Origin of the sequence: Janthinobacterium sp. SUN120 (assembly GCF_030397735.1) — a bacterium.
Lineage (GTDB): Bacteria > Pseudomonadota > Gammaproteobacteria > Burkholderiales > Burkholderiaceae_D > Janthinobacterium > Janthinobacterium kumbetense.
The window spans coordinates 277750-334590 of sequence record NZ_JAPUBW010000005.1; the positions used below are offsets into that span (position 1 = coordinate 277750).

The window sequence follows — 56841 nt, forward strand, 5'->3', positions numbered from 1 at the left end:
CGTCGCCCACGCCGCCCACGCCCACCGGCGCGGCGATGGTGGTGGCCATGACCCTGGGTTTTGTCGTGGCGGGGCAGTGGCAGGGTTAGGCGCTTATTTGGACAGGCGCAGGATGGCCGAGGCGAGCCGGGTGAAGCAGGGACTCAGGTCGCTGTCGCTGGCCGCATAGCAATACAGGCCCACGGGTTCGGCCGGCTTGCGGCAAGCCGCTTTCGCATCGGTGGTATTGGCCAGGCAGCGCAGCAAGTCTTCGCCCAGCTCGCTGTCCGGCCCTTCCTTGGTTTTCAGCGATGCGCCCATGCCCAGGGTAAAGACGAAAATGCCTTCCTGGCGCGCCTTGGCCGCCATCGCTTCGACCAGGTTGCGCGAGGCGCGGTGCACATTCGTCCATTGCGCCTGCGCCGTGGCGGTGGAAGCGGTCACGACGCGGGGCGAGTTGGTGACGATGGGAAACTCACGCAGCGCCGCGTCATTCGTCGCGTTATACCATGCGGGAAGCGCGGTGATCTGGCTGGCGGCGCAATCGCCGTACTGGAGCGAGTCGCTCACTTTCATCCTGTACAGGCCCGCCAATGCCGGGTTTTGCAGTTTCGGAAAGGTGGCGAGGCCGCCTGCGTCCTTGCATTTGTTGTCCTTGTTGGGGAAGTACGAGGAAAACGCCGCCGGCGAACCGTCGGAGAAAAACACGATGACGCGCAGGCTGGAGCGGTCGACCTGCGCGATGTCGTTCAGCTGCTTGCGCGCCTGGAACATGCCGGCGGACGAGTTGGTGCCGCCGACGAAGGCGAATTGATCGATCTTTCCACCTTTCATGGTCATGCCGCCGCGGTCGAAACCGCGGTCGGTCTGCCTGATCGGGACGTCGATTTGCGCTTCCGAGGCGAAGTGCAGCAAGCCGACCCGGTCGACCGTGGCGTTGAACTTGTTCAGGAAAGACTTGCCCGCCGCCCGCACGGCGTCCGCATTGTGTTCCAGCGAACGCGACGTATCCATCACCAGCACCATGTCCAGGTCCTTGCGGATGGTTTGCGCGCTGGCGGCCACGTCCAGGGTCTTGAAGCCGAGTACGCCCATCAGCGAGACGGGCAGCGAGGCGCTGGCCGAGACGTCGATGGTGACGGTACCCTTGTCGAACGTGACGTCGACGGGATGGAGGGTCGGCGTCGACAGCAGGAAGTGGCCCGGATAATTGACGTCAAAAAAATCCTTTGCCGACTGGCGCGCCCTGGTCCGCTGTTCCTCTTCCGAGTTGCCCGCGGTGACGCCGCGCGCCGCCGCCAGGCTGGCCGAGTCGACGGCCGCGTTGAGCTTGGCCTTGACGAAGTAGCCGAGGGCCGAATCGATGGCCAGGCCCACGGAGGCGATCAGGACGACGGCCGACAGCGCCACCATGACCAGGACTTGCCCGCCTTGCCGCTTGTGTGGAATGCGCATCAGAATACCGTCATCGAAGTCAGGTTGGGCGCCAGCACGGGCGTCGTGCTGTTGCCAAATTTCAATGTGCCGAACAGCATGTCGAAATTGTAGAAAGTTTCCACGGCGTAAATCAGTTCGCCATCGGCCAGCTGGTTCTGCATCAATGACACCGTGGGGGCGTATTCGTCCTTGGCGATGCCGGTGCACGTGCCATCGCGCCAGCTGCCGCATTGCCACACCTGGCTGGCGGGCAGGTAGCCGCTGGCCTTCGCGCCGGCGTCCCAGCGGTACTGTTCCAGCACGATATTGCGCAAGCCGCTCTGCGCCGTGTAACCTATGATCTTGGTGATGTAGATCATGCCGCGCCCGTGCATGTCCAGCGGCGGCGTGCTGGCGGCCAGCGCATTCATGATGCCCTGGCTGGAGCCGCTCAGGTCGGACGTGGCGCGCGCGGACAGGTTGGCGCCTTCGCGGCTGATATTGAGCAGGATGGTCTTGGCCTGGATGGCGCGCGACAGGTCGGCCAGCATGAACAGCAGCAAGGCCAGCAAGGGCAGCACGATGGCAAATTCGATGGCGGCGATGCCGCGCGCGGCGCGGCGCGGAAAACGGGGAGTGGGTGCGCGCATCACAGACCGCCAAAGCTTTCATTGCGCATGGTGGCCGCCACCACGAAATGCGCCTGGCCATCGCGGAACAGGGCACGGATCATGGGCGTGGCAAACGCCCAGCGGCAATCGACGGAAATGACGACGATATCGCCGGCCTGGCCGAACATGGCGGCGCCTACCGCATCGCTGCCGTTGACGGAGATCACGGGGCTGACCTTGTCATACATGCCCATGGAGCTGTCGCGTATTTTTTGCATGACGGCGTGGTAGCGCTGCTGGTTGGCGCTGTCGGGGTCGAGGTCCTTGGCCCCCGTGACGGCATAGCGTGCCCCTTCGCGCACCGCGTGCTGCATGGTCATATTGGCAAAATAAGCCATGCTCAATTCAATGATGCCGATTATCAGCATGAGAAAGACCGGTGTTATCAGGGCCAATTCGACCAAGGTGGCGCCACCCTGTCCGCTTTGCTTGCGGAATATGCGGGAATCGGCCTGTTTTAAGCGCATGGGAATAATCCGGTTAAGTTCCGCGATGACGAATGTCGGGCGGATGGCATTGCGCCATTTGACTGGCAATTATTCTATATCGATTTTCAAGGGTGTGTCCGCCATTTAAATTATTACAGGTCAAGATAATCACAATTAACTGCGTTATTTCAAACGTGCCGGCCCCGTCGCTACAGGGCCGGGAGTAATATGCGCGGGTATGAAAACAGGCCTGGTGTCAGGATTGTCCTGCGTGCAGGCAAGGACTTGTTTTGCAAGGTGATGCAACAAAAATGCTGCAATGTAAGCAACAGCAGCGGTGGCAGCAGCGATGGCGCGCCCGTGGCGCACCCGCCCCGGCCACGCTGCCCATCCATCGGCTCACGCCCGGCATGCGGCGACCGCTGCCCTGGGGCACGCACCGCGTTGGCGCGTGCCGGCCCAAGGCCTCTTCCTTTGTGCCCCCATGACTTCTTTCCCCCGCGTGCGGCAGCAGAAGGCGCGCGCGGACGAGGCAGGCAAGCCGATTCGGATCAACAGCATTCCCCGATGGGAGTGGGCTACAAGTAAAGAGGTAAAGCATGTCAACAAACAATGTCATACGCGTCATGCTGGTGTCGGACCACAAGACCTGGCTGTGGGGCCTGGAGCAGTTGCTCGCCGGCGCCCAGCCGCCGATGCAGGTGGTGGCCAGCTCCACCGAGATCGACAGCGCGCTGCTGCTGGCGCGCACCCTGTGTCCCGACGTCATCGTGCTCGACGCCGATCTTGGCTGCGGCGGCGCCTGCGCCATCGATTATCTGCCGCAGCTGCTGGGCAATGGCGTGTCGCGCGCATTGCTGTTCAGCGGCACGCAGGACCAGGCCGCCTGCGGGCGCGCCGTGCGCAGCGGCGCGCGCGCCGTGGTGGGCAAGGAAACGCCCGTCAAGCAAATGGTCGACGCCATCGCCCGCCTGCATCAAGGCGAATTGTGCCTGGACCCGGCGCTGCTCGACAGCATGCTGGGCGTGCTGAACAAGCCGGAAGCGGCGCCCGACCCGGAAGAGCAGCGCATTGCCAGGCTGACGCTGAAGGAGCGCAAGATCGTGGCCATGATGGTGGAAGGAAATGGCGCGCTGAACCGTGCGATCGCCCAGCGCGCGTTTATCTCGGAGCAAACCTTGCGTAATCATTTGACATCGATCTACAGCAAGCTCGATGTCACCAACCGCCTGGAATTATATGTGTACGCCACCCGCAACCGGCTGGCCGAACCCGTCCATGCGGAGTGACAGTACATATGTCCTGATTATAGACAAAAAATTAAGATGGTTTGTACTGCGCATAAAATGACTTTTCTCTGATTCGATTTAATGTTTGTTTATATAAAATACACGCATCAGAAATTGGCAAATAAAAACAAAGAGAATGTTTTTATTTTCAGACTGTATTTTCAGTTTTTATCATGTTTAAAACTTGACCTGAAAGGGAATAATATGAATTTCATTAAAAACTTTATCGCCGAAGAAGATGGCGTGACGGCCATCGAATATGCGCTGATCGCTGCGCTGGTGGCTGCGGCGCTGGTCACGGCCGTCGGCTATTTCACTACCGGTCTCGATGGCGCCTTCAAGGCGATCGGCACCAAACTGACGGGCGCGGCGATCTAAAGCGCTTGCCCACCGCGCTGCACCCCGACAGGCCGGCTGCCCCTGCGCACCGGCTTGTCGACTTCCCGCCCAACGATGCGCATGCCGTCATGCCATCGGCTTGCATCAGGTACACGATGGACCCTCATTCTTTCTGGACGTTCAGCCCCGCCTTAGTCTTGTGGGGGCTGCTTGCCGCGGCTGTCTGGCATGACGTGCGCCGCCGGCGCATTCCCAACCGGCTGGTGTTTTCCGGCGCCTTGCTTGGGGTGCTGCTCAACAGCGTGGCCTGGCCCGGAGCGGCGCCGGCCGGGCCGTGGCTGGCGCTGGGCGGCCTGGCCGTCGGCCTGGGCTTGCTGCTGCCCATGTATGCGATGAAGGCGCTGGGCGCGGGCGACGTCAAGCTGATGGCGATGGTGGGGGCTTTTCTTGGCCCGCGCCCCGCCGTGTTTGCCGTGCTGTGCAGCCTGCTGGCGGGCGGCGTGCTGGCGCTGGCCGTCGCCCTGTGCCAGGGCACGCTGCGCCAGGCGATGAGCAATGCCCGGCAATTGCTGCTGCAAGGCTGGCTGCGCGCCGCCGCAGGCGAAGTGCCGCGGGTCGATGCGCCCGCCGTGCCGGGCGGCAAACTGCCGTACGCGATCGCCATTGCCGCCGGCACCGCCATCTGGCTGGCCCTGGCGGCCGGCGGCTATGCATGATGTACCCGTCCGGAAACCCAAGTTTTACCAAGAGGAAAAATCATGAGAAATAGCCGCGTTGCGATCGTGCTCCTGCTGGCGCTGCTGATGGCGGGGGGCGCCGTGCTGGCGGCGGCCCGCTGGATGTCGGGACAAGGCGCGCCGGCCAGCCAGACGGTGATGGTCGCGCTGGTCGATATCGGCGTGGGCGCGAAGGTGACGCCGGCCATGCTGCGCGGCATGGACTGGCCGGCGGGCGCCATGCCGCCGGGGGCGTTTGGCGAGGCCGGCGCGCTGGACGGGCGCATCACGCGCACGGCCGTCAGCAAGGGCGAGCCTGTGCTGGAAAGCAAGCTCGCGCCGCCCGGCGCCACGGGCGGCCTGTCGGCCATCGTGGCTGCCGGCAAGCGCGCCATGACCGTGCGCGTCAACGACGTGGTGGGCGTGGCCGGCTTCGCCCTGCCGGGCAATTTCGTCGACATTCTCGTGCATACGCAGGATGACCGCGCCAGGCCGGCGGGCGGCGGACCGCTGGCCATTTCCAAGATCGTGCTGGAACGCATCCTGGTGCTGGCCGTGGCGCAAGAGTCCGGCCGGGACGACAACAAGCCCAAGGTGGTCAATGCCGTGACCCTGGAGCTGACGCCGGAGCAGGTGGAAAAGCTGGACCTGGCGCGCAGCGTGGGCAGTCTGTCGCTGGTGCTGCGCAACCAGGTCGATCCGGCGCCCGTCACCACGGGCGGCGCCACCAAGGAGTCGCTGCTGGAACTGAAGGCGCCGGCGGCCGCGCCGGTGCGCGCGGCGCGGCGCCAGGCGGCCTCCCCACGCGCTCCAGCGCGCGACAGCATCACCGTCATCAAGGGCATGGATACGAGCGTCCAGCAATTTTAAAAATCAGCAGGCAAGCGAGCAAGGATGATCGATGAACAAATTTCGTAAGCACGCCGCGAGTGCGGGCATGCGCCTGGCCCTGACGCTGGGCGGCGCGGCGGCAAGCCTGGCCTGGCCAAGCGGCGCCAGCGCGGCGGCGCCGGCCCGGCAGGCCGTCATGTCGCCCGTCGCGGCGCCGGCCATGTCGCTGGGCGCCGATATCGCCCGCCTGGGCGCGCCCGTGCGCATCGCCGTGGGCAAGTCCACCTTGCGCAGCCTGAGCCTGCCGGTGTCGCAGATCGCCGTCAACGATCCGCGGGTGGCCGGCGCCAGGATGCTGGGCTCGTCCAGCCAGCTGTTCGTCTGGGGCCTGGCCCCGGGCAGCACCAACCTGATCCTGTGGGACCGGCAGCAGCGCCCCGTGATCGTCGATATTGAAGTCGAGATCGACGTCGAGGGCTTGCAGGCGCAGCTGGCCTATGTCTTCCCTGGCGAGCGCGCCGTCAAGGCCGGCGCGGCCGGCGGCAGCATCGTGCTGTCGGGGCAGGTGAGCGACAGCGTCAAGGCCAGCCAGATCCTCGACATGGCGCAAGCCTATGCGCAGCGCGGCGCGGGCGAAGCGGCCGCGCCGGCCGACGGCGCCGCCAGCGCGGCCGGCGGCGTCAAGGTCATCAACATGCTGACGATCGCGGCGCCGCAACAGGTCATGCTGGAAGTGAAAATCGCCGAAGTGTCGAAGACGCTGGTCGACCAGCTGGGCGCCAGCGTGGGCATCAGCGGCACGCGCGGCAACTGGACCTACGGCTTGCTGTCGAACCTGCTCAGCGGCAACCCCAGCCAGCTGGGCGCCGTGCACGGCAAGAATGGCAACGGGCTGACGCTCGACGCGCAAAAGCGCGACGGCCTGGTGAAGGTGCTGGCCGAACCGAACATCATGGCCATCAGTGGCCAGGAAGCCAGTTTCCTGGCGGGCGGCAAGATTTTCATTCCGGTCGCGCAAGACAGCACCACCAACAAGATCACGCTGGAGGAAAAGGAATTCGGCATCGCCGTCAAGTTCACGCCCACCGTGCTGGAAGGCGGGCGCATCAACCTGAAGGTGGCGCCGGAAGTATCGGAGCTGAACCGCGAAGGCATCGGCATCACCACCGGCGGGGGCGCTGCCGCCAATGCCGTGTTGCCGGCCTTTACCACGCGGCGCACCACCACCACGGTGCAGCTGTTCGATGGCCAGAGTTTTGCCGTGGGTGGTTTGATCAAGAACAATGTGACGACCAATATCAAGGCCTTGCCCTTCCTGGGCGAGATCCCCGTGCTGGGCGCGCTGTTCCGCAGCAGCGATTTCCAGACGGACCGTACCGAGCTGGTGTTCATCATCACACCGCACCTCGTCAAGCCGCTCGACGGCACGTTTGACGGCGATATCGTCTTGCCGACCGACGCCTATGTGGCGCCCAGCCGCAGCGAGTTCTTCTTGCAAGGAAAAATGGAAGGTGCTGGCGCGCCACGGCCACGGCAGGAAGCGGCCACGCAGACGGCGCCCGCCGGCCCGGACACTCACTAGGAGCACATCATGCAGCATTCCCTTTCCCTTTTCCTCTCTGTGCTGCTGGCCGCCCTGGCCGCCAGCGGCTGCGCCGCCACGCCGAACCTGGACCGCCAGTTCGGCCACAGCGTCGAGCAGCTGCGCCTGCGGCAAGTGCTGTCGCCGCAGGCGGGCGCGAACCGCGATCCCGTGGCAGGCATGGACGGAAAGGCCGCCCAGGCCGCCTACGCGGCGTACCAGAAAAGCTTTGCCGCGCCCGCGCCGCAAGGGGCCGCCTTCACCATCGGCGTCGGGGCGCGCCAGTGAAGCTGGCACCGTCACCACAGAACCAGCAAGGCATATCGTGAAAATCGCCATCCATTCCACGGATCAAAAAACGCTGTCCGAACTGGGGCGGCTGCTGCGCAGCCGCAACCGGCTCGACGAGATCAACGCGGGCGGCGAAACGCTGGAACCGCTGCAGGCGGCGCAATCGCTGCCCGACGTGCTGATCTTCGACCGCCCGTCGAACGACGGCGCCGACCTGGCCGCCATCGAGCGCCTCAGCAACCAGCATCCGCGCATGGCCTTCATCGTGCTGTGCCACCAGCAGGCGCCTGAATTCCTGCTGCAGGCCATGCGCGCGGGCGTGCGCGACGTGCTGCCGTTTCCCGCCGCGCCGGCCAGCCTGTATGCGGCGCTCGAACGCATCGAGGAAAAGCTGGAGCGGCGCGAGCATGGCAACGGCAAGGTGCTGGCCTTCATCTCTTGCAAGGGCGGCAGCGGCGCCACCTTCATCGCCAGCAACCTCGGTTATGCGCTGGCCGCCGGCGGCCAGCAGCGCGTTGCCCTGATCGACATGAACCTGCATTTTGGCGACGCCTCGCTCTTCGTGTCCGAGAACAAGCCGCTGGCCACGCTGTCCGACGTCACGCGCGACATCCACCGGCTCGACGCCTCGTTCCTGGCATCGAGCATGCTGCACATCCTGCCCAACTACAGCGTGCTGGCCGCGCCCGAGGACCCGGCCCACGCCAGCGAAGTGGCGCCCGAGCACATCGACGCCGTCATCCGGCAAGCCAGGCGCCAGTACGATTTCATCGTGCTCGACGTGGGCCGCAACCTCGACGCCGTCAGCGTGCGCGCGCTGGATCACGCCGACATGATCTTCCCTGTCCTGCAGGCGACCTTGCCGTACATCCGCGACGGCAAGCGCCTGCTGGGCATGTTCCGCTCGCTCGAATACGCGAAGGACAAGGTGCATATCATCGTCAACCGCCACGACAAGGGCGGCGAAATCCGCCTGCGCGACCTGGAAGCGGCGTACGGCACGGCGGTCTACCGCACGGTGCCGAATCACTACGCCTCGGCGGCCGCCTCGGTCAACCAGGGCGTGCCTATCCTGCAGCTCGACAAGGCCAGCCCGATCACCCGCTCGCTGCAGGAGTTCGCCGCCAGCCTGGCCGGCGGCGCGGCCAGCACGGCGCGCCAGGGCTGGCTCGGCCGCGTCCTGCGGCGCGCCTGATCCACGCGCTTGCCCCCCATCCCAGAACAGGAGCACTTCATGGCTACTTCCCCCATCGCCGCCTTGTCCATCCGCGAACGGCTCGGCAGCGCCAAGATCGCCGCGCTCGCGCCGCAACGCATGGCCGTCATCGACAACCACGGCTACCGCGACCTCAAGCTGCGCATCCATGGGCTGCTGCTCGAACGGGTCGACCTGGAAAGCATGCAGCGCCTGTCGCAGGAGCGCATCCGTGAAGAATTGCGCGGCCTGGTCGAGCGCCTGCTGGACGAAGAGGCGGTGGTCATCAACGACGCCGAGCGCCGTAGCCTGACGCGCGACATCCAGCACGAGATGCTGGGTTTCGGGCCGCTCGAAACGCTGCTCGCCGATGCCAGCGTGTCGGACATCCTCGTCAACGGCCACAAGCAGGTGTATGTGGAGCGCGGCGGCCGCTTGGAGCTGACCGACGTCTGCTTCGACGACGATGCCCATTTGATGAAGATCATCGACAAGATCGTCTCGCGCGTGGGCCGCCGCATCGACGAATCGAGTCCCATGGTCGATGCGCGCCTGCCCGACGGTTCGCGCGTCAACGCCATCATCCCGCCGCTGGCCATCGACGGCCCCGTGATGTCGATCCGGCGGTTTTCCGTCGATCCGCTGCGCCTGGCCGACCTGGTCGCCTACCACAGCATGACGGCCGAGATGGCCGAGGTGCTGCAGGGCCTGGGCAAGGCGAAGATGAATATCCTCATTTCTGGCGGCACGGGCAGCGGCAAGACCACCATGCTCAACGTGATTTCCGGCTTTATCGGCCAGACGGAACGCATCGTCACGGTGGAAGACGCGGCCGAGCTGCAATTGCAGCAGCCGCACGTGGTGCGCCTGGAAACGCGGCCCGCGAATATCGAAGGCAAGGGGGAGGTGAGCCAGCGCGCGCTGGTGCGCAATGCGCTGCGCATGCGCCCGGACCGCATCATCCTGGGCGAAGTGCGCGGCGCCGAGGCGCTCGACATGCTGGGCGCGATGAACACGGGCCATGAAGGCTCGATGGCCACCATCCACGCCAATACGCCGCGCGACGCCATCACGCGGCTGGAAAACATGATCAGCATGGCGGCGGCCAACCTGCCCAGCAAGGCCATCCGGCAACAGATCAGCTCGGCCGTGTCGGTGGTGGTGCAAGTGTCGCGCCTGATCGACGGCAAGCGCAAGGTCACGTCGATCCAGGAAATCACGGGCATGGAAGGGGAAGTCATCACGATGCAGGAAATCTTCAGTTTCCGGCAGACGGGCGTGGCCGAGGGCGGCGCGGTGGTCGGGCATTTCTCGGCCAGCGGCATCCGCCCGCGCTTCCTCGATCGCCTGAACAGCTTTGGCATCGGCGTGTCGGCCGCCCTGTTCGAACCCACCGCGGCGGGGCGCTGACCGGCCATGCTTTCCTACCTTGTCTATCTGTTCCTTTTCCTGGCCGTGCTGCTGCTGGTGGCTGGCGCCTGGCTGGCGTGGCAAGCGGCGCGGGGAGCGGGCGCGGCGCGGGTGGCGCGGCGCCTGCAAGCCATGTACACGGCCAGCGATGGCGAACAGGCGCTGTCGATCACCAAGCAGCGCCCGCTGAGCGTCCATCCCTTGTTGCACGGCGTGCTGGAAGGCTTGCCCGGCGCGCGGCGCCTCGACCAGCTGCTGCTGCAGGCGGGCATGCGCTGGTTCGTGGCCACTTTTCTGGGCTATTGCCTGCTGGGCGGGACGGCCGGCCTGCTGCTGGCCGGCGCGCTGCCGCTGCCATGGTATGTGCGCCTGGGCCTGGCCGCGGGCGGCGCCGCGCTGCCATATCTGCTGGTGCGCCGCGCCAGGAGCAAGCGGCTGGTGCGCATCGAGCAGCAATTGCCGGACGCGCTCGACCTGATGAGCCGCGCCATGCGCGCCGGCCATGCCTTTCCCACCGCACTGAAAATGGTGGGCGAGGAAATGACGGGGCCGCTGGCCGACGAGTTCCGCGCCGTGTTCGACGAAGTCAGTTTCGGCGTCGCCATGGCCGATGCGCTGGGCAACCTGGCCGCGCGCGTGCCCAGCACGGATTTGCGCTATTTCGTCATCGCCGTGCTGATCCAGCGCGAAACGGGCGGCAACCTGACTGAATTGCTGAGCAGCATCAGCGCCATCATCCGCGACCGCCTGAAATTGCTGGGCCAGGTGCGCGTGCTGTCGGCCGAAGGGCGCATGTCGGCCTGGGTCCTGGGTTTGTTGCCGTTTGGCGCGGCGCTGATGATGCATTTGATGAATCCGCAGTTTATTGCCGTGCTGTACACGGATGGGGGCGGGCGCAAGATGGTTGGAGTATCGCTGGGCTTGCTGATGCTGGGCGTGATCTGCATCAGAAGAATTATCAATATCCGGGTATAAGATGAAAGAACAGACACGATGAGCACGATGAGTACGGCGCAGCTGGCCTTGCTGGGCCTGCTGTTCCTGATTGTTTTCGCGCTGGCCTTGCTGGTGTTGCGCCTGTGCACGGGCAGTGCCGTGCAGGAGCGGCTGCAGGCGCTGGGCGATGCGGGCGCCGGCGGCGACAGCGGGCGCCATGCGAGGCGGCGCTGGCTGGCGCACGCCGTCAGCCTGACGCGCCCGCTGGCCAGGCTGTCGCTGCCGGACGAGGGCTGGGAAAGTTCGCCCATCCGCAGCCGCTTCGTCCATGCCGGCTGGCGCAGCCAGGCCGCACCTGCGCTGTTTTACGCGGCCAAGACAGGCTTGTTCGTGGGCTTGCCGCTGCTGGCGTATTTTCTGCTGCGCCAGGGCGGACACAATATGCTGTTGTGGCTGGTCGCGGCGGCCGCCCTCGGTTACTACCTGCCCAATGCCTGGCTGTCGCACTGCCTGAAACAGCGTCAGCGCGAAGTGTTCGAAACCTTTCCCGATGCGCTGGACCTGATGACGGTGTGTGTCGAAGCGGGGCTGGCGATGGATGCGGCGCTGGCGCGCGTGGCGCAGGAAATCGGCTTGAAAAGCGCGGTCCTGGCCGAAGAGCTGCAACTGGTGACGCTGGAATTGCGCGCCGGCAGCGCCAAGGACAAGGCCTTGCGCAACCTGGCCCTGCGCACGGGAGTGGAGGATGTGGATGCGCTGGTGACACTGCTGATCCAGGCCGAGCGCTTCGGCACGAGCATCGCCGCGTCGCTGCGCGTGCAGTCCGACCAGCTGCGCACCAAGCGGCGCCAGCGGGCCGAGGAAACGGCGGCAAGGATCGCCCTCAAGCTGCTGTTTCCGCTGATCTTTTTCATCTTCCCCTCGCTGATGGTCGTGCTGATGGGGCCGGCGTTCCTGCAGATTTACCGCGTGCTGCTGCCGGCCATGCGCGGCAACTGAAGACTGGCCGGGCCGAAAAAAAAGCTGCCGGAGTCGCCTCCGGCAGCTTTTGTTACATCAGCGCGGGCCTGGCAATCAGGCGAATGGCGTCAGCAGGGTGATCATCTGGCCAAAGATCTTCGGGCTGGCGGCGATGACGTCGCCCTTGTACAGGTAGTCCGATTCGCCGGAAAATTCACCGACGATGCCGCCCGATTCCGTGATCATCAGGGCGCCGGCGGCGATATCCCAAGGCTTCAAGCCTTTTTCGTAGAAGCCGTCCAGGCGGCCGCAAGCGACGTAGGCCAGGTCCAGCGCGGCCGAGCCGGCGCGGCGCACGCCCTGGCTGCGTTCGCCCATGATCGCGTACATCTTCAGGTATTCGTCCAGCGCGCGGGCGCTGCCGGCCACGTAGCCGGTGCCCAGCAGGGCGTTCGAGATGCGGTCCAGCTTGGTGACGCGGATGCGTTTTTCGTTCAGGTAGGCGCCGGCGCCCTTCGTGGCCGTGAACAGGTCGTTGCGTACCGGATCGTAGATGACGGCTTGCGTGACGACGCCGCGATGCGCGAGGGCGATCGAGATGCAGTATTGCGGGAAGCCGTGGATGAAGTTGGTGGTGCCATCGATCGGGTCGATGATCCACTGATATTCATTCTCGTCGTGCGAGTTGGCGGAAGCTCCCGATTCCTCAGCCAGGAACGCGTGGTCCGGGTAGGCTTTGGACAGCACCTCGATGATGGCTTGTTCGGCCGCCTGGTCGACGTCGGTGACGAAATCGTTATGTTGTTTTTCCGTGACGACGACGCGGTCGAGGTCAAAAGAGGCGCGATTGATGACGGCGGCGCCGCGGCGGGCGGCTTTGATCGCCGTGTTGAGCATTGGGTGCATGTGAGCTTCCGTTAAAAGCACGCGACCGCCCAGCGTCGCCTTTCGGCGCCGGTACGATAGAGTGCAAGAATGAATTAAAGAGCGGAGCGGTGCCGAAGTGGTTAAAATCCCGGCCTGGAGTCAGCGTTTTGTGACTCCGTTTCCCGAAATTTCCTGTATCGATACCGCGCAATAGCGCTATTTTAAATGAATCTGCCCGAAATCAACACGTCTCTTTTCAAACGCCTGCGATTTATTCTTGTCGAAACTAGTCGATCCGGCAACATTGGCGCCGTCGCGCGGGCCATGAAAACGATGGGTTTTTCCGATCTGGTGCTGGTCAATCCCCGCTTTCCCGATGCCTTGACGGACGCGGAAGCGGTGGCTTTCGCCAGCGGCGCGCAGGATATCCTGTCCGGGGCGCGCATCGTCGGCTCCATCGCCGAGGCGCTCGAAGGCTGCAATTACGCGGCGGCCGTCTCGGCCCGATTGCGCGAATTTTCGCCGCCCGTCACGGCGCCGCGCGCCATCGCCGCGCAGCTGGCGGCCAGCGAGGACTTGCACGCGGCCGTCATCTTCGGCAACGAGCGCTTCGGCTTGCCCAACGAGATCGTCGAGCAGTGCAATGTGCTGATCAACATCCCCGCCAATCCCGAGTATTCCTCGCTGAACCTGTCGCAGGCGGCGCAGGTCGTCGCCTACGAATGCCGCGTGGCGGCCCTCGGCGACGGGCAAATCGCCAGTCCCGTCGGTTTCCACGGCGACGCGGCCAGCCTGGCGCAGGTCGACGGCATGTATGCGCACCTGGAACAGGCGCTGGTGGCCATCGATTTCCTCGACGCCGACAACCCGAAAAAACTCATGCCAAGGCTGAAACGCCTGTTTTCGCGCACGGGGCTGGAAACGGAAGAAGTCAATATCCTGCGCGGCATCGCCCGGCATATCCTGGCGGTGGCGAAAAAAGGCCCATGATAGAAACCCGGCTGCTGCGCCAGTTCATCGCCGTCGCCGAGGAACTCAATTTCCGCCGCGCGGCCGAACGGCTGCACATGGCGCAGCCGCCGTTGTCGCAGGCGATATTGCGGCTGGAAGAAGCGCTCGGCTATCCCGTATTCGAGCGCACCAACCGCAAGGTCAGCCTGACGCCGGCCGGCACGGCTTTCCTGGCCACGGCCCGCCAGGTGCTGGCCAGCCTGGAAGAGGGCGTGGCCGCCACGCGCCGCGTGGCGCAGGGCATCGAGGGCCACTTGCGCCTCAGTTTCATCCACATCACGCCCTACGCCCACGTACTGACGGCCTTGCGCGCCTTCCGCGCCGCCTCGCCCGCCGTGCAATTCACCTTGCGCGAAGCGTCGACGCAGCAGCAGGTCGAGTGGCTGGAAAAAGGCGAGGTCGATATCGCCCTGCTGCGCGCGCCGGGGCGCAGCACGCCGGGACTGCGCTTCGAGCGCCTGTCCGGCGAAGACATCGTCGTTGCGCTGCCGTTGAACCACCGCTGCGCGGGCCAGGCGCGGGTGGACCTGGCGGATCTGGCCGGTGACGATTTCGTCGCCTCGCCGCGCGAACTGGGCCAGGGTTTCCACGACCAGCTGGCCAGCCTGTGCCTGCATGCGGGCTTCGTGCCGCAGGTGGCGCAGCAGGCGCGCCGTTTGCAAACGGTGCTGGGACTGGTGGCGGCCGGTTTTGGTGCGGCCCTGCTGCCGGCCAGCCTGGCGGCGTCCATGCCGGCGGGCGTCGTCATGCTGCCGCTGGCAAGCGGCGCGCCCGCGCCGCTGCGCCAGCTCGACTTGTACATGGCGTGGGATCCGCGGCGCACATCCCCCGTGCGCGAGCGGTTGCTGGCGCAATTGCGGCACTTTTCCCCGCAGTGAGACTTTGAACGTCTCGTTTCAAGATAAATAAGATATTTTACAGATGGTGATCGCGGGGCCAGCATGGCGTTTTGATTGTCAGGAACTGCCATGTCCACCATGTCCTCGCGCACAGCGCTGCCGTCCGCCGCGCTGCCACTCTCCATTTATCTGCTTTCCCTGTGCAGCTTTGCCTTCGGCTTGTGCGAATTCATCGCCGCCGGCCTGCTGACGCCCATGGCGCGCGACCTGCACGCCAGCGTGGCGGCGGCCGGCGGCGCCATCGCCGCATATGCGCTGGGGGCGGCCATCGGCGCGCCCGTGCTGACGGCCCTGCTGGCGCGCCGGCCCGTGCGCCAGGTGCTGGTGGCCACCATGCTCGTGCTGGCGGCCGGCAGCGTGGCCATGGCGGCCGCGCCGGCGCTGGGCGCGCTGCTGGGGGTGCGCTTTGCCGTCGGCCTCGCGCATGGCGTGTTCATGGCCATCGCCTCGCATGCGGCCACCAGCCTGGTCGACCCGTCGCGCGCGGGCCGGGCGCTGTCCATCGTTTGGCTGGGCCTGACCCTGGCGCTGGCGGGCGGCGTGCCGCTGGGGACGTGGCTGGGCGCCGTCGCGTCGTGGCGCTGGGTATTTGCAGTGATCGGCGTGCTGGCTCTGTGCGGCGGCGCGGGCTTGCGCCTGGCCATGCCGGCCGCGCGCCAGCAGGCCGCGGCCGTATCGGCCCTGGCCAGCCTGCGCGCCATCCTGCAACCGCCCATGCTGCTGGCGGCCGGCGTGGCGGCGCTGGTCAGCGTGGCCACTTTCAGTTTTTTCACGTATGTCTCGCCCTTCCTGCTGCAGCTGGGCGGGCTCGATGCGGGCTGGCTGGGCGCCGCCATGCTGTGCTTTGGCGCGTGCGCCATCGGCGGCAACCTGCTGGGCGGCTGGTGCGCGGATCGTCCCCACGCGCTGCGCGCCACCATGCTGGCCCTGGCCGCGCTGGCGCTCAATCTGCTGGCCTTTTATCTGCTGCGCACCCATCCCCTGGCCATGCTGGCCCTGTGCGGCACTTTGGGCTTGCTGTTCTTTGCCCTCGTCACCCTGTCGACCATGGGTTTGCTGCGCCTGGCGCGGCGGCATTGCCCGGGCAGCGACGCCGTGGCGGCGGGCCTGAATATCGCCGCCTTCAATGCGGGCACGGCGCTTGGTGGCGCGCTGGGCGGTGCGCTGATCGTTGCCTTCGGCTTGCCCAGCATCGCCATCGGCGGCGCGCTGGCGGCGCTGCTGGCCATGCTGCTGCTGTGGTTTCAGTCGCAAAAACTAGACTCTCCGCTCTAGTTTTTGCGTTCAAACGCCCACTGCCTTTGGCGTACACTGGCCTGCAAAAGGCGGTATAAAACAAGGGGAGACATGGCAATGCAACGCAGATCGTTTCTGAAACTGGGTGTGCTCGGCGCCTGCGCGCTGGCCGCCGGCGGCGCCGCGTACCGGCTGGTGCGCGGACCGGCGCCCCCTGGCCGCTTCGTGCTCGATGGCGCGGCGCGCGCGGCGCTGGCCGCCATCGTGCCGGCCATGCTGGGCAGCGCGCTGCCGCGGGAAACCCCCGCGCGGGCCGCGGCGCTCGATGGCGCCATCGCCGGCGTGGACACGGCCATCCGCGGCTTGCCGCTGGCGGCGCAGCAGGAAGTGCAGGATTTGTTCGGCCTGCTGGCGCTGGCGCCCGCGCGGCGCTTCGTCGCCGGCGTAAAAGATGGCTGGCGCGAAGCCGACCCCGCCCAGGTGGCGGCCTTCCTGCAGGCGTGGCGCACGCACCGCCTGGCCACCTTGCAGACGGCCTACCTGGCCCTGCACGACCTGATCCTCGGCGCCTGGTATGCCGATGCCGCCCACTGGGCCGCCATCGGCTATCCGGGACCGCTGCCCGAACTGAGCGCATAAGGCATCCATGAGCACATCCCCCATACCCGATCCCATCGCCATCGGCGTGGCCGGCGGCTGGAACGTCACCGACGCCAGCACCCTGAATGCCGACCGCACCCTGGAGGCGGATGTCGTCGTCATCGGCAGCGGCGCCGGCGGCGGCGTGACGGCGGAAATCCTCGCGCTGGCCGGCCTGAAGGTCTTGATCGTCGAAGAGGGCGGCTTGAAGTCTTCGCGCGACTTCAAGATGCGCGAAGCGGACGCCTATCCCGCGCTGTACCAGGAATCGGCCGCGCGCAAGACGCGCGACAAGGCCATCAACATTTTGCAGGGGCGCACCGTGGGCGGTTCGACCACCGTCAACTGGACGTCGAGCTTCCGCACGCCGCCCGGCACCCTCGATTACTGGCGCAAGCATTTTGGCTTGTCCGGCTATTCCGTGGACGCCATGGCGCCGTGGTTCGCCATGATGGAAAAACGCCTGCACGTGAGCGACTGGGCCGCGCCGCCGAATGAAAACAACGACTTGTTGCGGCGTGGCGCCGCGGCGCTGGGCATCCCCACGGCCGCGATCCGGCGCAATGTGAACGGCTGCTGGAACCTCGGCTACTGCGGCATGGGTTGCCCGACCAACGCCAAGCAATCGATGCTGGTGACGACGATCCCCTCGGCGCTGGCGCTGGGCGCGGGCTTGCTCGTGCATGCGCGCGCCGAGCGTTTCAGCTTCAAGGGCGAGCGCATCGACAGCCTGCTGGTGACGGCGCTCGATGCTGCCGGGCAGGCGCCCACGGGCGTGCGCCTGACGCTGCGCGCCAGGCACTTCGTGCTGGCCGGCGGCGCCATCAATTCGCCCGCGCTGCTGCTGCGCTCGCAGGCGCCCGATCCGCACGGCTTGCTGGGGCGGCGCACCTTCTTGCATCCGACGGTGATTTCGGCGGGTTTGTTCAAGCAGCGCGTCGACGCCTATGCCGGCGCGCCGCAGACGATTTATTCCGACCATTTCCTCCACACGGCGCCCATCGATGGCCCCATCGGCTACAAGCTCGAAGCGCCGCCCCTGCATCCGCTGCTGATGGCCACCACCATGGGCGGCTTCGGCGACGAGCATGCGCGCACCATGCGCGACTTCCCCCATGCGCACGCCTTGCTGGCGCTGCTGCGCGACGGTTTTCACCATGAAGCGGCGGGCGGCAGCGTATCGATCGACAGCTTCGGCGCGCCCGTGCTCGACTATCCGCTCACACCCTTCATCTGGGATGGCGTGCGGCGCGCGCTGCTGTCGATGGCGGAAATCCAGTTCGCGGCCGGCGCGCGGAGCGTGTATCCCGTGCACGAGCTGGCCAGCCATTACACCAGCTGGACGCAGGCGAAACAGGCCATCGGCGATTTGCCGATGAAGGCGCTGCTGGCGCGCGTGGTATCGGCCCACGTGATGGGCGGCTGCGCCATGTCGGACGATGCGCGCCTGGGCGTGACGGGCGCCGACGGCCGTTACCACGGCGTGCGCAACCTGTCCGTGCACGACGGCTCGGTGTTCCCCACCTCGATAGGCGCCAATCCGCAATTGACGCTGTATGCGCTGGCCGCGCGCCTGGCCAGCGGCCTGGCGCGGGAACTGACGGGCAAGCCGGCGCCCGTTCCCGTCGCAGGCACGGCATGATCGCGCGCATCCTCAAGTGGCTGATGCTGCTGCAGGTGCTGGCCGTGCTGGCGGTGGCGTACCTGGCCATGCATGTCTGGGGCGTCGCGTCGCCGGTGCTGGCCCTGCTGCTGGCGGGCGCCATGCTGCTGGCCGTGCGCGCGCTGGTCGTGGCGCGCAATTTCCGGGAAAGCCGGCATCTTGGCAGCCCCGTGCCGCCGGAGCATCAGTTGGGTATGCGGGGCGCCGCGCGGCTGTTCCTGGGCGAGTTGCGCGCCACGCTGTGGGCCTCGTCGTGGGGCATGCTGCGTCCGCGTTTGCATGCTGCCGACACCGTCGCTGGCCAGGGCTTGTCGGTGCTGCTGATCCACGGCTATGTGTGCAACCGCGGCTACTGGGCGCAGCTGAGCCGGCAGCTGGCGCGGGCCGGCATCGCGCACGACGGCGTCGACCTGGAACCGATAGGCGCCGATATCGAGGAGTTCGTGCCGCAGGTCGAGCAAGCCATCGCGGCGCTGTGCGCCCGCACGGGCAGCGACCGCGCCATCATCGTCGCCCACAGCATGGGCGGCCTGGTGGCGCGCGCCTGGCTGCGCCATTACGGCGCGGCCCGCGTGGCGCGCATCGTCACCATCGGCACGCCGCACCACGGCACGGCGCTGGCCAATGTGGCGGCGGGCGCCAATGCGCGCCAGATGAGCCGTATCCATGGCGCGCCCAGCGGCTGGCTGGCGCAGCTGGCCGCAAGCGAGACGCCGGAAACGCGCGCCCTGATCACCTCGATTTACTCGCACCACGATAATATTGTCGCGCCGCAATCTTCCGCGCATTTGCCCGGCGCGCGCAATCTCGCCTTCGGCGGCATCGGCCACGTGGCGCTGGCCAGCGATGCGCGCGTGCTGCGTCAGCTGTTGGAAGAAATCACTATCAAGACCGAAGTCGCCCAGCCCCCATCTTCCCCCCGTTTTGCCTGAATCCTGTTGTGTTTTATCTGCATGGCAAGACTGTCTCTTTTGACTCTGCTGTTGCCCGTGTTTAACAGCGCCACGGGCAGAAAATGCTGTTTTCCACTGGCGTACTGTATTAAGCTAACGTCAGAAGACGGCTGGCGGAAATTTCTTCCCGAGGCCGCTTGCGAAGCTCTGCAGGTACCCTGCGCACAGATATTTTTCTGGATGTATGGCAAGATGTTATAGGATTGTTATGTTAGCCGCGCATGCGGAAAGTTGAACGCAGGCGGAAAATGAGTCCATGCAGTTTTTATTGGGGGCGCTAATTGTCCGCACGTATCCTGATTATTGAAGATAACGCCACCAATATGGAATTGATGGTGTATTTGCTGCGCGCCTTCGGGTACACGCCGCTGGCAGCCTATGACGGCGAAGAGGGCGTGCGCATGGCGCGCAGCGAATTGCCGGACTTGATCATTTGCGACGTGCATTTGCCCAAGCTCGATGGCTACGGCGTGGTGGCGGAGCTGAAGAAAGACCCGCGGCTGCGCGCGATCCCGGCCCTGGCCGTGACGGCGCTGGCCATGGTGGGCGACCGCGAACGCCTGCTGGAGGCGGGTTTCAATGGCTACATCGGCAAGCCGATCGAGCCCGACCTTTTTGTTGCGGAGCTGGAGTCTTTTTTACCCGGGGCGCCGTCGACGCCAGTTAAAAACGACATAGCCACCATCCTGATCGTCGATGATCATGTGCTGAACCGCGAGTTCCTGACCGCGCTGCTGGGTTACGGCGGCCACCGCCTGTTGGAAGCGGCGAATGGCGCCGACGCGCTGGAAATCCTGCGCACCGAGCGGCCCGACCTGATCATTTCCGACATCCTCATGCCGAACATGGACGGCTACGAATTCGTCACGCGCGTGCACGCCGATCCCGCGCTGACCGACGTGCCCATCATCTTCTATACGGCCACCTACCGCGAGCAGGAAGCGATCTTGCTGGCGCAGGCCTGCGGCGTGCGCTGGGTGCTGCCCAAGCCGTCCGATCCCGAGGTCATCGTGCGCACCGTCAACGAGGCGCTGGGGCTGATGCCGGCGGCGGCACAGGTGCCGGGGGCGCCGGGCGCCGGCGGCGCGGCGCTTCCCGCCTCGGGCAAGCTGGCGGGCATCGAGCACCAGGTCAGCGGCTATCTCGATGAACTCGAATCGAGCAGCCAGCAGATTTCGCAGCTGGCCAGCCAGCGCGAGGGCCAGGCCGCCATCCCCGAAGACCTGGGCGTCATGACGGAGCGCCTGTCGCGTTCCCTGTCGAGCTTGCAGGCGGTCAGCCTGCGCCTGACGGCCTTGATCGAGCTGGGCATCGAGCTGGGCGCCGAACGCGATCCGCGCGCCCTGATCGAGGCCGGTTGCAAGGTGGCGCAGAATATCTGCGTCTCGAAGTACGCCTGCATCGGCGTGCTGGAAGAGGGCGCCGAAAAGCTCAGCTATTTTTCTTCGTGCGGCGCCGAGAAAAACCTCGAGCGCATCGCCAGCGCGCCGCGCACGGGCATCCTGAACCGCTTGCTGGAGCAGCGCCAGCCCTACCGGGTCAATGGCTTGAAGGGCGACCCCGGCGCGCTGGGCCTGCCCGACACGCACCCGCCCGTGCACTCCTTCCTGGGCGTGGCCATCGCCTCGCGCGAACGCAGCCACGGCTGGCTGTACCTGGTCGACAAGCTGGGGGCGACTGAATTTTCCGAAGTCGACGAGCGGGTCGCCGCCACGGTGGCGGCGCAGATCGCCGTCGCCTACGACAACCTGCTGCTGTACGACGAGATCAAGCGCCATCACGAGCAGCTGACACTGGACATGGCGGCGCGCATCCGCCTCGATGAAGACTTGCGCCGCTTCCGCCTGGCGATGGACGCCACGGCCGACGCGATTTTCCTCGTCGACCGCGCCGGCATGTGCTTCGTCGACGTCAACCAGACGGCTTGCCGCATGCTCGGTTTCGAGCGCGAGGATTTCCTGCGCGTGGGGCCTGGCCGCGCGCACGAGGGCGAATCCCAGCTGGAAGAGCTGTACAACAAGCTGCTGGCCGGCGACCAGGGCGGGCCGATGACGGAATTGCAGTTGCAGCGCAAGGACGGCTCGCCGCTGTCGGTGGAAGTGCAGCGGCGCACCCTGCGCTCGGGGCAGAGCTGGATCCTGGTGGCCGTGGCGCGCGACATCACCGAGCGCAAGGATGCCGAGCAGCGCCTGATGAAGCTGGCCCATTTCGACACCTTGACGGGCTTGCCGAACCGCAGCCAGTTCTACGTCTCGCTGACCCATTCCCTGGCCCAGGCGGCCGAACACCAGTGGGCCGTGGCCGTGCTGTTCATGGATATCGACCGCTTCAAGAATATCAACGACACCCTGGGCCACACCATCGGCGACGACCTGCTGCGCCAGTTTTCCAGCCGCCTCGTCGATTGCCTGCGCGTGCGCGATACCATCGGCCGCTTTGGCGGCGACGAATTTGCCACCATCCTGGTGCTGCCCGACGGCGCCCAGCATGCCGTGGGCGTGGTCCACAAGGTGCGCGAGGCGATGCGCAAGCCCTTCGACTTGCAGGGCCATGAAGTGACGGTGACGGTCAGCATCGGCATTTCCGTGTACCCCGACGATGGCGTCGATGCGGACACCCTGATCCAATATGCCGACACGGCCATGTACCGCGCCAAGGAGGCGGGCCGCGACGCCTTCCGCTTCTTCACGGCCGAAATGAATGCGCAGTCGATGGCGCGGCTGGACATGGAAAACGCCCTGCGGCGCGCCATCGACAACGAGGAATTCGTGCTGTTCTTCCAGCCCAAGGTGAATATTATCTCGGGGCGCATCAGCGGCGCCGAAGCGCTGATACGCTGGCGCCGCCCCGGTCACGGCATGGTTTCGCCGGCCCTGTTCATCCCCCTGCTGGAAGAAACGGGACTCATCGTGCGCGTCGGTAACTGGGTGCTCGACGAAGCGTGCAAGAAGATCAGCGAGTGGGGCGCCAGCAGCATCGGGCCCGTGCACCTGTCGGTGAACGTCTCGGGCATCCAGTTTTTCGTCGGCGGCCTGGAAGAGGAGGTGCTCAAGGCCATCCGCAAATACGAGATCGCGCCCGAACTGCTGGAGCTGGAACTGACGGAAAGCTCGCTGATGTCGAACGCCGAGGAAACCATCGCCGTGCTGCGCAACCTGAAGGCGCTGGGCATCCAGATTTCCATCGACGATTTCGGCACCGGCTATTCCAGCCTGGCCTACCTGAAGCGCTTCCCCATCGACAAGCTGAAGATCGACATCGCCTTCGTGCGCGAAGTCACCAGCAATCCGGACGACGCGGCCATCGTGCTGGCCATCATCAGCATGGCGCACAGCATGAAGCTGGAAGTGATCGCCGAAGGCGTGGAAAACGACGCGCAGCTGGCCTATTTGCGGCGCCACGGCTGCGACGAGATGCAGGGGTATTATTTCAGCCGCCCCGTGCCGCATGAGGAATTCGAGCAGATGTTGATGGGCGGCAAGTTGCTGCAGGCGCCTGAGGATGCCGCCGGCGAAGAGCAGCAAACCCTGCTGATCGTCGACGACGATGTGTTCATGCTCGACGTGCTCAGCGACTTCCTGGCGCAGGACGGCTACCGCATCCTCACGGCGCAGACGGCCGCCGAAGGCTTCGACATCCTGGCGCGCCACAAGGTGCAGGTGATCCTGTGCGACCAGTGCATGCCGCTCATGAGCGGCACCGAATTCATGGAACGGGTCAAGCACCTGTGTCCCGACACCTTCCGCATCATGCTGTCGGCCTTTGCCGACCTGACGCCCATTATGGCGGCCATCAACCGCGGCGCCGTCGACCGCTTCTACACGAAACCGTGGAAAGGCGCCGTGCTGCGCGAGAATATCCGCGAAGGCTTCCGCCTGCACAAGCTGCTGCATGGCCAGGTGAAGGCGGCGGCCTAGGCGCTGGCCGCTGCGTGCGCTGGCGCACCTTCCGAGGCAGCTTTCTATCGGATTAGACTCCCGTCTCTAGTTTTGCTCACTAGAATAAAAAGTATCCATGAAGTGGCATGGCCTTTCATATGACGGGAGCTGGCGATGGTGAAGAAATTGAAGGAATTGGCGGAAGACAAGGAATTGGCGAACGCCGTGCGCTCGTCCGCGCAGCAGATCTGGCAAGCGGGTCTGGGCGCCTTCGCCAAGGCGCAGGAAGAGGGTGGACGCGTGTTTTCCCGGCTGGTGAAGGAAGGCACGGAATTCCAGAAGCGCGCCGAAGACAAGGTTTCCGGCGTCAGCGACAGTGTCAGCAAGCTGGCCGATGGCGTGGGCAAGCAGGCCAGCGGCTCCTGGGACAAGCTGGAACAGGTGTTTGAAGAGCGTGTCGCGCGTGCGCTGGCCACCATCGGCGTGCCCACGCAACAGGATATTTCCGCACTGCATGCGCAGATCGAGGCCTTGAGCCGGCAAGTGGCGGCGCTGTCGGCCCAGGCCGCGCCTGCGCCCAAGCCGAAGGCCGCGGCCAAGCCCGCCGTGAAGGCGGCGCCGAAAGTTGCACTGAAAACCGCGCCGAAAGCGATCGTCGTCAAGGCCCCGGCCAAGCCGGCAGCCCGGAGCGCGCCGCGGGCCGCGGCCAAGCCGGCCAGCAAAGCGGCAGGCAAGCCGGCAAGCAAGCCGGCGAGCAAGCCGGCGGCGAGACCGGCGGCGAAGAAAAAAGCGCCGGCCGCCTGAGCCGGTGCCGCATCCCTCCAGCCTGCGCGAGCAGGCTTTTTCTTGCCCGGGCTTTTCGCCGGCACCCGGGGGCGGAGTGTTTCATTACAGCTATCTTAGGTGGTATGCTTGAGGCAGAACACAGAGAGATTGCCCGCCATGCTACAAAAAGCACCACGCCGTACCCGCGAACGCATCCTGGAGTTGTCGCTGCGCCTGTTCAATGAGTTTGGTGAGCCGAATATCACGACGACCGTGATTGCGGAAGAGATGAACATTTCGCCCGGCAACCTGTATTACCACTTCCGTAACAAGGACGACATCGTCAATTCCATCTTCGTCCAGTTCGAGGCGGAAATCGAACGCATCCTGACCGTGCCCGACGGGCGCCGCTCGAATATCGAGGATGTCTGGCTGTATTTGCACCTGATGTTCGAACTGATCTGGCGCTACCGCTTCTTCTATCGCGACCTCAACGATTTGCTGTCGCGCAACCGCAAGCTGGAATTGCACTTCAAGCTGATCCTGGCGCACAAGATCAAGGTGGCCACGCAGCTGTGCGAAGACTTGCGCAGCGAACAGTCGCTGGAAGCGTCGGACATGGAAGTGGCCGCGATGGCGACGAATATGGTGGTCGTTGCCACCTACTGGCTGTCGTACGAATATGTGCGCAACCCGCGCAAGTACAGCGAGCAGCAATCGATGTCCGATGCGCTGGCGCGCGGCTGTTACCAGGTGCTGTCCCTGATCGGGCCGTATTTGCGCAATGAAACGCATTTGCTGTTTCGCAAACTGTCGGAAGAGTATGTGACCAAACTCAAGAACGACTGACGCGACTGCTGGCGCCACGTCGTCATTTACAGGAGAGATATATGGCTTGGAAACAATTTCCTTATCCGGACGAAGCATATGTCTACACCCCGCAAACCCTGGAAGCGGCCTGGGCGCGCCTGCATGCGGGCGATGTGGAACCCTTTCCCACGCACCCGGCGCTGGTGCAGGCGTGGCTGGCCTTCCATGCGGGCGACTTCGAGCGGGCCGTGAAACTGGGCCTGGCTGTCGGCGTGCCCGGCTATGCGGTGGCGCACAAGGCGACTTGCATCTATGCCACGCACCTGGAAGTGGATGACAGCCGGAAACTCGACATGTACGAGGAAGTGGCGGAGCGCTGCGAACGCCAGCAGAGCGAGCAGCCGGACAACCCGGCCGGCTACTACTGGCACGCCTACAGCCTGGGCCGCTATGCGCTGGGCACGTCCGTCGTCAAGGCCCTGGCGCAGGGCATGGGCGCGCGCGTGCGCAATAGCCTGGACCGCACGATGACGGTGGCGCCCATGCATGCGGAAGCGCATATCGCGTTTGGGATTTATCATACGGAAATTATCGACAAGGTCGGCGCCATGATAGGCGGCCTGACCTACGGCGCCAACAAGGAAGATGGCTACCAGCACTTCAAGACGGCGCTGGCCCTGACGCCGTATTCGGCGCTGGCGCACAGCGAATATGCGCGCGCCTTGAATATGCTGGACGGAAAGAAAAAGCTGGCGGAAGCGCTGGCCCTGTATGAAAAGGCGGCCGAGTGCGTGGCACTGGACGCCAAGGAGCGCCTCGAGGTCGAGGCGGCGATCGATGAATTGAAAGGGTAGGGAATACTGTGATCAAGGCTTTATGTGTGTATTGCGGCGCCAACGCGGGCGTCTCGCCGGACTATGCCGTGGCGGCGCGCGAACTGGCGCGCGTGCTGGTGGCGGAAAATATCTCGCTCGTGTATGGCGGCGGCAAGGTGGGACTGATGGGCGTGATCGCCGATGAAGTGCTGCGCCTGGGCGGCGAGGTGACGGGCGTGATTCCCACCCAGCTGGTCGAGCGCGAAGTGGGGCACACGGGCTTGACGCGGCAGTTCATCGTGAAGGACATGCACGAGCGCAAGGCGATGATGGCCAGCCTGTCCGACGCCTTCATTGCCATGCCCGGCGGCTATGGCACCCTGGAAGAGCTGTTCGAGATGCTCACCTGGGCCCAGCTGGGCTTGCACGCCAAGCCCATCGGCTTGCTCAATGTCGACCGTTTTTATGACGGCTTGATCGCTTTCGTACAAAACGGCAAGGAGCAGGGCTTCATCCGCCCGCAGCACGCGGCGTTCCTGAACGCCGACGCCGATCCTGCGGCCCTGGTGCAGCGGTTGAAGGATAGTGCGCCGTAAATCTTCTTTGTGAAGTCTCATCCAGAGCCATGCATTGTGAAATGCATGGCTTTTTTATTTCTGTGCGGGAAAATTGATCAAGATCAATTAATTAATTAATATAAATATAGCCAGAATATTTCTCTAATAGCATGTTTTTTTGAAAATGAAGATGCTTTTTATGCATGAATGTGTTCTACTGCAATTGTTCAAAAGACAGGCATGTCGGACACCCAGCGAGGCGCCTCCCGTTTCCCGCTACGACGCCTAGATATTGCAAGTTGCCACAACCTCGCTACTTCATCATCTTGAAAGGATACTATTGTGAAACCAATGACTCTCTTGCGCGCGACTGCCGTCGCCGCCATTCTCGCCGCCGGCGGCGCCCATGCACAAACTACCATCATCGGATTTGATGCGCTGGAGCAACCCGGCATTCTCGGCTCCGTCTTCGATTCCTATTCCGAAGGCGGCTACGATTTCGACAGCAGCTTCCTGGGCCTGTTGAGTTCCGCACATCAAAGCAACTTTGCCTATGCCGGCTCGGCCGGTCTTGGCGCCACCGTGCTGACGACGACCACCTTGAGCCGTACCGATGGCGCCGCTTTCTCGCTGAGCTCGATCCGTCTGGCTGACTTCGTGAGCTTGCCTGGCCCCTACGACGTGACGTTCTTCGGCCATCAGGTGGGCGGCGGCACGGTGACCCAGACCTTCAGCCTCGATGGCAGCCACAACTTCCGCGATTACACGTTCACGGGTTTCAACAACCTGCTGTCGGCAACGTGGCAGGAGGGCGCCTTGCACACCTTCCAGGTCGATAATATCGCCGCCAGCGTGAGCGCCGTGCCGGAACCGGCCACCTACGGCATGATGCTGGGCGGACTGGGCTTGCTGGCCTTCCTGCGCCGCCGCAAGAACGCCGCCTGAGCTTGAGCACGCTGCCGGTCCCGCCGGCACATGCGTCATGAGCCGCCCGTCTTGCCGGGCGGCTACTCTGACCCACACCAACAATGCCGCCCAATGGATGTCCGGGGCGGCATTGTTGTTATGTGGATGTCATGACCACAGGCGCTGGCCGGACAGGTCGAGCTGGGTCAGGTACAGGCGCACGTCGAATTCGTACTGGTGGTATTGCGGTTCCATATACGTGCACAGCTTGTAGAACGCCTTGTCATGCTGCTTTTCCTTCACGTGCGCCAGTTCGTGCACGGCGATCATGCGCAGGAATTCCAGCGGCACTTCCTTGAACATGGTGGCCACGCGGATTTCATGCTTGGCCTTGAGCTTGCCACCTTGCACGCGCGAGATCGAGGTATGCAAGCCCAGCGCGTGCTGGATCACATGGATCTTGCTGTCGAACGCCACTTTGTTGATGGGCTCGGCATTGCGCAGGAATTCATTCTTCAAGTCCTGCACATACTGGTATAAAGCCTTGTCGTTGCGTACATCGTGCGCGTTCGGATAGCGTTTCAACAGGACGTCGCCCAGCTTGTCTTGCGCGATCAGTTGCTGCACTTGCGCTTGCGTTTGTTCGGAATAGGCGCTCAGGTATTTCAGGGATGGCTGCATGCGGGGAAGGGCGGGGCGTGGCGCGGAGGTGTCGGTAAGGCGAGAATGTACCATACCGCCGCCCCCCACGCTGCGCCAGCCCTTGCACGGGGCTGCCAGGGCTGCCAGGGCCGCCCCTGCCTACCTGCATCAGGCCGCGCGCCGCAGGGGCAGCCCGGCGGCCTGTCCCGCTCAGCCCGCTCCGCCTGCTCCACCCTTGTCGTCCTCGTCCTTGCCGCCTTGCCGGCCAGTGCGGCCCTGCTCGGTGCCGCTGCTGCGCGTGGCCGTGCCGCTGCGGCTTTCATTGGCGCGCTGGGCCGATTGCCGGCTTTCGCCGCCCTTGCGGCCGATTTCCGCCATGTGTTCGCGGTTGCGGCTGACGGCTTCGCCGCCTTTTTGCCCGGCCCGGCGCGCTTCTTCCGAGTCGAATTCATGCGCCGTGCCCTTTTGATGGGCTGCCTGGCCGCCCTTGCTGGCGATTTCGCGTTGCTGTTCCTCGTTCATGGCGGCGAAACCGCGCTTGCTCGGGCCTTTGCCGCTGCCCGATTCGCCGGCTTTCTGGCTGCTGCCAGCGCCTTTGCCCTGTTCATTACCTTGATTGCTAGCCATGTCGCTCTCCTTGCTGTCGAGTGGGGTCAAGTGGTCAATTCAAGTGCTCAATGCGCCTGATCGGATGGCCTGCCGGTATCGCGGCTGCGGCCGGCGCCATTGCTGGGGGCCGTGGCGTGCATCTTTTCGATCATTTCACGCTGGCGCTGCGTGGCTTTTTCCGTTTCCTCGGCCGTCTTGCGCACCACTTCGTCAGCGAAGGCTACGGCCGTGCGCCTCGCTTCGGGCAGGTGGTTCTCTGCCGTGCGGTTCATTTCGACATTGGCGTTGGCGACGAGGTTGCCGAGCTGCTGCTGGTACTGCTGCAGCTTGTTGCTGCTCGGCTGCAACTGGGCCGCGGCCAGCGACATGAACTCGCCCGTGTCGCGCGCGCACAGCAGTTGCTGGCTGGCGCTGCTCCATTCCTGCAGCAAGTCTTGCGCCAGCCGCAGATGCAGCTCGCTCAGTTGCTGCGCCGTATCGACCAGCTTGCGCGATAGTTCCGTGGCGAAATTGCACTGGGCCTCCAGGTGGGACTTCAGGGCAGGGCTGAAACTGGGGGAAATACTGTTTGTGAACATGTTCTACCTCAATGAAAAACGGATCCAGGAAACACCCGGTGCACCGGATGCGGCGTATGGTGAAACAAGCAAAGGGATAGACGCCGGATGGCGTGCCAGGTTCCACGCCAGTGGCCCGTTTGGCGCGGGAATGGCGCCTGGCAGGCGGAAAAATGCGATGACTTTGTGTTAGATCAAATGAACGTGAATCGGCCTGCCGCTGCCGGCAGCCACGTTGCTTGTGTGGAAAATGCGGGTTGACTGGCCTGGCCGTGCGACAATAGTCGGCTCGCGGCAGCGCAGCCGATGGCCGGCGCGCGTGGCTGAGCCGAGCATAGCCCACTTTTTTTGCTTTATTCCGCGACCATGACGCATCCCGAATACATCCTGACCCTGTCCTGCCTGGACCAGCGCGGCATCGTGCACCGCGTGTCCGGCTTCCTGGCCGAACGCGGCTGCAACATCCTCGATTCCGCCCAGTTCGGCGACCAGGAATCCCAGCTGTTCTTCATGCGCGTGCATTTCGCGCTGGAAGACGGCGCCGTCAGCGACGCCCAGTTGCGCAGCGACTTCGCCGACCTGTCGCAAGCCATGCAGTTGAACGGCCCCTTCCACGGCCAGCTGCACGATGCGCGCGTCAAGCCGCGCGTCATGCTGATGGTGTCGAAGATCGGCCATTGCCTGAACGATTTGCTGTTCCGCTACAAGAGCGGCTTGCTGAACGTGGAAATTCCCGCCATCGTGTCGAACCACATGGAGTTCTACCAGCTGGCGGCCAGCTACAATATTCCGTTCCACCACCTGCCGCTGGCCACCGGCGCGCCGGAAGCGGCCAAGCTGGCGCAGGAAGCGAAGATCATCGACTTGATGGACACGCACAAGATCGACCTGGTGGTACTGGCGCGCTACATGCAGATCCTGTCGCCAGGCCTGTGCCAGGCGCTCGACGGCCGCGCCATCAATATCCACCATTCCTTCCTGCCCAGCTTCAAGGGCGCCAAGCCGTATGCGCAGGCGCATCACCGCGGCGTCAAGCTGATCGGCGCGACGGCCCATTTCGTCACGGGCGACCTGGATGAAGGCCCGATCATCGAGCAGGACGTCGAGCGCGTCGACCATGCGATGGATGCGGAAACCCTGACGGCCATCGGCCGCGACGTCGAGTGCGTGGTGCTGGCGCGCGCCGTGAAATGGTTCGTCGAGCACCGCATCCTGAAAAATGGCGACAAGACCGTGGTTTTCCGCTGATACCGACTTCACTATTTACTTTACCGAGACAGAAACACGATGGCCCTTAAAGCAACAATTTTCAAAGCCGATCTGCAGATCGCCGACATGGACCGCAATTACTACCAGGATCACGCGCTGACCCTGGCGCGCCACCCGTCCGAAACGGACGAGCGCATGATGGTGCGCCTGCTGGCGTTCGCCATCCACGCCGACGAGGCGCTGACGTTTACCAAGGGCCTGTTCGACACGGAAGAGCCTGACCTGTGGCAGAAAGACTTGACGGGCGCCATCCAGCTGTGGATCGAAGTGGGCCAGCCGGACGAAAAGCGCATCCTGAAGGCGTGCGGCCGTTCGGAACAGGTCATCGTCTACAGCTATGGCGCAACCAGCCACATCTGGTGGAAGCAGATCGCGAACAAGCTGGAACGGGCGAAGAACTTGACCGTGATCAACTTGCCGTCGGAAGCGGCGCAAGACATGAGCAAGCTGGCGCAGCGCACGATGCAGCTGCAATGCACGATCCAGGATGGCCAGATCTGGCTGACGGACAGCGTCAATACGGTCCTGATCGACCGCGAACCGGTGAAGCCGGCCCGCTGATATAGCCTGTCTGAAACGCAAAAAGCCCGGATCGCTCCGGGCTTTTGTCATTGCGGGGGCTTAATTCGGCGCCGCGCCCAGCCGCTTGATGCTGCTCGAACGCTGCATGCTGCGGCTGATGCGCGGGTCGCCGTAGTAGCTCACTTCGCCCGAGCCGCCGATACTGATGGTCAAGTCATCCTTGGCCCACACCTGCGCCTCGCCCGAGCCGCCGATGCTCACCTGCACGTCGCGCGCGGCCAGCTTGCCCGCCTGGATATTGCCCGAGCCGCCGATCGAGGCCGTCAGTTGCTCCGTCTTGCCGCTGGCCTTGAAGTTGCCGCTGCCGCCGATGGCGATGGAAACCTGGCGGCTGTCGAGGTCGCGCGCGTGGATGGAGCCGGAACCGCCCACGTCGAAGCGCAGATTCTCGGCGCGCAAGCCCGTGGCCGTGATGTTGCCCGAGCCGCCCACGCTGATGCGTTCCACCTGGCGCGCCTGGATGACGATGTTCAGGCTGCTCTGGCGGAAGTTGGCGTTGCGCTTGGCGGGGCGGATGCGCAAGGTGCCGTTTTCCACCGCCGTCTCGATCAGCGGCAGGATATTGTCGTCGGCCTCGATGGTGATGCTGTCCGTGTTGCCGATACGCAATTCGACCGTGCCCGGCACGTTCAGCGCCACGGCATGGAAATTGCCCACTTCGCGCGTCTGCTTTTGCAGCTTGCCGCTGCCCTGGATGCTGTTGCCGGAAATCCAGTCGAGCGGCGAGGCCAGCGCCGACGCGGCCGGGAGGGCCAGCGCGCAGGCGGCCAGCAGCAGGACGGTGGCGGCGCGGGCACGGCGTGGGTGGAAAAGTGTCGGTGTCATTCTTGCTCCCTGTTTGGAATTGGTATACTTGCATGGTATGCCAGCCGGCCGCGCCTGCGTAGCGCGCTGCGACAGACTGCGCCAGCAGCGGCATGGAATGCAGGAGGATGCGACAGGATGGCATGAGGTATCATGCCGGTATTGGATATACGACGACCGGTACGCGCCGGTCACACTACTGGAATTACATGCTGATCATCACCATCAAACAGGGCAAGGAAAAGAGCTTGCTGGGCCAATCGTGGATTTACGCGTCCGCGATTGAAAAAGTCGAAGGCAAGCCGCAGGAAAAAATGAAGCCCGGCTCGACGGCCATCGTGCAAAGCTCGTCCAAGCAATTCATCGCCCGCGCCGCCTACAATTCGAAGTCGCAGATCCGCGCGCGCATCTGGAGCTTCAAGGAAGACGAACCGGTCGACCACGCGCTGATCAAGCGCCGCGTCAAGGCCGCCATCGAGAAAAAATTATCTGCCATCAAGAAGGCGGGCGAAAACCAGCTGTTGACCCTGATCAAGGGCGAAGACGAGGGCTTGCCCGGCCTGGTGGTGCAGCTGTTTGGCGGCGTGCAAGGCTACCTGATCTGCGAATTCAACGCGGGCGGCGTCGATGCGTGGAAAGTGGCCATCGTGCAATCGCTGATGGCTTCCACGGGCTGCGCCAACGTGTACGAGCGCTGCGACGACCTGATGCGCAAGGGCGAAGGCTTGCCCCTGATCGACGGCGCCCTGGCCGGCGAAGAGCCGCCCGATGAAGTCATGCTGACGGACAACGGCGTGCGTTATGCGCTGGACCTGAAGACGGGTCACAAGAGCAAGTTCCGCTGAGAACGGCTGCTTGACGTGAAAAAACCGGCGCTGGCCGGTTTTTTTCGTATGCGCGCCGGCAAAACGTTCAGGGCAAGGAGATGCAACGCCGCCATGGACGTTTTTCAGGCGCGCTACTCCAGCGGCACGCTGCGGTATTTATTGACTTCCAGGGCCGACACGGCCGGCGCGTCATTGCCCCACGAGGCGCGCAGGTACGTGACCACGGCCGCCACTTCCGCGTCATCCATGACGGGGCCGAACGGCGGCATGCCGTAGGGGCGCGGGTTGCCTTTTGTCCCGGGCGCGAAGCCGCCGTTGAGCACGAGCCGGATGGCGTTGACGGCCGACTCCGTCGTCAGCGCGCGGTTGCCGGCCAGCGGCGGGTAGCCGGGCGGCACGCCCTTGCCGTCGGCCAGGTGGCAGCTTGCGCATTGCGCCTCATACAGTTTCGCGCCCAGCGCCAGTTGCTGCCGGGCTTGCTCCGAGGTGTCGCGCGGCGCCCGTTGCGCGGGCTGCGCGGGGCCGGGCAGGCTTTTCAGGTAGACGGCCATCGCTTGCACGTCGGCATTGCTCATGTGCTGCAAGCTTTGCCGCACCACTTCGGCCATGGGGCCGAAGACGGTGGCGCGCGGCGAGACGCCCGTTTGCAGCAATTCCACGATATGCGCCGTGTCCCAGTCGCCCAGGCCCGCTTCCGCATCCGACGTCAGCGACGGCGCATACCAGCCCAGCACGGGAATCAGGCCGCCCGACAGGCCGTCGTCGCTGCCGCCCAGGGTCGTGCGGCTGCTATGGCAAGCGCTGCAGTGGCCCAGGCCCTGCACCAGGTAGGCGCCGCGGTTCCATTCCATGCTTTTGCCCGTCAGCGGCTGGTACACGCCCGGTTTGAAATACAGCGCGCGCCAGGCGGCCAGCGCGATCTGCTGGTTATAGGGGAAGCGCAGCGCGTGCGGCTGGTTGGCTTGCCGGTGCGGCGGCACGCTCTGGAAATACGCGTACAGGGCGTCGCTATCCTCGCGCCGCACCTTGGTGTAGCTGGTGTAGGGAAAGGCCGGATACAGCAGCCGGCCATCCTTCGACTTGCCGTTGTGGATGGCGCGCCAGAAATCGTCGGCCGTCCAGCTGCCGATGCCTGTTTCCCTGTCGGCCGTGATGTTGGGCGAGAGCACCTTGCCGAACGGCGTCTGCAAGGCCCGGCCACCCGCGTAGGGCACGCCGCCGCGCGTCGTGTGGCAAGCCATGCAGTCGCCCGCCTTGGCCAGGTAGGCGCCGCGCGCGACCAGCTGTTCCTGGCTCAGGGTGCTGGCGGCAGCCGGCGGTCCCGCGTCGTCCGCCGGCCACAGCAGGAATTTGGCGCCGGCCGCGCCGATGGCGCCGATGGCGGCCGCGAGCATCCATTTTTTCATGGCGCCACCTGCGCGCCGGAGCCTGGCACGCCGCCGCAATGCAGCGGCAAGGGCAGGGCGATACTGGCGGCCGGACGCGCGTCGGCGCTGGCCACTTGCGTGCCCAGCCAGGCCGAGACGGCGCCCACGTCCGCGTCGGACAGGCGCTGCGCCACTTGCGCCATGCAGTCGGGCGCGTGGGCGCGGCGGATGCCGTTCTTCCACGCGCCCAGCTGGGCGTTGATATAGTCGCGCGGCAAGCCCAGCAAGCCGGGAATGGCGGGTGCCACGCCGGCCAGCTGCTGGCCATGGCAGGCGATACAGGCGGGAATTTTTTTGCCGGCATCGCCGTGCAGCACCAGCTGCTTGCCCCGCGCCAGGGCCGTCGTGCCGGCGCTGCTGGGCTGGGCCGGCGGCGGGGCAGGGTGCTGTGCCGCAAAATAGCCGGCAATCTCGCGCAGGTAATCGTCAGGCAAGTGTTCCACCATATAGTTCATCATCGGATACTGGCGCCGTCCCTCGCGGAAGTTCAGCAGCTGGTTGTACAGGTAGCCGGCCGGCTTGCCCGCGATGCGGGGAAAGAAGGCGTCGTGGCGCTCCTTTTGCGCATGACAGGCCGTGCACGCCTTGATGCGCTGTTCCAGGCTGTCGTGGCTGGCGGAAATGCTGGCGGGCGCGGCCAGCGCCATGCCGGGCAGTGCGACGGCCAGAGCCAGGGTCAGCACCGGCACGAGGGGGGAATGCAGTAGCATGGAGAGTTGCATGGAAAAGTAACCTGTCTCGTCGGTCGATTATGGCGTGCCGGTGTTGCTGCCCGGATGTTGTTACCCTAGCATATAACGGGTGCTGTTACTGTGACAGGATCAGTTGTGCAATAAAACTACGGATCAGTTTGAGGAGCAGGGTTGAAACGATATGAGGAATTGGCGGAAGAAGTCGCCGCCATGATCAGCACGCAGCTGTTGTTGCCTGGTGATAAGTTGCCTTCCGTGCGCCAGCAGCATGCGCGCAGGGGCGTGAGCCCGTCGACGGTGTTCCAGGCCTATTATTTGCTCGAAGCGCGCGGCATGATCGTCTCGCGGCCCCGCTCCGGCTACTACGTGGCGCCGCAGCGCGCCGCGCTGGCGCCCGAGCCGGACAGTTCCCGCCCGCTCGACGCCAGCACCACGGTCGATGTCAGCGACCTCGTGTTCGAAGTGCTGGGCGCCGTCGGTGCGCGCGATATCGTGCCTTTCGGCTCGGCGTTTCCCAGCCCGCATCTGTTTCCGATGGAAAAGCTGGCGCGGGCCGTGTCGGCCAGCATGCGCCGCCTCGACCCGTGGAGCACGGTCACGGATTTATCGCTGGGCAATGCCGAACTGCGCCGCCAGATCGCCTTGCGCTACCAGCTCGACGGGGTGCTTGTTTCCAGCGACGACATCGTCATCACGAATGGCGCGCTGGAAGCGCTGAACCTGTGCCTGCAAGCCGTCACGCGGCCCGGCGACACGGTGCTGATCGAGTCGCCCAGCTTCTATGCGTGCCTGCAGGCGCTGGAGCGGCTGGAACTCAAGGCCGTGGAAATTGCCACCAGCCCCCGCGACGGTGTCGACCTGGCGGCGCTCGAGGAATTGCTGCTGCGCCACCGGCCTAAGGCGTGCTGGCTGATGACGAATTTCCAGAATCCCCTGGGCAGCCTGATGTCGCCGGAAAAGAAGCGCGCGCTGGTCGAACTGCTGGCGCGCCATGGCGTGCCGCTGATCGAGGATGACGTGTATGGCGAGTTGTATTTCGGCAAGCAGCGCCCCGGCTTGACGAAAAGCCATGACAGCGCGGGTCTGGTGATGCATTGCAGCTCGTTTTCCAAGACCCTGGCGCCCGGTTTTCGCCTGGGCTGGGCCGTGGCGGGCCGCTACGCGCGCCAGGTCGAGCGCCTGAAGCTGACGACGAGCCTGTCTGCGCCCATCCCGCTGCAGATGGCGCTGGCCGATTACCTGGCGGCAGGCGGCTACGACCGCCATTTGCGCCAGCTGCGCCTGACCCTGGCGGCGCAGCAAAATACCATGCTGCAAGCCATCGCCGTGCATTTTCCGCCCGGCACAAGGGTCACGCGGCCGCAGGGCGGTTATTTCGTCTGGGTGGAGATGCCTGCCGGTATCGACGCGCTGGCCTTGCACCGCAGCGCGCTGGCGGCCGGCATCAGCATCGCGCCCGGCCCCATTTTTTCCGCCACGCGCGCGTTTCGCCACTGCATCCGCCTCAATTACGGCCACCCGTGGAACGCGCAACTGGAAGAAGCCATCGCCACCCTGGGGCGGCTGGCGCTGGCGGCGGCATAGCGGCGAAAAAAAAGTCCCTTGCGGCAGCAAGTGTTCCATTCCAAAAAGAAATATTACTGTTATATTGATGTATCTATAACTAATGATGGGAATCATAATGGATAACACGCAGCCGGAAGTGGGTCGTACGCAAGATACGACGATCGCCATTCTGTCCCACGTTGGCGGCCTGTTCACCAGCTGGGTGGCGCCGCTGATCATTTATTTGATCAAGAAAGATGATGCGGATAAATTCTCGGCCGAGAACGCCCGCGAAGCGCTGAATTTCCAGATCACCCTGATCATCTGGTATTTCGCCTGTTTCATCCTGTCGTTCGTGCTGATCGGCCTGTTCCTGTTCTGGATCGTGGCGCTGGCCAACCTGGTGTGCTCGATCGTCGCGGCCGTCAAGGCCAGCAATGGCGTCACTTACCGCTATCCCTTGACCTTGCGCCTCGTCAAATAAGGCTGTGCCGGCCGCCGGGTGTCAGCCCGGGCGGCCGGGCAGCGCGAGGAATGCGGCAAAGCTGGGCGCCACCGCGGTGGTGGCGCCTGTTTCGTGCGACCACAGCACGACCACGGGTTCGCCCGATGGCCCCGTTTGCGCATAGTCAAAACAGTAGTAATCGCCCGTGCCGAACTGGGCGAAGGGCAGCAGGCTGCCGGCCTCGTCGCCTGTCCCCGCATTCTCCAGCCATTCCTGCCAGCCTTCGCGGTAATGGCGTGCTATCGATTCCCACGTCTTGCGCGCATTGGCCGCGTCGTAGACGGGAAACACGCTCAAGGCGCCCAGCGCGCGGCCATTGTTCTCCAATAACCATTGCACATGGGATGCGGGCAGCTGCCGCCCCAGCGCCTGTTCGGCGGCGGCGATCGCGTCAAGCGTGGTGCCGATGGACTTGTTCTTGCTCATGCTGCAGGAAGGCGCGCCGGCTCAGGCGGCGATAGGCGGCGGGGCTGGCGGCGTGCTGGCGCGCGGGGCTTTTTGCGGCGCGACCTTGCCGCCGTCGGCGATCCAGCGGCGGTACACGCGCAGGGCCACTTGCGCATCGTCGGCCGCATACAGGATCTGCTTTTCCGTCAGGTGCGACGTGGCCCAGTTGGTGGTGGAAATCTTTTTCGATTTCTGCAGGTGCAGGCCGAAGAACTTGGCCACGGCCGTCTTCGCGCCCAGGTCGTTGCGCTGGCCGCCGCGCAGGGCGACGGACAGGTCGAGCACCTGGGCCGGAGCGATGCCCAGCTTGTTGCGCAGGCGCTTGACGTCGTCGGACAGGCCGAAGCCCACCTTCAGGGTGGTGGTCGATTCGAGGATGGCCTTGAGTTCGGCCAGGGCAGGCGCCGGCGTGCTGCCCACCTGGAACAGGTAGGCGATGTCGTCGGTGGCCAGCTGGATCAGGTGCGGTCCCGTGGAGGATTCGCCCTTCACAAAAGTCGGCTTCGATTCCGTATCGAAGCCGATGGCGTCCGCTGCCAGCAGGGCGGCCATGGCCGCCTGTGCATCATCGCTGGTGCGTACCAGCTTGACGTGGTCGAGTGCAATGCCTTGATAGGGGGGCAGTGGCGGTGCGGCAGCTGTGTCCATGAAACCGGATCAGCCTTTGCGCGAGAATTTCGCGGTCAGCTGATTCAGTTTTTCCAGGCGCAAACGGTTCGCTTCTTCGGCGGCCGCGGCATCGCGCTCGGCTTTCTTGCGCTCGGCTTCCTTCTTGAAGCGTTGCTGCAATACTTGCGTGGCGTGGTCGCGGTGGGTTTGCGTCACTTCCGCGCCGGCGGTGCCGTCGAGGTCGTAGCGTACCTTGGCTTTTTCCATCACGCGCAGGTAGCGCAGCGAACCCGTGTGGATGCCCAGCGCCGTGCGCATCAGCTTGCGGTCCAGGTCCGGCAGGCGCGCGAGGATCTGCTTGTCGATACCGATCGACAAGGGCAGGCAATCGCGGAATGGCGGGAATTGCTCCTGGAACTGTTTCAGCAGCGCGCGCGCGGTCAGGCCGGCAGGCGCCGGCGTGGTCGCTGCGGCCGGTGCCGCCGCTGGGGCTGCATCGACTGGCGTGTCAGGAGTGGTGGCTTGCTGGTCTGGCGTGGAGCTGGTCATCGACATCATTGGTTGGGCTATAAAAGGGGAGCATAGCACGCGCCACAGGCAAGTGCATTGTCTTTTTTGGCAACTTGACCTGCGATATGCGGGTTCGCGCTACAGCCGGCACAGCGCGAAATACGGGAAATGTGTATAATGTCGGCTTGCGCTGATGACTGGACCCTGTTTTTGAAGGTCTGGCTCAGGTGTGCAGGGGATAGGAGCAGTGCGGCGCAGGGCCACCATTATTGATATTTTTGATATCGGTTATTCCACTTATCAATTATTCAGATAACGGGCCTTCGTGCATAATCTTGCTCTCCGCTGTGTCTTCACTGAACAACAATAGATTCAAGCCCGTTCTGGTACGGGCTTTTTTTCATTCCGCAATGTACATCGCTTATTTATCTGACCCGGCTTCGGCCCCGCGCTCCTCATGCCGGATGCGCGGGCTATGAACGTCACGATAGACAGGCGCCGCTGCCCTTGACGGCAGCCGCAACAATACGCTCCATCGAGTCCGGTTTCGCAGGCTTAGGTGGAATCATTCACTTCGCGCCGACACCATCTGGTCTCGCATTAAGAGATATCTCATGAAGAATACGCCAAAAACTTTAACGTTGTCCGCCAAGGCGCCACGCCCAGCCGCGGCACCGCTTGCCGTACCCAAAACGACTTTATCTTACTTCATCGATAATGCGCAAGCGAATCCGGAAGCCACCGTCACGACGGCGCCGACCGTCGTCACCGTGGTGAAGAAAAGCCGCTCGCGCCTGGCTGCCGTGCCGCCGGCCGAAACGGTAGCGGAAGCCGCTGTTGCCGCGCCCGTGGCCGACGCCGCCGAAGCCGTGGAAGCGGCGCCCGTCAAGACGCCGAGCGTCAAAGTGGCGCCAAGCGCCAAGGCGGCGCCTGCGCCGCGCAAGGTCAGCGAAAGCGCCGCCACGAACAAGGTGGTGACGGCAGCCCGTTCGAAAGTCGTGCGCGCCAAGCCTGAAGCGGCGCCCGTGACCATCATCACCGGCGCGCAAGTGGTCAGCAAGACCACGGACGCCGATGCCCTGGCCGCCATCGATACCTCGAATTACTTCTTGCCGACCGTCAAGGTGCCGGGCCGCCGTGGCCGCAAACCGAGCGAATTCACGCCGGAAAACGACGAAGTGGCAGCACTGAACGCCGTCGAGCGCGCCGAACTGAAGGCCGTCTCGAAAGCGCGCGACCGCAAGGCCAAGGGCGGCCTGGCCGATGCGCTGGGCGATCCGGAAGCATCGGCAGCGGACCTGGAACGCCGCCGCAAGCAGATCACGGGCTTGATCAACATGGGCAAGGAACGCGGTTTCCTCACCTATGCCGAGATCAATGACCAATTGCCGGAAAACATCATCGATCCGGAAGCGATCGAAGGCATCATCGCCACCTTCAACGACATGGGCATCGCCGTTTACGAGCGCGCCCCTGACGCGGAAAGCCTGTTGTTGACCGACAACGTCGCCACCGTCACCAGCGACGATGAAGTGGAAGCGGCTGCCGCGACGGCCCTGTCGACGGTCGACTCCGACTTCGGCCGCACCACCGACCCCGTGCGCATGTACATGCGTGAAATGGGCGCCGTGGCGCTGCTGACGCGCGAAGGCGAGATCGAGATCGCCAAGCGCATCGAAGGCGGCTTGAAGGACATGATCCAGGCGATTTCCGCCTGCCCGACCACCATCGGCGAAATCGTTGCGCTGTCGCAAAAAATCGCGCGCGACGAAATCAAGGTCGATGAAGTGGTCGACGGCTTTGTCGATTTGAACGAAAGCAATGCCCCGGCGCCTGCCGCTGCCGCCGCGCCCGCCGCCGCCAGCGGTGACGACGAGGAAGAGGAAGAAGAAGCCGAGGAAGAAGACGGCGACGCCAATGGCGGCGCGGCCGGTTTCTCCAGCGAGCAGTTGGCCCAGCTGAAAAAGAATGCGTTGGAGAAATTCAACGTCATTTCGACGCAGTACGACAAGATGCGCAAGGCGCCCGAGGGTTACAACTCGAAAGCCTACGTCAAGGCGCAGGAAGCCATTTCGCAGGAATTGCTGGGCATCCGCTTCACGGCCAAGGTCGTCGAAAAGCTGTGCGACACCCTGCGCGGCCAGATGGAAGAAGTGCGCCACATCGAGCGCGCCGTGCTGGAACTGTGCGTGAACAAATGCGGCATGCCGCGCGCCCACTTCATCAAGGTGTTCCCGGGCAATGAATGCGACCTGGAATGGGTCGACCGCGAAGTCGACTGCAAGTATCCATACAGCGCCATCCTCAGCCGCAACGTGCCTGCCGTCAAGGAACTGCAAAAGAAGATGATCGACCTGCAAGCCCGCGTGGCCCTGCCGCTGGCTGACTTGCGCAAGATCAACAAGCAGATGGCTGCCGGCGAAAAGCGCGCGCGTCACGCGAAACGCGAAATGACGGTCGCTAACTTGCGCCTGGTCATTTCGATCGCCAAGAAATACATCAACCGCGGCTTGCAATTCCTCGACCTGATCCAGGAAGGCAACATCGGTCTGCTGAAGGCTGTCGATAAATTCGAATATCGCCGCGGCTACAAGTTCTCGACCTACGCCACCTGGTGGATCCGCCAGGCCATCACGCGTTCGATCGCCGACATGGCCCGCACCATCCGCGTGCCGGTGCACATGATCGAAACGATCAACAAGATGAACCGCATCTCGCGCCAGATCATGCAGGAAACGGGCAGCGAGCCGGACCTGGCGACCCTGGCCGTCAAGATGGAAATGCCGGAAAACAAGGTGCGCGAGATCATGAAGATCGCGAAAGAGCCGATTTCCATGGAAACGCCGATGGGCGAAGATGGCGATTCGCAACTGGGCGACTTCATCGAAGACAACACGACCCTGGCGCCGCTGGACGCCGCGTTGCACGCGTCGATGCGCAACGTGATCAAGGAAGTGCTGGACTCGCTGACGCCGCGCGAAGCGAAAGTGCTGCGCATGCGTTACGGCGTGGAAATGTCGAACGACCACACGCTGGAAGAAGTGGGCAAGCAGTTCGACGTGACGCGCGAGCGCATCCGCCAGATCGAAGCGAAAGCCATGAGCAAGCTGCGCCAGCCTTCGCGTTCGGACAAGCTGAAAACCTTCTTGACGCAAAATTAAGTAGTCAGCAGGCAATAAAAAAGAGGCGCAAGCCTCTTTTTTTTTCGCCCGTGCCGTGCGCGGCCTTACAGGAAATGCATGCGCTGGCCCGACACGCCGGCGCGGTGACGGCGCTGCAGCTGGTACAGCGCCACGCCGCTGGCGGAGATGAGGAAGGTGACGACCAGCCATTCCAGCGGGTTGCGGCGCGGCGGCGGCGGCGACGCTTGCGACGGCACGGCGAAGGCCTGGAATTTATGCCCCGTGTAGATGGCGCCCACCACGAGCCCGGCGTCCGTGATCTTGTTCGTCAGGTACAGGCCATCGTCGCGGCGGCGCACCGTCATCACGCCTTCCTTGTAGACAAAGGTCATCGGTTCAAAGCCATTGATGCTGACGCTGCCGACGACGTGTCCGGCCGCGTTGACTGCCGTGGCGTAGCTGTCGCCCTGGCCGATCATGGCGCCCAGGTCGAGCATGCGCTTGCCGTCCCAGGCAAAGGCGTGCCAGCGGCGCTTCTCCGTTTCCGAAGCGCCCACGATCAGGCCTGCGTCATTGATGGCGGTAGCCGAGCTGATGCGTCCGCCGGGCAGGGTGCCGATTTCCTGCATGCCCGTGCCGGGGCGGTAGACGAAGGCGCGGCGGTAGCCATCGCCGCGCTGGGCCGTGCCCACCACCACGCCATGGTTGTTCAGGCCGCTGGCATAGCTGCTGGCGCCGCCCAGGGTGCCCAGGTCTTGCAGGCTGTGATCGGCTTTCGTGACAAAGGCGTGGAAATCGCCGTCGCTGGTATCGGCATAGCCGGCCACCTGGCCGTCGCGCGCGATGGCCGTGGCATAGCTGCTGGTGCCGCCCAGGGTACCCAGGTCGCGCATGCCGCCCGCCGCATCGTAGTGGAAGGCATGCCAGGCGCCGCCGGCCGTCTGTGCCGAACCGACCACCACGCCATGGGTATTGATGGCCTTGGTGAAACCTTCATTGCCGCCCAGTGTGCCCAGCTCGCGGATGCGGCCATGCTGATATGTGACGGCGCGGCGCCGTCCTTCTTCCTCCATGATGATGCCGGCCACCAGGCCCGCCGGGTTCAGGTCGGACGCGATGCTGCCGTTGCCATCCCTCTCGCCAAAGCCGCGTTCGGCATAGATGGCGGCGCTGGCGGTGGGGACGACGGTCAGCAGGCACAGACCGAGCAGTGAGGCATGGAAGCGTAAGAACCGTGGCTGCATGATGGTTTCCTCAAAGAAAAAAACTTACTATACTTTCTTATGTTGAAAATGCATACTTAATTTGCTACTGTTTTTGCTAATTTTTGTATTTCATCATGCTCGGCCGGCGCGCCTTTCCTCGCGTGCGGCAGGTGGATTGCCAGCACCGTGCCCCGCCCCTCCTGGCTGTCGATGCGCAGTTCGCCGCCCAGCGCATGGACACGTTCGCGGATGCTCTTCAGGCCGAAGGCCGCCTTCTTGCCGTGGGCGTCCGGCTGCATGCCGATGCCGTTGTCGCTGATGCGCAGCACGATGGCATCCGTATCTTGCGCCAGCGCCACTTCCACCTCGCTGGCCTGGGCGTGGCGCACGATGTTCGACAGCGATTCCTGCAGCACGCGGAAGATGGCCGACGTCTGGCGCTGGTCCAGGCCCAGGTCGGGCGCCTCGCTGTCGAGCGAGAGCTGGTAGCGGATGGCACCGCGGCTTTCCATCTGGCGTATCAGCCATTCGGCTGCCGGGCCCAGGCCCAGCTCCAGGGTGCTGGGATGCAAGTCATTGATGATGGTGCGCACCGAGCGGATGGTGGCGTCGATGGTGTCGAGCACGCGCTGGGCGTGGCGGTGCAGGCGCGGGTGGGTCCTGGCCGTGCGCGCGTGCAGCAGCGACACGTCGATGCGCAGCACCATCAGGTTCTGGCCCAGGTCGTCATGAATGTCGAGCGCGATGCGGCGCCTTTCCTCTTCCTTGATGGTCTGCTGGTGGTCGGTCAGTTCACGCAGCTGGGCCAGGGTGCGCTGCAGGTTCTCCTCGTTGCGCTTGCTTTCCGTGATGTCGATGCCCATGGCGATGATCATCTGCGGCCGGCCTTGCGCATCGAAGATGGGTTTTTTATGCGTCTGCAGCAGGCGGTTTTCCTGCAGCCGCGCATTCCACACGAGTTCTTCGCGGATCACCACCTGGCGGCTGGCAAACGCTTCCTGGTCCGCCGCGTGGAATGCCTGGGTCTGGTCCGAGGGAAAGTGCTGCACGTCGCGTCCCTCGGCGATATCCTGGAACAGCACGCCCCATTGCTGCTCGCAAGCCTGGTTCATCAGCAGCATGCGCGAATCGGCGTCTTTCAGGAACAGCGACAGGGGCATCATGGAAATGATGTCCTGCAGCCGTTCTTCGCTGCGCGCCAGGGCCGCTTCCGTTTGCGCCCGCATGGCGATTTCCGCGGACAGTTGGAGATTGACGTCGAGCAACTGGGCCGTGCGCAGGGCCACGCGGCTTTCCAGTTCCGCATGGGCGACGGTCAGTGCATGTTCGGCCCGCTTGTGTTCGGTGATGTCGCTGGCCATGACCAGCGCTCCCGTCAGGGTGCCGCGCTGGTCGTACAGGCGGCGTCCGCTGAGCATGGCCCAGCGTTCCGAGCCGTCGCCATGCTGGTAATGCAGTTCTCCCATGCAACTATCCGTCGCCGTCTGGCGCAGCGGACACAGGCGCAGCAAGGTGGCTTCGTCGTGGAATTCGTCCATCGAGTGGTCCAGCAGCTGTTCCGCGGGGACGCCCAGCATGTCGCACAGGCGCTGGTTGACGTGCAGGATGCGGCCGTGCGCATCCGTTTGCCACATGCCGTCCTGCGCCGTTTCGCTCAGGTGCTGGTAGCGCATCAGGCTATCGTCGAGCTGCGCGCGCGTCAGGGCCAGGTGGCTGCGCAGCTTGCGCATCAGCCAGAGGACGGCGACGGCGGCGGCCAGCAGCAGCAGGGCCAGCCAGACATGCTGCCAGAAATCGAGTTCTTGCCAGGCCGCGCCGGCGAACCAGCCCAGCATGATCAGGATGAGGGCGCCGCAAGCGCCACTCAGGGTTTCAATCGACCATTTGCTCATCCGCGTCCCTGGCGTCGTGGTTGGCCGCTGCCGTGCGCCTGGCGCCGGAGAGGGGAAGGTATCCGACGCTAGTGTAATACCAATTGTTGTTTTCTTGAGAATATTTTTCCATTGGGCAAGCAAAAGGGCCGGCCCTTGCGGTGCCGGCCCTGTTTGCCGATGGCAAGGCGGTGCGATCAGCCCGTGTTGCGCAGGCCGGCCGCCACGCCATTGATCGACAGCTGGATGCCGCGGTGCACCCTTTCGTCGATCCGGCTTTCCGCCGACAGGGCGCGGTTGCGCTTGATCAACTCCACCTGCAGGTGGTTCAGCGGGTCGAGATAGGCGAAGCGGTTCTGGATCGAACGGGCCAGCAGCGGATTGCCCGCCAGGCGTTCCGTGTTGCCGGTGATCAGCTCCAGGCAGCGCAGGGTGTTGCCGTGCTCGTCCGTGATGCGCTTGTAGATGCGTTCGCGCAAGCCCTGGTCCGCCACCAGTTCCGCATAGCGCGAGGCGATCGCCAGGTCCGTCTTGGCCAGCACCATGTCCATGTTCGACAGCAGGGTGGCGAAGAATGGCCATTCGGCGTACATGGCGCGCAGGGTGGCGATCCTGTCATCTTTCGCGGCGCCGTCGGCTTGATTGATCCACGTTTCGATGGCGCTGCCGAAGCCGAACCAGCCCGGCAGCAGCAAGCGGCACTGGCCCCAGGAAAAGCCCCAGGGAATGGCGCGCAAGTCTTCGATGCGCTGGTTGGCCTTGCGCGAAGCGGGGCGCGAACCGAGGTTCAGCTCGGCGATTTCCGCGATCGGCGTAGCCGAGAAGAAATACTCCGTAAAACCCGGCGTTTCATACACGAGGTGGCGGTAGGCGTGATAGGCGAGGTCCGACAGTTGCGCCATCACGGCTTCGAACTGCGCCAGCTGGCCGTTGCGGGCCGGATTGGCTTCCTGCGGCGCCAGGCTCGCTTCCAGGGTGGCGGCCACCAGCAATTCCAGGTTGCGCCGGCCGATTTCCGCGTTGGAAAACTTCGAGGCGATGATCTCGCCTTGCTCCGTCAGGCGGATCTGGCCGTTGACGGTGCCCGGCGGCTGGGCCAGGATGGCTTCGTAGCTGGGTCCGCCGCCACGGCCCACCGTGCCGCCGCGGCCATGGAACAGGCGCAGCTTGACGCCGGCCTTCTGGAAGTCGGCGACCAGCGCCAGTTCCGCCTTGTACAGTTCCCAGTTGGACGTGAGGAAGCCGCCATCCTTGTTCGAATCCGAATAACCGAGCATGACTTCCTGCAACTGTCCCTGCTTGGCGATCAATTGCTTGACCAAAGGCAAGGCCATGACCTGGCTCATGATGCCGGCCGCGCGCTGCAGGTCGGGTATCGTCTCGAACAGGGGGATGACCATCAGCTCGCAGATGCTGTCGCCAGTTTGCCAGTCGGTGCGCAGCAAGCCTGTTTCCTTTTGCAGCAGCAACACTTCCAGCAAGTCGGACACGGTTTCCGTGTGCGAGATGATGTAGTTGCGGATGGCTCGCGCGCCGTAGCGCTGGCGGATGTCGCGCGCCGCGCGCAGGATCGCCAGTTCGGAATCCGTTTCCGCCGCGTAGGCGATGTAGGGCGAGTACAGCAGGCGCGGCTGGGCCAGTTCGTTCAGCAGCAGCGCCTGCTTATCTTCCTCGGACAGGGCCGTGTAATCGGCGGCCACGCCGCTTTTCGCGAACAGGTCGGCCAGCACGCGCTCGTGCACGTCCGAGGTCTGGCGCATGTCCAGCGACGCCAGGTGGAAACCGAAGATGTCGGCCGCGCGCGCCAGGGTGGCCAGGCGCGGGCGCACGAGGGCGGCGCCGTGGTGCGACTCGAGCGAGGCGACGATGGTGCGCAAGTCGGCCACAAAGGCGGCCGCGTCCGGGTAGGCGGCCGCGGCGCCCACTTCCTTGCGCAGGATGTTGGTGGCGCCCAGGGCGCGGGCCGTGGCGGCCAGGCGCGCATAGATGCCGATCAGGGCGCGGCGGTACGGCTCGTCGCTGCGGTGCGGCGAGGCGTCCGGCGACTGGTCGGCCAGCGCCTGCAGTTCGGCGCTCACGCCCACCATCAGGGTCGAGACGGACAATTCCGCGCCCAGCGCGTGCGCTTCGTCGAGGTAAAAGTCGAGGATGGTGGTGGCGTGGCGCGCCAGCGCGTGCTGCATGGTGCCCGCGTTGACGTTCGGGTTGCCGTCGCGGTCGCCGCCGATCCAGCTGCCCATCTGCACGTAGGCGGCGTTGATGGGCTCGATCGTGCCGTCGCCGTTCGGGTATTCGGCGGCGATATCGTCCTCGATGTCGTCATACAGGCCCGGCAGTTCGCGCAGGAAGGTGATGCGGTAGTAGGACAGGGCGTTTTCGATCTCGTCGGCCACCGTCAGCTTCGAGTAGCGCAGCATGCGCGTCTGCCACAGGGTGGCCACGCGCGAGCGCAGCAGCTGCATGTTGGCGTGCCGCTCTTTCGGCGTCTGCGGCAGGTCGCGCTCGGCCAGCAGGCGGGCGATGTCGTGCTCGGCGTCGAGGATGCTCTTGCGCTGCACTTCCGTCGGGTGGGCCGTCAGCACGGGGGCGATCAAGGCGTCCTGGAAGAAGGTGTCGACCGTCTTGCGCGGCACGCCGGCCAGGCGCAGTTTTCTCAGCGCGAAGCTGACGCTGCCCTTTTGCGCCGGCGAGCCGGCCAGCAGGTGGGCGCGGCGGCGGCGGATGTGGTGTTGATCTTCCGCAATGTTGGCCAGGTGCGAAAAGTAGGAAAAGGCGCGCACGACGGAAATCGTCTGCTCGCGGCTCAGCTCCTTGAGCATGGCGTCGAGTTCCAGCGCGGCGCCCGCGTCCGCTTCGCGGCGGAAGCGCACGGACGTCTGGCGTATGGTTTCCACCACATTGAAGACGGCGTCGCCTTCCTGTTCGCGCAGCACGTCGCCCAGCAGGCGGCCCAGCAGGCGGATGTCTTCTTTCAGCGGCGCATCCTTGTCGGAGCCGGCCGCTGGAACTATTTCTGGTGCTACTGCGTCATTGAGCATAATAAAGAACCAAAGTAAGTGTAAAAGCAAGGGAATGTGGATCGCACCGGGCGTTTGGCCGCAGAGGGGAGGGGGCGCATGATAAAATTTGTGGTCTTCAACATGGACGCTAGCCTGACTTGGCCTTCTAGGCTAAGCGATAACGATTATAGCGACGCCAGGCGCCACCCGATACAAAATTGATATCAGACGGGCGAAATGGCAACGATAATGACAACGACAGCCACAGCGAAAGAACTTGTTTTGAAAGCATCCGAATTGACCCCGAACGAATTGAATATTCCTGCCCGCCTGGTGATCGCCACGCGCGAGAGCCGTCTTGCCATGTGGCAAGCTGAACACGTGCGCGCCCGCCTGGCCGCCCTGTATCCGCAGTGTAGCGTCGAAATTCTCGGCATGACCACACGCGGCGACCAGATTCTGGACCGCGCCTTGTCCAAGGTAGGCGGCAAGGGCCTGTTCGTCAAGGAGCTGGAAGTGGCGATGGAAGAAGGTCGCGCCGACCTGGCCGTGCATTCGCTGAAAGACGTGCCGATGGAGTTGCCGGAAGGCTTTGCCCTGGCCGCCATCCTCGAGCGCGAAGACCCGCGCGACGCGTTCGTGTCGAACGATTACGCCAGCCTGGCCGAGCTGCCGCACGGCGCCGTCGTCGGCACCAGCAGCCTGCGCCGCCAGTCGCTGATCGCCGCGCGCTATCCGCACCTGACGATTCTGCCCCTGCGCGGCAACCTCGATACGCGTTTGGGCAAGCTGGACCGTGGCGACTATGCGGCCATCATCCTGGCCGCCGCCGGCTTGAAACGCCTGGGCCTGGCGTCGCGCATCCGCGCCGTGCTGGCGCCGGAAGACAGCTTGCCGGCCGCCGGCCAGGGCGCCATGGCGATCGAGATCCGCAGCGGGCGCGCGGACGGCGCCGACCTGGTGCGCCTGCTGGCGCCGCTGAACCACACGGCCACGGCGCAAGCCGTCACGGCCGAGCGCAAGGTGTCGAAGATCTTCGGCGGCAGCTGCCAGATTCCGCTGGCCGCGTTCGCCACCGTCGAGGGCGGGCAGATGCGCTTGCGCGCCATGGTCGCCACGCCGGACGGCGCGCGCATGGCCAGCGCCGATGTTAGCGGTGCTGCCGGCGCGCCGGAACAGCTGGGCGAGCAAGTGGCCGAATTGCTGCGCGGGCAAGATGCCGCCGGCATCCTCGCCTCGTGCGCAGTCACGCCCGACAACCATGAAGGCCTGGCGCCGCATGCCTGACACCGTGGTGATCACGCGGCCCGCGGCGCAAGCGGGGCCGCTGGCCGCCCGTATCGCGGCGCTGGGCTGGCCCGTGACCCTGCTGCCGCTGCTGGAAATCCACGCGCTTGACGGCGCGGATGAATGCGCGCGGCTGCAAGCCGTGCTGGCCCGCCTGAGCGATTACGACCTGGTGGCGTTCGTCTCGCCCAACGCCATCGATTGCGTCTTCGCGCATCTGCCCGCCTGGCCCCCCGGCCTGGCGCTGGCCGTGGTGGGCGAGGGCAGCCGGATGGCCCTGGGCGCGCACGGCGTCACGGACGCCAACGCGACCATCACGAGTCCGCTGGACACGGCGCGCAGCGATTCCGAACATTTATTATTGGCGCTGGACTTGCCGGCCCTGCGCGGCAAGCGCGTGCTGATCGTGCGCGGCGATGGCGGACGCGATTACCTGGCCGACGGCTTGCGCGCTGCGGGAGCAACTGTCGAGTTCGTCACGGCCTACCGCCGCAAGGTACCAAGGTTGACGCCATCCTTGCGGGCGACCCTGGAAAACCTGTTGCAGCATAATAATGACTGGATCATCACCAGCTCGGAAGCGCTGCGCGGCTTGCTGGCGCTGCTGGGCGAAATGGATGCTGAAAAGGCAGCTGTTGTGAAAATGCAACAGCAGCATCTGATCGTGCCGCACGCCCGCATTGCACAAACGGCGGCGGCCCTGGGTTTTGCCCGAGTCACCTTGACAGGATCAGGCGACGCAGGAGTGCTCGCCGCGTTACAATCACGACCATGAACGAAATGCCTACACTCTCCGAACCGAATGCAACGCCTGGCAGCGCCGTGAAGACGGCGCCGCAGGCGGCCGACCAACCTGCCGGCCGCGCGCCGACCCTGCTGGAACAGCTGCAAAAGCCCATGAGCATCGCCGTCATCGTGCTGGCCGTGCTGCTGGCTGCGCAAAGCTGGTCGACCAGCAAGCAGATCCGCAACCTGCGCGAAGAAGTGGCCAAGCGCCTGCAAAAAGGCGATGTCAGCAACGCCGAAACGGGCGTGCTGGCGCGCAACGTGCAAGAAGGCACGAAAGAGCTGCAAATCAAGGTGGGCGCGCTGGAAAACCGCCAGAGCGAAACGCAAAGCCAGCAGCTTGCGCTGGAACAACTGTACAACGACTTGTCGAAGAACCGCGACGAGTGGGCGCTGACGGAAATCGAGCAAGTGCTGTCGACGGCCAGCCAGCAGCTGCAACTGGCCGGCAACGTGCCCGGCGCGCTGATCGCCCTGCAAAACGCGGACCGCAGCCTGTCGCGTTCCGACAAGCCGCAATTCATCACCATCCGCCGCGCCATCGGGCGCGACATGGAAAAATTGAAAGCCCTGCCCAGCGTCGATTCGACGGGCGTGGCCCTGCGCCTCGACGCCGTGATCGCCCAGGTCGACTCGCTGCCGATGCTGTCCGACGAAACGCCGGCCTTGCCGGCCGCGCCGGAAAAACCGGGTAAGGCCAAGCCCGTGCGCGATGCGAGCGGCAAGCTGATGGGGCCGCCTGCGCCGGAACCGCTGCTGCAGAAAGTGCGCGACGGCTTCAATACCTGGAGCGGCGACATGTGGGCCGACGTGCGTCAATTGATACGCATCCGCCGCGTCGATACGCCGGAAGCGCTGATGCTGTCGCCGACGCAATCGTATTTCTTGCGTGAAAACGTCAAGTTGCGCCTGCTCAATGCCCGCATGGCCTTGTTGTCGCGCAATGAAACGGCTTTCCGCAACGATTTGATCGCCGCACAGGATGCTCTGGCCAAGTATTTCGACACCCGCGCCAAGAGCACGCAGACGGCGCAAGCCCTGCTGCGCCAGGTGCAGGGCAGCAACCTGGCCATCGAAATGCCAACCTTGTCCGACAGCCTGACGGCTGTGCGCAACTACAAAGCGAAGTCCTGAGCCCATGCGTCTATTTCTCTGGTTACTCGCCCTGATGGCTGCGGCGATCGGTATCGCCGTGACGGCCCGTTTCAATCCCGGCAACGTGGTGCTGTTCTATCCGCCATACCGCATCGATTTGTCGCTGAATTTCTTCCTGTTGCTGCAGGTCGTGCTGTTCGTGCTGCTGTACCTGCTGGTGCGCGCCGTGCGCGCCACCGTGCGCATGCCGGCGCAAGTGGCGGCCTACCGCCAGCGCAAGCGTGAGCGCGACGGCAACAAGGGCTTGCGCGAAGCCTTGAAAGCCCTGTTCGAAGGCCGTTTCGGCCATGCCGAGAAGGCTGCCTTGCGCGCCGCCGAGCTGGAAGAGAACGCCGGCCTGGCCGCGCTGATCGGCGCGCGCGCCGCGCACCGCATGCGCCAGTCCGAACGCCGCGACAGCTGGCTGTCGCGCGTCGAAGGCGATGCCAGCCTGAAAACGGCCCGCTTGATGACGGTGACGGAATTGCTGGTCGACGACCACCAGCCGGAAGCGGCCCTGGCCGCCGTGCGCGAACTCAATGCCAGCGGCACGCGCCATATCCACGCGCTGCAATGGTCGCTGAAAGCCGAGCAGCAGGCGAAGAACTGGCCGGAAGTGCTGCGCCTCGTGCGTTCGCTCGACAAGCACCGCGCCCTGCATCCGGCCCTGTCGTCGCGCCTGCGCGAACTGGCCTACGACCATCTGCTGTCCGACCCCTCGCATGACGCCGAGTCGCTGATGCGCGTGTGGTCCACCGTGCCAAGCGCCGACCGGGTCAAGCCGTACATCGCCTGCCGCGCCGCCACGGCCCTGAATGCGCGCGGCCTGCACGATGAAGCGCGCCTCGTGTGCGAAGAGTCGCTGGCCGCCGACTGGGACGAGCGCGTCGTGCGCGCCTACCGCGAAGCGGCGGCGCCAAGCGGCACGCCGGCCCTGCTGCTGCAGATCGAACATTGCGAGCAATGGATGAAGCAGCGTCCGCTGGATGCGGAACTGGCGCTGACCCTGGGTACCTTGTGCCTCAAGCAAAAACTGTGGGGCAAGGCCCAGCGCCACCTGGAGCAGGCCTTGTCGGATGCCAACGAGCCGCAAATGGTGCGCGATGCCCACCTGAAGCTGGCGCAGATGCACGACGCCCTGCAGCAGACGGAACAGGCTGCCGCGCATTACCGGCAGTGCGCACTGGCTACCATCCTGTAAGCCGTTTTGTAAGCCAATTGTCCAGACGTAAAAAAGCCGTTCAGTGCAGACTGAACGGCTTTTTCTTTGCGCGCACCCCATGGCGGAGTGCGCTGCTACCTGACTAACTTACTTCTTCGTTACCGCAGTGCCTTCCGGCAAGGCATACGCGACCAGGGTGTCGCTCATCTTCGTGCCCAGCGAACCGTGGCCGCCGGCCATGACGACGACGAACTGGCGTCCCGACTTGTTCGACACATAGCTCATCGGCGTAGCCTGGCCGCCGGCTGGCAGGCGGGCCTTCCAGATCACCTTGCCGTTGCTGACATCGTAGCCGCGGATGTAGTAGTCGAGCGTGCTGCTGAGGAAGGTCACGCCACCGCCCGTGGTGACCATGCCGCCCAGGCTGGGCACGCCCAGCGGCAAGGGGATCGGTACGGGGCCGCTGTCGCGCGTGGTGCCGTTCTTGTGCATCCACACTTTCTTCATGGTGCGCAGGTCGACGGCGGCCACATAGCCCCACGGCGGTGCCTGGCATGGGAAGCCCAGCGGCGACAGGAAGGCCTTGATTTCCACGGCGAACGGTACGCCCGTCTGCGGCTGCAAGCCCATTTCGCCGCCCGTGCCGCCCTTGGCCGTCGTTTCCGCGCGCGGCACGAGTTTTTCCAGGAAGCCCATGTAGTCTGGGTTGACGATCAACAACTGGCGCACGGGGTCGATGGCCGCGCCACCCCATTCGAAGATGCCCAGCGGGCCCGGCGAGATGACGGCGCCCTTGCCAGCCGTTTGCGGCGTGAACGGGCCTTCATAGCGGCGTTCCTTGAAGATGATGCGGCAGGCGAGCTGGTCGAACGGCGTGGTGCCCCACATGTCCGCTTCGCTGATATTGCGCTCTGGCAAGAAGGTCAGGGCCGAGAACGGCTGCGTGGGCGACAGGGTGTCGCCGGCGGCAGGATTGCTCGTCGGTACGGGTTTTTCCGGTGCCGGCACGACCAGGCTGCCGTCGCGGCGGTCGATCACGTAAATGTCGCCGCGTTTCGTCGTGGCAACAACAGAGGGCACTTTACCTTTCGGCGTGTCGATGTCGACCAGGCTCGGCTGGCCGCCGATGTCCATGTCCCAGATATCGTGGTGCACGGTCTGGTAGACCCAGCGTACTTTACCCGTCGCCAGGTCCAGCGCGACGATGGCGCTGTTGAATTTCTCGCCATTCTTGTTGCGGTTGCCGCCCCAGGTATCGGGGGTTTCATTACCCATCGGAATGTAAACCATGCCCAGCTTTTCATCGATGCTGGCCACGCCCCACGAGTTGGGCGAGTTGTTGGTGTAGTTCTTGCCTTCAGGGAAAGGCGCCGTATCTTCCGGCGTGGCCGGGTCCCAGTTCCACATCAGCTTGCCGGTGACGGGATCGTAGCCGCGGATTACGCCCGATGGCTCTTCCGTCGAATGGTTGTCCGTCACGCTGGCGGCGATCACGGCCATTTTCTGCGAGACGGCCGGCGGCGACGTTGGCATCAGGAAACCGCGCTTGATCATGGCCATGTTTTTATACAGGTTGACGACGCCATTGTTGCCAAAGCTCTTGCACGACTCGCCCGTATCGGCATTGACGGCGATCATGGTGCCGTCCATGGTCGGCGCCAGGATGCGGCGCGGGCATTCCATGCCGGCAGCTTCGGGAGCCGGATTGTTCTTCGCCCGGCCCGCGTTCACGTCCCAGTACGCCACGCCACGGCAGATCATGTGCTGGTAGCTGGCCGCGTCGCGGTTGATCTTCGGATCGTGGCGCCAGATTTCCTTGCCCGTGTCCGGGTTCAGGGCGATGACGATATTGTGCGGCGTGCACAGGTACAGCATGTCATTGACCTTCAGCGGCGTGACTTCGTTGGCGATCTCGCCCGGGTCGTTCGGACCCTTGAAGTCGCCCGTGTGGTAGGTCCAGGCTTCTTTCAGGCCGGAAATATTCGCGGGCGTGATCTGCGCGGCCGGGGCATAGCGGTCGCCATAGCCGGAGCGGCCATACGCGGACCAGTCGTTGTGCTCGACGCCGGGCGCGAAATCGCCGGAGGCCGTGGCGGCCATGTTTTCGGCCGGCACGTCGCCATGCAGGTCATGGTAGTCCTGGAACAGGGCGATGACGCCGGCGATGACGGTCAGGGCCACGGCGGCGGAGAGGGCCGTCTTGCCCGCTTGCGGCTGTTTCGCTGCGCCGGCGGGTGGGGCCAGGCGGCGGCTGACGAAGGGCAGCAGCAGCCAGACGGCGGCGGCAAACCAGATGTCCAGGCGCGGCAGCAATTGCCACCAGTCGAATTTCACTTCAACGAGGGACCAGATCAGGGTGGCGAGCAGCAGCAGCGCCATGCACGGTTGCGCGCTGCGCTTGCCCTGGAATACCAGCGCGCCGGCGATCAGCATGCCTATACCGGCCAGCAAGTAGTACCAGGAGCCGCCGAGCGTGGCCAGCCAGATGCCGCCGCCCAGCAGGGCGAGGCCAAACAGAATGAAAATAACGCCGGTGACCTTTAATAAAGGACCGGGCCGGAAAGAGGGAATCATCATATTCCTTTTTGCAAGGATTTATCGGTGGCGCGTGATGCGCCATATTGAATTCAGGGAAGGCGTCGATTGCAGAATATACAAAGTTTGGAATCACCAGAATGTGACAGTTTATCAGAATTGATGATTGTCTTCCGGTAGTGCTATTTTTTGACGGGGCACTTATTTGAATCAAATAAACACTTCAAATAAGAACAAATATTATGCTGGATAAGGGTGTTGCGGGGCTGGCAGAACGCCTGGAGGGTAGAGGGCGGGGTGTCGCGCAATAATGCAGGGGTGCCGCGGAATGAATGAGAATAAAACTGTTGTTATAAGTGGCTGCAAAAAATGCAATGCGGATTATAATAACCATGTCTGGTGTGTGGCGATATTCAAATGAAAATACGCAGATATTCCATCGGAATTAATTCAAGGCGTCGGTAGTATTGCTTAGGTGTTTGTACTTATTATTGCCGATGGTTTGTTTATTCTCTCGATGGCCGGCTGCGCGCGCCGGCGGGCCATGCACGCCACTGTTGCTGGCTGGACGCGCAAAACGTCGGCGGGCTGCTGCTGCATCGCACAAGCTGCCTGTACTTCGCTATAATTGCGCGGTTAAAACACAATCCGCTAATGAGGAACCCCATGAGTTTGAATAACGTCTCTTCCGGCCGCGATCTGCCGAACGATTTCAACGTCGTCATCGAAATCCCGATGAATGCCGATCCGATCAAGTACGAAGTCGACAAGGAAAGCGGCGCGATTTTCGTCGATCGCTTCATGGGTACCGCCATGCATTACCCGTGCAACTACGGCTACGTGCCGAACACCCTGTCGCCGGACGGCGACCCGGTCGACGTGCTGGTTATCACCCCGTTCCCGCTGATCCCGGGCGTGGTCGTGCGCTGCCGTCCTATCGGCGTGCTGAAAATGACCGACGAGTCGGGCGAAGACGCGAAAGTGCTGGCCGTGCCAGTCGACAAGGTCCTGTCGATCTACAGCCACTGGCAAAAGCCGGAAGATCTGAACGAACTGCGCTTGCGCCAGATCCAGCATTTCTTTGAGCACTACAAGGATCTGGAAAAAGGCAAATGGGTCAAGATCGACGGCTGGTATGGTCCTGAAGTGGCCAAGGAAGAAATCCTGAACGGCGTTGCCGCCTTCAAGACCGACGCCGCCAAAGCCTAAGAACACCCAGTAAGAAAAACGCTCCCCGCCTGCGATGGCCGGGAGCGTTTTTTTATGCGCGAAACGGGCTGTGCTCGTTCAATTCATCGAGGTAGGCATCGATGCCGCCCCGTTCGCGCTCGAGGAAGCGCTGCACGGCGTCCGCAAAGGCCGGGTGCGCCAGCCAGTGGGCGGACCAGGTCTTTTGCGGCAGGAAGCCGCGCGCCATCTTGTGCTCGCCCTGGGCGCCCCCTTCGAAGGTGGCGATGCCGTTGGCGATGCAAAACTCCAGCGGCTGGTAATACGCCGTCTCGAAATGCAGGCAGGGTACGTGTTCGAGCGCGCCCCAGTAGCGGCCATACAGGGTGTCGGCCGTGTGGATCACCAGCGAGGCGGCAATGGCCCGTCCTTCGCGCTCGGCGATCACCAGGAGTATGTTTTCCGGCATGCTGGCGCCGATGCGCTGGAAGAAGTCCAGGCTCAGGTAAGGCGAGGAGCGGTGTTCCGCATAGGTATTGCTGTAGCAGCGGTGGAACAGTTTCCAGTCGGCATCAAGAGCGTCCACCCCGCGCACCTGGCGCAGGGTGACGCCCGCTTCGCGCACCTTGCGCCGCTCGGCGCGGATATTCTTGCGCTTCTTGTGTTCCAGGGTGGCGAGGAATTGCTCGAAATCCGTGTAGCCCGGATTGAGCCAGTGAAACTGCACGCCACTACGCATCAGGTAGCCGGCTTCCTCCAGCTGGCGCGCTTCGCTTTCCGGCGGGAACAGGATGTGGCAGGACGATACCTCGCTGGCTTGCTGCTGCGCCTGCAGGAAGGCCAGCAGAGCCGCGCGCGCCTCGCCATCGCGGGCCAGCAAGCGCGTGCCGCTGACGGGCGTAAACGGTATCGCGGACAGCAGTTTCGGGTAATATTCGAGACCATGTTGCTGATATGCATCGGCCCAGGCCCAGTCGAACACGTATTCGCCGTACGAGTGCATCTTCAGGTACAGGGGCAGGGCGGCGGCCAGCACCTCGCCTTGCCACAGTACCAGGTAATTCGGTTGCCAGCCCGTGTCCGCGCTGGCGCAGCCGGACTCGTGCAGCGCGTGCAAAAAGGCGTAGGAAAGGAAGGGAGTGGCGTCCGCCTGGCTTGCCAGCAGTTCAGACCAGGCCGCTTCGCCAATTTCAGCCAGGGTAGTGACGATAGCCGTGCGATAATTCATTGTTGTAGTGTGCATTCATCACTCTCGGGGCGCCGCCATCGGCCTGCGCGCCCCTGTCTTGTTTAATAGAACGAAATATCCATCATCATCATGACAGTCAAAGTCGCAATTGCTCAAATGAATAGTACGGTCGGCGATCTGGCCGGCAACCGTGCCAAGATCTTCGACCTTTCCCGCCGCGCGTTCGAGGCGGGCGCCGATATCGTGCTCACGCCGGAACTGTCGCTGGTCGGCTATCCACCCGAGGACCTGTTGCTGCGCAATGCATTCTACGCAAA

At 64.2% G+C, this 56841-nt stretch carries 53 protein-coding genes (2 of these 53 cut by a window edge); 35 read left to right on the forward strand and 18 right to left on the reverse strand.

Annotation, left to right across the window (positions count from 1 at the left end; translation table 11 throughout):
- Positions 1-89: the 3' portion of a XapX domain-containing protein gene (locus O0879_RS23985; RefSeq protein ID WP_077401676.1), read on the forward strand. 70 nt of this gene lie to the left of the window's left edge; only the last 89 of its 159 coding nucleotides appear in the window; its start codon lies off the left edge, out of view; the stop codon is at positions 87-89.
- A gap of 4 nt (positions 90-93) precedes the next feature.
- Here O0879_RS23985 and O0879_RS23990 read toward each other — a convergent pair whose 3' ends face one another.
- Genes O0879_RS23990 through O0879_RS24000 form a run of 3 tightly spaced genes read right to left on the reverse strand, consistent with a single transcriptional unit; the run spans position 94 to position 2533 of the window.
- Positions 94-1434, reverse strand: a complete 1341-nt coding sequence (locus O0879_RS23990; RefSeq protein ID WP_289919156.1) for a VWA domain-containing protein — start codon at positions 1432-1434, stop codon at positions 94-96.
- Positions 1434-2045: a TadE/TadG family type IV pilus assembly protein gene (locus O0879_RS23995; RefSeq protein WP_289919157.1), complete on the reverse strand. Its 612-nt coding sequence runs from the start codon at positions 2043-2045 to the stop codon at positions 1434-1436. Before O0879_RS23995 ends, O0879_RS23990 begins: the two co-directional genes overlap by 1 nt.
- Complete coding sequence (locus O0879_RS24000) at positions 2045-2533, reverse strand: TadE/TadG family type IV pilus assembly protein (protein ID WP_251351861.1); 489 nt, start codon at positions 2531-2533, stop codon at positions 2045-2047. The genes O0879_RS23995 and O0879_RS24000 overlap by 1 nt, the downstream gene beginning before the upstream one ends.
- Positions 2534-3093: 560 nt before the next feature.
- Between O0879_RS24000 and O0879_RS24005 the strand changes: the two genes are divergently transcribed.
- From O0879_RS24005 to O0879_RS24050, 10 genes are all read left to right on the forward strand, one after another.
- Positions 3094-3783, forward strand: coding sequence for a response regulator transcription factor (locus O0879_RS24005; protein ID WP_253192842.1), 690 nt, complete (start codon positions 3094-3096; stop codon positions 3781-3783).
- Between the two features lie 204 nt (positions 3784-3987).
- A complete protein-coding gene (locus O0879_RS24010) occupies positions 3988-4161 on the forward strand; it encodes a Flp family type IVb pilin (RefSeq protein ID WP_071650303.1) in 174 nt (57 codons plus the stop codon).
- A gap of 116 nt (positions 4162-4277) precedes the next feature.
- Entirely contained in the window at positions 4278-4838 is a 561-nt protein-coding gene (locus O0879_RS24015; RefSeq protein ID WP_289911968.1) for an A24 family peptidase, read from the forward strand.
- Positions 4839-4880: 42 nt separating this feature from the next.
- The gene (gene cpaB, locus O0879_RS24020) at positions 4881-5708 is read left to right on the forward strand and encodes a Flp pilus assembly protein CpaB (protein WP_289919159.1); all 828 of its coding nucleotides are present in this window, start codon (positions 4881-4883) and stop codon (positions 5706-5708) included.
- Positions 5709-5739: 31 nt separating this feature from the next.
- Complete coding sequence (locus O0879_RS24025) at positions 5740-7251, forward strand: type II and III secretion system protein family protein (RefSeq protein WP_289919161.1); 1512 nt, start codon at positions 5740-5742, stop codon at positions 7249-7251.
- Positions 7252-7260: 9 nt separating this feature from the next.
- The gene (locus O0879_RS24030) at positions 7261-7539 is read left to right on the forward strand and encodes a pilus assembly protein (RefSeq protein ID WP_099664842.1); all 279 of its coding nucleotides are present in this window, start codon (positions 7261-7263) and stop codon (positions 7537-7539) included.
- Between the two features lie 37 nt (positions 7540-7576).
- Complete coding sequence (locus O0879_RS24035) at positions 7577-8737, forward strand: AAA family ATPase (RefSeq protein WP_077401700.1); 1161 nt, start codon at positions 7577-7579, stop codon at positions 8735-8737.
- 120 nt (positions 8738-8857) lie between these two features.
- Positions 8858-10147, forward strand: coding sequence for a CpaF family protein (locus O0879_RS24040; protein ID WP_289899369.1), 1290 nt, complete (start codon positions 8858-8860; stop codon positions 10145-10147).
- 6 nt (positions 10148-10153) lie between these two features.
- Positions 10154-11122 (forward strand): type II secretion system F family protein, encoded by a 969-nt coding sequence (locus O0879_RS24045; protein ID WP_289919165.1) that lies wholly within the window; start codon positions 10154-10156, stop codon positions 11120-11122.
- 27 nt (positions 11123-11149) lie between these two features.
- The gene (locus O0879_RS24050; RefSeq protein WP_289919218.1) at positions 11150-12082 is read left to right on the forward strand and encodes a type II secretion system F family protein; all 933 of its coding nucleotides are present in this window, start codon (positions 11150-11152) and stop codon (positions 12080-12082) included.
- 75 nt (positions 12083-12157) lie between these two features.
- On the opposite strand, the gene O0879_RS24055 is transcribed toward O0879_RS24050, so the two are convergent.
- Positions 12158-12940: an inositol monophosphatase family protein gene (locus tag O0879_RS24055; RefSeq protein ID WP_035826389.1), complete on the reverse strand. Its 783-nt coding sequence runs from the start codon at positions 12938-12940 to the stop codon at positions 12158-12160.
- 195 nt (positions 12941-13135) lie between these two features.
- Here O0879_RS24055 and O0879_RS24060 point away from each other — a divergent pair, with 195 nt between their 5' ends.
- The 12 genes from O0879_RS24060 (at position 13136) to O0879_RS24115 (ending at position 27081) form a co-directional block, all read left to right on the forward strand.
- Complete coding sequence (locus O0879_RS24060; protein WP_070254993.1) at positions 13136-13900, forward strand: RNA methyltransferase; 765 nt, start codon at positions 13136-13138, stop codon at positions 13898-13900.
- Entirely contained in the window at positions 13897-14799 is a 903-nt protein-coding gene (locus O0879_RS24065; RefSeq protein WP_289919169.1) for a LysR substrate-binding domain-containing protein, read from the forward strand. The genes O0879_RS24060 and O0879_RS24065 overlap by 4 nt, the downstream gene beginning before the upstream one ends.
- A 90-nt stretch (positions 14800-14889) precedes the next feature.
- A complete protein-coding gene (locus O0879_RS24070; protein WP_289919171.1) occupies positions 14890-16095 on the forward strand; it encodes an MFS transporter in 1206 nt (401 codons plus the stop codon).
- Positions 16096-16167: 72 nt separating this feature from the next.
- The gene (locus O0879_RS24075) at positions 16168-16695 is read left to right on the forward strand and encodes a hypothetical protein (RefSeq protein WP_289919173.1); all 528 of its coding nucleotides are present in this window, start codon (positions 16168-16170) and stop codon (positions 16693-16695) included.
- A 7-nt stretch (positions 16696-16702) separates the two neighbouring features.
- Positions 16703-18337 carry a GMC family oxidoreductase gene (locus O0879_RS24080; RefSeq protein ID WP_289919174.1) on the forward strand — a complete coding sequence of 545 codons (1635 nt, stop codon included), beginning with the start codon at positions 16703-16705 and terminating at the stop codon, positions 18335-18337.
- The gene (locus O0879_RS24085; RefSeq protein ID WP_289919175.1) at positions 18334-19290 is read left to right on the forward strand and encodes an alpha/beta fold hydrolase; all 957 of its coding nucleotides are present in this window, start codon (positions 18334-18336) and stop codon (positions 19288-19290) included. The genes O0879_RS24080 and O0879_RS24085 overlap by 4 nt, the downstream gene beginning before the upstream one ends.
- 302 nt (positions 19291-19592) lie before the next feature.
- Positions 19593-23228, forward strand: coding sequence for an EAL domain-containing protein (locus O0879_RS24090; protein WP_289911950.1), 3636 nt, complete (start codon positions 19593-19595; stop codon positions 23226-23228).
- A 135-nt stretch (positions 23229-23363) separates the two neighbouring features.
- On the forward strand, positions 23364-23993 hold the full coding sequence (locus O0879_RS24095) for a phasin family protein (protein WP_289919176.1): 630 nt from the start codon (positions 23364-23366) through the stop codon (positions 23991-23993).
- 138 nt (positions 23994-24131) lie between these two features.
- Positions 24132-24803 (forward strand): TetR/AcrR family transcriptional regulator, encoded by a 672-nt coding sequence (locus O0879_RS24100; RefSeq protein ID WP_034758777.1) that lies wholly within the window; start codon positions 24132-24134, stop codon positions 24801-24803.
- A 41-nt stretch (positions 24804-24844) separates the two neighbouring features.
- Positions 24845-25618: a hypothetical protein gene (locus tag O0879_RS24105; RefSeq protein ID WP_099664834.1), complete on the forward strand. Its 774-nt coding sequence runs from the start codon at positions 24845-24847 to the stop codon at positions 25616-25618.
- Positions 25619-25629: 11 nt separating this feature from the next.
- Positions 25630-26175 carry a TIGR00730 family Rossman fold protein gene (locus O0879_RS24110; protein WP_180278808.1) on the forward strand — a complete coding sequence of 182 codons (546 nt, stop codon included), beginning with the start codon at positions 25630-25632 and terminating at the stop codon, positions 26173-26175.
- A gap of 312 nt (positions 26176-26487) precedes the next feature.
- Positions 26488-27081 (forward strand): PEP-CTERM sorting domain-containing protein, encoded by a 594-nt coding sequence (locus tag O0879_RS24115; RefSeq protein WP_289919219.1) that lies wholly within the window; start codon positions 26488-26490, stop codon positions 27079-27081.
- A gap of 129 nt (positions 27082-27210) precedes the next feature.
- Here O0879_RS24115 and O0879_RS24120 read toward each other — a convergent pair whose 3' ends face one another.
- The 3 genes from O0879_RS24120 to O0879_RS24130 form a co-directional block, all read right to left on the reverse strand.
- On the reverse strand, positions 27211-27723 hold the full coding sequence (locus O0879_RS24120; protein WP_034758768.1) for a M48 family metallopeptidase: 513 nt from the start codon (positions 27721-27723) through the stop codon (positions 27211-27213).
- Between the two features lie 171 nt (positions 27724-27894).
- The gene (locus tag O0879_RS24125; RefSeq protein WP_289919177.1) at positions 27895-28311 is read right to left on the reverse strand and encodes a KGG domain-containing protein; all 417 of its coding nucleotides are present in this window, start codon (positions 28309-28311) and stop codon (positions 27895-27897) included.
- A gap of 47 nt (positions 28312-28358) precedes the next feature.
- Positions 28359-28871 carry a phasin family protein gene (locus O0879_RS24130; protein WP_289919178.1) on the reverse strand — a complete coding sequence of 171 codons (513 nt, stop codon included), beginning with the start codon at positions 28869-28871 and terminating at the stop codon, positions 28359-28361.
- Between the two features lie 345 nt (positions 28872-29216).
- Here O0879_RS24130 and purU point away from each other — a divergent pair, with 345 nt between their 5' ends.
- Positions 29217-30098 (forward strand): formyltetrahydrofolate deformylase, encoded by an 882-nt coding sequence (gene purU, locus O0879_RS24135; RefSeq protein ID WP_077401742.1) that lies wholly within the window; start codon positions 29217-29219, stop codon positions 30096-30098.
- Between the two features lie 39 nt (positions 30099-30137).
- Positions 30138-30680, forward strand: a complete 543-nt coding sequence (locus O0879_RS24140) for a YaeQ family protein (protein ID WP_070291303.1) — start codon at positions 30138-30140, stop codon at positions 30678-30680.
- 60 nt (positions 30681-30740) lie between these two features.
- On the opposite strand, the gene O0879_RS24145 is transcribed toward O0879_RS24140, so the two are convergent.
- A complete protein-coding gene (locus tag O0879_RS24145) occupies positions 30741-31526 on the reverse strand; it encodes a head GIN domain-containing protein (RefSeq protein ID WP_289919179.1) in 786 nt (261 codons plus the stop codon).
- 188 nt (positions 31527-31714) lie between these two features.
- Between O0879_RS24145 and O0879_RS24150 the strand changes: the two genes are divergently transcribed.
- The gene (locus O0879_RS24150; protein WP_152253319.1) at positions 31715-32350 is read left to right on the forward strand and encodes an SAM-dependent methyltransferase; all 636 of its coding nucleotides are present in this window, start codon (positions 31715-31717) and stop codon (positions 32348-32350) included.
- A gap of 113 nt (positions 32351-32463) precedes the next feature.
- Here O0879_RS24150 and O0879_RS24155 read toward each other — a convergent pair whose 3' ends face one another.
- Positions 32464-33738, reverse strand: a complete 1275-nt coding sequence (locus O0879_RS24155) for a cytochrome c (protein ID WP_289919180.1) — start codon at positions 33736-33738, stop codon at positions 32464-32466.
- Positions 33735-34406 (reverse strand): c-type cytochrome, encoded by a 672-nt coding sequence (locus tag O0879_RS24160; protein ID WP_289919220.1) that lies wholly within the window; start codon positions 34404-34406, stop codon positions 33735-33737. Before O0879_RS24160 ends, O0879_RS24155 begins: the two co-directional genes overlap by 4 nt.
- A 216-nt stretch (positions 34407-34622) precedes the next feature.
- Here O0879_RS24160 and O0879_RS24165 point away from each other — a divergent pair, with 216 nt between their 5' ends.
- A complete protein-coding gene (locus tag O0879_RS24165) occupies positions 34623-36035 on the forward strand; it encodes a PLP-dependent aminotransferase family protein (RefSeq protein WP_289919181.1) in 1413 nt (470 codons plus the stop codon).
- A gap of 97 nt (positions 36036-36132) precedes the next feature.
- Positions 36133-36480: a DUF4870 domain-containing protein gene (locus O0879_RS24170; RefSeq protein ID WP_034786172.1), complete on the forward strand. Its 348-nt coding sequence runs from the start codon at positions 36133-36135 to the stop codon at positions 36478-36480.
- Positions 36481-36501: 21 nt separating this feature from the next.
- Here the strand turns inward: O0879_RS24170 and O0879_RS24175 are convergent, their stop codons facing one another.
- From O0879_RS24175 to O0879_RS24185, 3 genes are read right to left on the reverse strand one after another with little or no spacing between them, the layout of a single operon-like run.
- On the reverse strand, positions 36502-36927 hold the full coding sequence (locus O0879_RS24175; RefSeq protein ID WP_289919183.1) for an SMI1/KNR4 family protein: 426 nt from the start codon (positions 36925-36927) through the stop codon (positions 36502-36504).
- Positions 36928-36948: 21 nt separating this feature from the next.
- On the reverse strand, positions 36949-37596 hold the full coding sequence (locus O0879_RS24180; RefSeq protein WP_289919184.1) for a 3'-5' exonuclease: 648 nt from the start codon (positions 37594-37596) through the stop codon (positions 36949-36951).
- 9 nt (positions 37597-37605) lie between these two features.
- A complete protein-coding gene (locus tag O0879_RS24185; RefSeq protein ID WP_034758713.1) occupies positions 37606-38115 on the reverse strand; it encodes a ProQ/FINO family protein in 510 nt (169 codons plus the stop codon).
- Positions 38116-38681: 566 nt separating this feature from the next.
- Between O0879_RS24185 and rpoD the strand changes: the two genes are divergently transcribed.
- Complete coding sequence (rpoD, locus tag O0879_RS24190) at positions 38682-41228, forward strand: RNA polymerase sigma factor RpoD (protein ID WP_289899202.1); 2547 nt, start codon at positions 38682-38684, stop codon at positions 41226-41228.
- 65 nt (positions 41229-41293) lie between these two features.
- Here the strand turns inward: rpoD and O0879_RS24195 are convergent, their stop codons facing one another.
- The 3 genes from O0879_RS24195 to ppc all read right to left on the reverse strand — a co-directional run bounded on the left by O0879_RS24195 (position 41294) and on the right by ppc (position 47303).
- The gene (locus tag O0879_RS24195; protein WP_289919186.1) at positions 41294-42433 is read right to left on the reverse strand and encodes an HAF repeat-containing protein; all 1140 of its coding nucleotides are present in this window, start codon (positions 42431-42433) and stop codon (positions 41294-41296) included.
- Positions 42434-42489: 56 nt separating this feature from the next.
- Positions 42490-44286 (reverse strand): PAS domain S-box protein, encoded by a 1797-nt coding sequence (locus O0879_RS24200; protein ID WP_289919187.1) that lies wholly within the window; start codon positions 44284-44286, stop codon positions 42490-42492.
- Between the two features lie 176 nt (positions 44287-44462).
- Complete coding sequence (gene ppc / locus O0879_RS24205; RefSeq protein WP_289919188.1) at positions 44463-47303, reverse strand: phosphoenolpyruvate carboxylase; 2841 nt, start codon at positions 47301-47303, stop codon at positions 44463-44465.
- A gap of 243 nt (positions 47304-47546) precedes the next feature.
- Between ppc and hemC the strand changes: the two genes are divergently transcribed.
- Genes hemC through O0879_RS24225 form a run of 4 tightly spaced genes read left to right on the forward strand, consistent with a single transcriptional unit; the run spans position 47547 to position 51672 of the window.
- A complete protein-coding gene (gene hemC, locus O0879_RS24210) occupies positions 47547-48551 on the forward strand; it encodes a hydroxymethylbilane synthase (protein ID WP_099664820.1) in 1005 nt (334 codons plus the stop codon).
- Entirely contained in the window at positions 48544-49326 is a 783-nt protein-coding gene (locus O0879_RS24215; RefSeq protein WP_289919189.1) for a uroporphyrinogen-III synthase, read from the forward strand. Before hemC ends, O0879_RS24215 begins: the two co-directional genes overlap by 8 nt.
- A complete protein-coding gene (locus O0879_RS24220; protein WP_077401782.1) occupies positions 49323-50471 on the forward strand; it encodes a uroporphyrinogen-III C-methyltransferase in 1149 nt (382 codons plus the stop codon). The genes O0879_RS24215 and O0879_RS24220 overlap by 4 nt, the downstream gene beginning before the upstream one ends.
- A 4-nt stretch (positions 50472-50475) precedes the next feature.
- Positions 50476-51672 carry a heme biosynthesis protein HemY gene (locus tag O0879_RS24225; RefSeq protein WP_071653290.1) on the forward strand — a complete coding sequence of 399 codons (1197 nt, stop codon included), beginning with the start codon at positions 50476-50478 and terminating at the stop codon, positions 51670-51672.
- Positions 51673-51780: 108 nt separating this feature from the next.
- On the opposite strand, the gene O0879_RS24230 is transcribed toward O0879_RS24225, so the two are convergent.
- On the reverse strand, positions 51781-54210 hold the full coding sequence (locus tag O0879_RS24230) for a membrane-bound PQQ-dependent dehydrogenase, glucose/quinate/shikimate family (protein WP_289919190.1): 2430 nt from the start codon (positions 54208-54210) through the stop codon (positions 51781-51783).
- Positions 54211-54834: 624 nt separating this feature from the next.
- Here O0879_RS24230 and ppa point away from each other — a divergent pair.
- Entirely contained in the window at positions 54835-55377 is a 543-nt protein-coding gene (gene ppa, locus O0879_RS24235; protein WP_034786159.1) for an inorganic diphosphatase, read from the forward strand.
- A gap of 52 nt (positions 55378-55429) precedes the next feature.
- Here ppa and O0879_RS24240 read toward each other — a convergent pair whose 3' ends face one another.
- Positions 55430-56563: a GNAT family N-acetyltransferase gene (locus O0879_RS24240; RefSeq protein WP_289919221.1), complete on the reverse strand. Its 1134-nt coding sequence runs from the start codon at positions 56561-56563 to the stop codon at positions 55430-55432.
- A gap of 90 nt (positions 56564-56653) precedes the next feature.
- On the opposite strand from O0879_RS24240, the gene O0879_RS24245 reads away from it, so the two are divergent.
- On the forward strand, positions 56654-56841 hold the beginning of the coding sequence (locus O0879_RS24245) for an NAD+ synthase (RefSeq protein ID WP_289919191.1). It continues 1429 nt past the right edge of the window; 188 of the gene's 1617 nt are visible here — the first part of the coding sequence; the start codon lies at positions 56654-56656; the stop codon falls past the right edge of the window.

Bases quoted from the DNA above. Each gene is read 5' to 3' on its own strand.
- O0879_RS24220 (WP_077401782.1), top strand. From the start codon at position 49,323: ATGAACGAAATGCCTACACTCTCCGAACCGAATGCAACGCCTGGCAGC.
- O0879_RS24215 (WP_289919189.1), top strand. From the start codon at position 48,544: ATGCCTGACACCGTGGTGATCACGCGGCCCGCGGCGCAAGCGGGGCCG.
- O0879_RS24160 (WP_289919220.1), bottom strand. From the start codon at position 34,406: ATGGCGCTGGCCGCGCCCGCCAGCATTTCCGCCAGCCACGACAGCCTG.
- O0879_RS24200 (WP_289919187.1), bottom strand. From the start codon at position 44,286: ATGAGCAAATGGTCGATTGAAACCCTGAGTGGCGCTTGCGGCGCCCTC.
- O0879_RS24175 (WP_289919183.1), bottom strand. From the start codon at position 36,927: ATGAGCAAGAACAAGTCCATCGGCACCACGCTTGACGCGATCGCCGCC.
- O0879_RS24030 (WP_099664842.1), top strand. From the start codon at position 7,261: ATGCAGCATTCCCTTTCCCTTTTCCTCTCTGTGCTGCTGGCCGCCCTG.
- O0879_RS24195 (WP_289919186.1), bottom strand. From the start codon at position 42,433: ATGCAGCCACGGTTCTTACGCTTCCATGCCTCACTGCTCGGTCTGTGC.
- O0879_RS24225 (WP_071653290.1), top strand. From the start codon at position 50,476: ATGCGTCTATTTCTCTGGTTACTCGCCCTGATGGCTGCGGCGATCGGT.
- O0879_RS24145 (WP_289919179.1), bottom strand. From the start codon at position 31,526: ATGACACCGACACTTTTCCACCCACGCCGTGCCCGCGCCGCCACCGTC.
- O0879_RS24065 (WP_289919169.1), top strand. From the start codon at position 13,897: ATGATAGAAACCCGGCTGCTGCGCCAGTTCATCGCCGTCGCCGAGGAA.
- ppc (WP_289919188.1), bottom strand. From the start codon at position 47,303: ATGCTCAATGACGCAGTAGCACCAGAAATAGTTCCAGCGGCCGGCTCC.
- O0879_RS24000 (WP_251351861.1), bottom strand. From the start codon at position 2,533: ATGCGCTTAAAACAGGCCGATTCCCGCATATTCCGCAAGCAAAGCGGA.
- O0879_RS24150 (WP_152253319.1), top strand. From the start codon at position 31,715: ATGCTGATCATCACCATCAAACAGGGCAAGGAAAAGAGCTTGCTGGGC.
- O0879_RS24185 (WP_034758713.1), bottom strand. From the start codon at position 38,115: ATGATGTCGATGACCAGCTCCACGCCAGACCAGCAAGCCACCACTCCT.
- O0879_RS24070 (WP_289919171.1), top strand. From the start codon at position 14,890: ATGTCCACCATGTCCTCGCGCACAGCGCTGCCGTCCGCCGCGCTGCCA.
- O0879_RS24115 (WP_289919219.1), top strand. From the start codon at position 26,488: ATGACTCTCTTGCGCGCGACTGCCGTCGCCGCCATTCTCGCCGCCGGC.
- purU (WP_077401742.1), top strand. From the start codon at position 29,217: ATGACGCATCCCGAATACATCCTGACCCTGTCCTGCCTGGACCAGCGC.
- O0879_RS24040 (WP_289899369.1), top strand. From the start codon at position 8,858: ATGGCCGTCATCGACAACCACGGCTACCGCGACCTCAAGCTGCGCATC.
- O0879_RS24120 (WP_034758768.1), bottom strand. From the start codon at position 27,723: ATGCAGCCATCCCTGAAATACCTGAGCGCCTATTCCGAACAAACGCAA.
- O0879_RS24240 (WP_289919221.1), bottom strand. From the start codon at position 56,563: ATGAATTATCGCACGGCTATCGTCACTACCCTGGCTGAAATTGGCGAA.
- O0879_RS24005 (WP_253192842.1), top strand. From the start codon at position 3,094: ATGTCAACAAACAATGTCATACGCGTCATGCTGGTGTCGGACCACAAG.
- O0879_RS24045 (WP_289919165.1), top strand. From the start codon at position 10,154: ATGCTTTCCTACCTTGTCTATCTGTTCCTTTTCCTGGCCGTGCTGCTG.
- ppa (WP_034786159.1), top strand. From the start codon at position 54,835: ATGAGTTTGAATAACGTCTCTTCCGGCCGCGATCTGCCGAACGATTTC.
- O0879_RS24050 (WP_289919218.1), top strand. From the start codon at position 11,150: ATGAGTACGGCGCAGCTGGCCTTGCTGGGCCTGCTGTTCCTGATTGTT.
- O0879_RS24180 (WP_289919184.1), bottom strand. From the start codon at position 37,596: ATGGACACAGCTGCCGCACCGCCACTGCCCCCCTATCAAGGCATTGCA.
- O0879_RS24095 (WP_289919176.1), top strand. From the start codon at position 23,364: ATGGTGAAGAAATTGAAGGAATTGGCGGAAGACAAGGAATTGGCGAAC.
- O0879_RS24060 (WP_070254993.1), top strand. From the start codon at position 13,136: ATGAATCTGCCCGAAATCAACACGTCTCTTTTCAAACGCCTGCGATTT.
- O0879_RS24080 (WP_289919174.1), top strand. From the start codon at position 16,703: ATGAGCACATCCCCCATACCCGATCCCATCGCCATCGGCGTGGCCGGC.
- O0879_RS24085 (WP_289919175.1), top strand. From the start codon at position 18,334: ATGATCGCGCGCATCCTCAAGTGGCTGATGCTGCTGCAGGTGCTGGCC.
- O0879_RS24100 (WP_034758777.1), top strand. From the start codon at position 24,132: ATGCTACAAAAAGCACCACGCCGTACCCGCGAACGCATCCTGGAGTTG.
- O0879_RS24105 (WP_099664834.1), top strand. From the start codon at position 24,845: ATGGCTTGGAAACAATTTCCTTATCCGGACGAAGCATATGTCTACACC.
- O0879_RS24130 (WP_289919178.1), bottom strand. From the start codon at position 28,871: ATGTTCACAAACAGTATTTCCCCCAGTTTCAGCCCTGCCCTGAAGTCC.
- rpoD (WP_289899202.1), top strand. From the start codon at position 38,682: ATGAAGAATACGCCAAAAACTTTAACGTTGTCCGCCAAGGCGCCACGC.
- O0879_RS24015 (WP_289911968.1), top strand. From the start codon at position 4,278: ATGGACCCTCATTCTTTCTGGACGTTCAGCCCCGCCTTAGTCTTGTGG.
- O0879_RS24075 (WP_289919173.1), top strand. From the start codon at position 16,168: ATGGCAATGCAACGCAGATCGTTTCTGAAACTGGGTGTGCTCGGCGCC.
- O0879_RS23995 (WP_289919157.1), bottom strand. From the start codon at position 2,045: ATGCGCGCACCCACTCCCCGTTTTCCGCGCCGCGCCGCGCGCGGCATC.
- cpaB (WP_289919159.1), top strand. From the start codon at position 4,881: ATGAGAAATAGCCGCGTTGCGATCGTGCTCCTGCTGGCGCTGCTGATG.
- O0879_RS24055 (WP_035826389.1), bottom strand. From the start codon at position 12,940: ATGCTCAACACGGCGATCAAAGCCGCCCGCCGCGGCGCCGCCGTCATC.
- O0879_RS24230 (WP_289919190.1), bottom strand. From the start codon at position 54,210: ATGATGATTCCCTCTTTCCGGCCCGGTCCTTTATTAAAGGTCACCGGC.
- O0879_RS24140 (WP_070291303.1), top strand. From the start codon at position 30,138: ATGGCCCTTAAAGCAACAATTTTCAAAGCCGATCTGCAGATCGCCGAC.
- O0879_RS24155 (WP_289919180.1), bottom strand. From the start codon at position 33,738: ATGAAAAAATGGATGCTCGCGGCCGCCATCGGCGCCATCGGCGCGGCC.
- O0879_RS24010 (WP_071650303.1), top strand. From the start codon at position 3,988: ATGAATTTCATTAAAAACTTTATCGCCGAAGAAGATGGCGTGACGGCC.
- O0879_RS24125 (WP_289919177.1), bottom strand. From the start codon at position 28,311: ATGGCTAGCAATCAAGGTAATGAACAGGGCAAAGGCGCTGGCAGCAGC.
- O0879_RS24170 (WP_034786172.1), top strand. From the start codon at position 36,133: ATGGATAACACGCAGCCGGAAGTGGGTCGTACGCAAGATACGACGATC.
- O0879_RS24025 (WP_289919161.1), top strand. From the start codon at position 5,740: ATGAACAAATTTCGTAAGCACGCCGCGAGTGCGGGCATGCGCCTGGCC.
- O0879_RS23990 (WP_289919156.1), bottom strand. From the start codon at position 1,434: ATGCGCATTCCACACAAGCGGCAAGGCGGGCAAGTCCTGGTCATGGTG.